The sequence below is a fragment of the Nocardia uniformis NBRC 13702 genome (assembly GCF_001613345.1).
Taxonomy (GTDB): Bacteria; Actinomycetota; Actinomycetes; order Mycobacteriales; family Mycobacteriaceae; genus Nocardia; species Nocardia uniformis.
Genome location: NZ_BDCE01000021.1, coordinates 1 through 55,702 on the forward strand (window position 1 = coordinate 1; position 55,702 = coordinate 55,702).

General features: G+C 67.1%; 61 protein-coding genes and 1 riboswitch (1 of these 62 cut by a window edge). Of the genes, 22 read left to right on the plus strand and 39 right to left on the minus strand.

Annotated features, from left to right (window positions below):
- The 3 genes from NU1_RS06765 to NU1_RS06775 all read left to right on the plus strand — a co-directional run.
- The coding region (locus NU1_RS06765; RefSeq protein WP_169815009.1) for an acyl-ACP desaturase at positions 1-550 on the plus strand (550 nt) is incomplete at its 5' end.
- A gap of 611 nt (positions 551-1,161) precedes the next feature.
- Positions 1,162-1,767, plus strand: coding sequence for a DUF5919 domain-containing protein (locus NU1_RS06770; protein ID WP_157552024.1), 606 nt, complete (start codon positions 1,162-1,164; stop codon positions 1,765-1,767).
- Positions 1,764-2,564 (plus strand): inositol monophosphatase family protein, encoded by an 801-nt coding sequence (locus NU1_RS06775; protein WP_067518482.1) that lies wholly within the window; start codon positions 1,764-1,766, stop codon positions 2,562-2,564. The genes NU1_RS06770 and NU1_RS06775 overlap by 4 nt, the downstream gene beginning before the upstream one ends.
- An 11-nt stretch (positions 2,565-2,575) precedes the next feature.
- Here the strand turns inward: NU1_RS06775 and NU1_RS06780 are convergent, their stop codons facing one another.
- Positions 2,576-3,103: a P-loop nucleotide/nucleoside kinase family protein gene (locus NU1_RS06780; protein ID WP_067518484.1), complete on the minus strand. Its 528-nt coding sequence runs from the start codon at positions 3,101-3,103 to the stop codon at positions 2,576-2,578.
- An 81-nt stretch (positions 3,104-3,184) separates the two neighbouring features.
- Here NU1_RS06780 and NU1_RS06785 point away from each other — a divergent pair, with 81 nt between their 5' ends.
- The 3 genes from NU1_RS06785 (at position 3,185) to NU1_RS06795 (ending at position 5,083) form a co-directional block, all read left to right on the plus strand.
- Positions 3,185-3,688, plus strand: a complete 504-nt coding sequence (locus tag NU1_RS06785) for a phenylacetaldoxime dehydratase family protein (RefSeq protein ID WP_067518487.1) — start codon at positions 3,185-3,187, stop codon at positions 3,686-3,688.
- Positions 3,689-3,861: 173 nt separating this feature from the next.
- On the plus strand, positions 3,862-4,560 hold the full coding sequence (locus NU1_RS06790; protein WP_084521051.1) for an arsenate reductase/protein-tyrosine-phosphatase family protein: 699 nt from the start codon (positions 3,862-3,864) through the stop codon (positions 4,558-4,560).
- 121 nt (positions 4,561-4,681) lie between these two features.
- On the plus strand, positions 4,682-5,083 hold the full coding sequence (locus NU1_RS06795; protein WP_067518489.1) for a hypothetical protein: 402 nt from the start codon (positions 4,682-4,684) through the stop codon (positions 5,081-5,083).
- 92 nt (positions 5,084-5,175) lie between these two features.
- Here the strand turns inward: NU1_RS06795 and NU1_RS06800 are convergent, their stop codons facing one another.
- From NU1_RS06800 to NU1_RS06850, 11 genes are all read right to left on the minus strand, one after another.
- Positions 5,176-6,084 carry an acyl-CoA thioesterase gene (locus NU1_RS06800; protein WP_067518491.1) on the minus strand — a complete coding sequence of 303 codons (909 nt, stop codon included), beginning with the start codon at positions 6,082-6,084 and terminating at the stop codon, positions 5,176-5,178.
- Between the two features lie 2 nt (positions 6,085-6,086).
- The gene (gene pyk / locus NU1_RS06805; RefSeq protein ID WP_084521042.1) at positions 6,087-7,511 is read right to left on the minus strand and encodes a pyruvate kinase; all 1,425 of its coding nucleotides are present in this window, start codon (positions 7,509-7,511) and stop codon (positions 6,087-6,089) included.
- Between the two features lie 121 nt (positions 7,512-7,632).
- Positions 7,633-8,301: an amino acid ABC transporter permease gene (locus NU1_RS43035; RefSeq protein WP_067518493.1), complete on the minus strand. Its 669-nt coding sequence runs from the start codon at positions 8,299-8,301 to the stop codon at positions 7,633-7,635.
- Positions 8,302-8,307: 6 nt separating this feature from the next.
- On the minus strand, positions 8,308-9,063 hold the full coding sequence (locus NU1_RS43040; RefSeq protein WP_067518588.1) for an amino acid ABC transporter substrate-binding protein: 756 nt from the start codon (positions 9,061-9,063) through the stop codon (positions 8,308-8,310).
- 200 nt (positions 9,064-9,263) lie between these two features.
- A complete protein-coding gene (locus NU1_RS43740) occupies positions 9,264-9,755 on the minus strand; it encodes a TM2 domain-containing protein (protein WP_067518495.1) in 492 nt (163 codons plus the stop codon).
- Between the two features lie 26 nt (positions 9,756-9,781).
- Positions 9,782-10,951, minus strand: coding sequence for a prolipoprotein diacylglyceryl transferase (gene lgt / locus NU1_RS06825; protein WP_245719976.1), 1,170 nt, complete (start codon positions 10,949-10,951; stop codon positions 9,782-9,784).
- 553 nt (positions 10,952-11,504) lie between these two features.
- On the minus strand, positions 11,505-12,305 hold the full coding sequence (gene trpA, locus NU1_RS06830; protein ID WP_067518497.1) for a tryptophan synthase subunit alpha: 801 nt from the start codon (positions 12,303-12,305) through the stop codon (positions 11,505-11,507).
- On the minus strand, positions 12,302-13,567 hold the full coding sequence (gene trpB, locus NU1_RS06835) for a tryptophan synthase subunit beta (protein ID WP_067518499.1): 1,266 nt from the start codon (positions 13,565-13,567) through the stop codon (positions 12,302-12,304). The genes trpA and trpB overlap by 4 nt, the downstream gene beginning before the upstream one ends.
- 8 nt (positions 13,568-13,575) lie before the next feature.
- Complete coding sequence (trpC, locus tag NU1_RS06840) at positions 13,576-14,394, minus strand: indole-3-glycerol phosphate synthase TrpC (RefSeq protein ID WP_067518502.1); 819 nt, start codon at positions 14,392-14,394, stop codon at positions 13,576-13,578.
- A 149-nt stretch (positions 14,395-14,543) separates the two neighbouring features.
- Positions 14,544-15,401, minus strand: coding sequence for a TIGR02234 family membrane protein (locus tag NU1_RS06845; protein WP_084521044.1), 858 nt, complete (start codon positions 15,399-15,401; stop codon positions 14,544-14,546).
- Positions 15,398-16,948, minus strand: a complete 1,551-nt coding sequence (locus NU1_RS06850) for an anthranilate synthase component I (RefSeq protein ID WP_067518593.1) — start codon at positions 16,946-16,948, stop codon at positions 15,398-15,400. The genes NU1_RS06845 and NU1_RS06850 overlap by 4 nt, the downstream gene beginning before the upstream one ends.
- 142 nt (positions 16,949-17,090) lie before the next feature.
- Between NU1_RS06850 and NU1_RS06855 the strand changes: the two genes are divergently transcribed.
- Positions 17,091-17,399: a hypothetical protein gene (locus tag NU1_RS06855; protein ID WP_067518504.1), complete on the plus strand. Its 309-nt coding sequence runs from the start codon at positions 17,091-17,093 to the stop codon at positions 17,397-17,399.
- 279 nt (positions 17,400-17,678) lie between these two features.
- Entirely contained in the window at positions 17,679-18,188 is a 510-nt protein-coding gene (locus NU1_RS06860; protein WP_067518505.1) for a peroxiredoxin, read from the plus strand.
- Positions 18,189-18,596: 408 nt separating this feature from the next.
- Here the strand turns inward: NU1_RS06860 and NU1_RS06865 are convergent, their stop codons facing one another.
- Both NU1_RS06865 and NU1_RS06870 read right to left on the minus strand, forming a co-directional pair.
- Positions 18,597-18,824, minus strand: a complete 228-nt coding sequence (locus NU1_RS06865; protein WP_067518507.1) for a hypothetical protein — start codon at positions 18,822-18,824, stop codon at positions 18,597-18,599.
- 14 nt (positions 18,825-18,838) lie between these two features.
- Entirely contained in the window at positions 18,839-19,870 is a 1,032-nt protein-coding gene (locus NU1_RS06870; RefSeq protein ID WP_067518509.1) for an SDR family oxidoreductase, read from the minus strand.
- 87 nt (positions 19,871-19,957) lie between these two features.
- Here NU1_RS06870 and NU1_RS06875 point away from each other — a divergent pair, with 87 nt between their 5' ends.
- The 3 genes from NU1_RS06875 to NU1_RS06885 all read left to right on the plus strand — a co-directional run bounded on the left by NU1_RS06875 (position 19,958) and on the right by NU1_RS06885 (position 22,020).
- Positions 19,958-20,587 carry a TetR/AcrR family transcriptional regulator gene (locus NU1_RS06875; protein WP_067518511.1) on the plus strand — a complete coding sequence of 210 codons (630 nt, stop codon included), beginning with the start codon at positions 19,958-19,960 and terminating at the stop codon, positions 20,585-20,587.
- Positions 20,588-20,747: 160 nt separating this feature from the next.
- The gene (locus NU1_RS06880) at positions 20,748-21,350 is read left to right on the plus strand and encodes a permease (protein ID WP_067518512.1); all 603 of its coding nucleotides are present in this window, start codon (positions 20,748-20,750) and stop codon (positions 21,348-21,350) included.
- 196 nt (positions 21,351-21,546) lie between these two features.
- A complete protein-coding gene (locus NU1_RS06885) occupies positions 21,547-22,020 on the plus strand; it encodes a MarR family winged helix-turn-helix transcriptional regulator (RefSeq protein ID WP_067518595.1) in 474 nt (157 codons plus the stop codon).
- 23 nt (positions 22,021-22,043) lie between these two features.
- Here the strand turns inward: NU1_RS06885 and hisI are convergent, their stop codons facing one another.
- From hisI to hisD, 10 genes are all read right to left on the minus strand, one after another.
- The gene (gene hisI, locus NU1_RS06890) at positions 22,044-22,391 is read right to left on the minus strand and encodes a phosphoribosyl-AMP cyclohydrolase (protein WP_067518514.1); all 348 of its coding nucleotides are present in this window, start codon (positions 22,389-22,391) and stop codon (positions 22,044-22,046) included.
- A gap of 29 nt (positions 22,392-22,420) precedes the next feature.
- Entirely contained in the window at positions 22,421-22,837 is a 417-nt protein-coding gene (locus NU1_RS06895; RefSeq protein ID WP_067518516.1) for a MarR family winged helix-turn-helix transcriptional regulator, read from the minus strand.
- Positions 22,838-22,949: 112 nt separating this feature from the next.
- Complete coding sequence (gene hisF, locus NU1_RS06900; RefSeq protein WP_067518518.1) at positions 22,950-23,723, minus strand: imidazole glycerol phosphate synthase subunit HisF; 774 nt, start codon at positions 23,721-23,723, stop codon at positions 22,950-22,952.
- Positions 23,720-24,538: an inositol monophosphatase family protein gene (locus tag NU1_RS06905; RefSeq protein WP_067518520.1), complete on the minus strand. Its 819-nt coding sequence runs from the start codon at positions 24,536-24,538 to the stop codon at positions 23,720-23,722. Before NU1_RS06905 ends, hisF begins: the two co-directional genes overlap by 4 nt.
- Positions 24,539-24,541: 3 nt before the next feature.
- Entirely contained in the window at positions 24,542-25,273 is a 732-nt protein-coding gene (gene priA, locus NU1_RS06910; protein WP_067518522.1) for a bifunctional 1-(5-phosphoribosyl)-5-((5-phosphoribosylamino)methylideneamino)imidazole-4-carboxamide isomerase/phosphoribosylanthranilate isomerase PriA, read from the minus strand.
- A gap of 109 nt (positions 25,274-25,382) precedes the next feature.
- The gene (locus NU1_RS06915) at positions 25,383-26,123 is read right to left on the minus strand and encodes a YqjF family protein (RefSeq protein ID WP_067518524.1); all 741 of its coding nucleotides are present in this window, start codon (positions 26,121-26,123) and stop codon (positions 25,383-25,385) included.
- A gap of 73 nt (positions 26,124-26,196) precedes the next feature.
- Complete coding sequence (hisH, locus tag NU1_RS06920) at positions 26,197-26,832, minus strand: imidazole glycerol phosphate synthase subunit HisH (RefSeq protein ID WP_067518526.1); 636 nt, start codon at positions 26,830-26,832, stop codon at positions 26,197-26,199.
- The gene (hisB, locus tag NU1_RS06925) at positions 26,829-27,464 is read right to left on the minus strand and encodes an imidazoleglycerol-phosphate dehydratase HisB (RefSeq protein ID WP_067518528.1); all 636 of its coding nucleotides are present in this window, start codon (positions 27,462-27,464) and stop codon (positions 26,829-26,831) included. The genes hisH and hisB overlap by 4 nt, the downstream gene beginning before the upstream one ends.
- Positions 27,461-28,621 carry a histidinol-phosphate transaminase gene (locus NU1_RS06930; protein ID WP_067518530.1) on the minus strand — a complete coding sequence of 387 codons (1,161 nt, stop codon included), beginning with the start codon at positions 28,619-28,621 and terminating at the stop codon, positions 27,461-27,463. Before NU1_RS06930 ends, hisB begins: the two co-directional genes overlap by 4 nt.
- Positions 28,618-29,955, minus strand: a complete 1,338-nt coding sequence (gene hisD, locus NU1_RS06935) for a histidinol dehydrogenase (RefSeq protein ID WP_067518532.1) — start codon at positions 29,953-29,955, stop codon at positions 28,618-28,620. Before hisD ends, NU1_RS06930 begins: the two co-directional genes overlap by 4 nt.
- Positions 29,956-30,134: 179 nt before the next feature.
- Between hisD and NU1_RS44145 the strand changes: the two genes are divergently transcribed.
- Complete coding sequence (locus tag NU1_RS44145) at positions 30,135-30,389, plus strand: FHA domain-containing protein (RefSeq protein ID WP_084521045.1); 255 nt, start codon at positions 30,135-30,137, stop codon at positions 30,387-30,389.
- Positions 30,390-30,557: 168 nt separating this feature from the next.
- Here NU1_RS44145 and NU1_RS06940 read toward each other — a convergent pair whose 3' ends face one another.
- Both NU1_RS06940 and NU1_RS06945 read right to left on the minus strand, forming a co-directional pair.
- Positions 30,558-30,845, minus strand: a complete 288-nt coding sequence (locus tag NU1_RS06940; RefSeq protein ID WP_067518533.1) for a putative quinol monooxygenase — start codon at positions 30,843-30,845, stop codon at positions 30,558-30,560.
- A gap of 44 nt (positions 30,846-30,889) precedes the next feature.
- The gene (locus NU1_RS06945; protein ID WP_212761722.1) at positions 30,890-31,978 is read right to left on the minus strand and encodes an aldo/keto reductase; all 1,089 of its coding nucleotides are present in this window, start codon (positions 31,976-31,978) and stop codon (positions 30,890-30,892) included.
- A 137-nt stretch (positions 31,979-32,115) separates the two neighbouring features.
- Here NU1_RS06945 and NU1_RS06950 point away from each other — a divergent pair, with 137 nt between their 5' ends.
- Positions 32,116-32,970, plus strand: coding sequence for a helix-turn-helix transcriptional regulator (locus NU1_RS06950; protein WP_067518535.1), 855 nt, complete (start codon positions 32,116-32,118; stop codon positions 32,968-32,970).
- 121 nt (positions 32,971-33,091) lie between these two features.
- Here NU1_RS06950 and NU1_RS06955 read toward each other — a convergent pair whose 3' ends face one another.
- From NU1_RS06955 to NU1_RS06970, 4 genes are all read right to left on the minus strand, one after another.
- Positions 33,092-33,700, minus strand: coding sequence for a maleylpyruvate isomerase family mycothiol-dependent enzyme (locus NU1_RS06955; RefSeq protein WP_067518538.1), 609 nt, complete (start codon positions 33,698-33,700; stop codon positions 33,092-33,094).
- 182 nt (positions 33,701-33,882) lie between these two features.
- Positions 33,883-35,454: a serine/threonine-protein kinase gene (locus tag NU1_RS06960; RefSeq protein ID WP_067518540.1), complete on the minus strand. Its 1,572-nt coding sequence runs from the start codon at positions 35,452-35,454 to the stop codon at positions 33,883-33,885.
- Between the two features lie 220 nt (positions 35,455-35,674).
- The gene (locus tag NU1_RS06965; protein WP_067518597.1) at positions 35,675-36,541 is read right to left on the minus strand and encodes an arylamine N-acetyltransferase family protein; all 867 of its coding nucleotides are present in this window, start codon (positions 36,539-36,541) and stop codon (positions 35,675-35,677) included.
- 118 nt (positions 36,542-36,659) lie between these two features.
- The gene (locus NU1_RS06970; protein WP_067518542.1) at positions 36,660-37,592 is read right to left on the minus strand and encodes an NAD-dependent epimerase/dehydratase family protein; all 933 of its coding nucleotides are present in this window, start codon (positions 37,590-37,592) and stop codon (positions 36,660-36,662) included.
- A 304-nt stretch (positions 37,593-37,896) separates the two neighbouring features.
- Here NU1_RS06970 and NU1_RS06975 point away from each other — a divergent pair, with 304 nt between their 5' ends.
- Positions 37,897-39,075: a winged helix DNA-binding domain-containing protein gene (locus NU1_RS06975; protein ID WP_067518599.1), complete on the plus strand. Its 1,179-nt coding sequence runs from the start codon at positions 37,897-37,899 to the stop codon at positions 39,073-39,075.
- 162 nt (positions 39,076-39,237) lie between these two features.
- Complete coding sequence (locus tag NU1_RS06980; RefSeq protein ID WP_067518544.1) at positions 39,238-39,723, plus strand: tellurite resistance TerB family protein; 486 nt, start codon at positions 39,238-39,240, stop codon at positions 39,721-39,723.
- 770 nt (positions 39,724-40,493) lie between these two features.
- Here NU1_RS06980 and nadC read toward each other — a convergent pair.
- From nadC to nadA, 3 genes are all read right to left on the minus strand, one after another.
- Positions 40,494-41,354, minus strand: coding sequence for a carboxylating nicotinate-nucleotide diphosphorylase (nadC, locus tag NU1_RS06985; protein WP_067518546.1), 861 nt, complete (start codon positions 41,352-41,354; stop codon positions 40,494-40,496).
- A gap of 52 nt (positions 41,355-41,406) precedes the next feature.
- Complete coding sequence (locus tag NU1_RS06990) at positions 41,407-43,209, minus strand: L-aspartate oxidase (protein ID WP_084521047.1); 1,803 nt, start codon at positions 43,207-43,209, stop codon at positions 41,407-41,409.
- Positions 43,210-43,487: 278 nt separating this feature from the next.
- The gene (nadA, locus tag NU1_RS07000; RefSeq protein WP_067518549.1) at positions 43,488-44,525 is read right to left on the minus strand and encodes a quinolinate synthase NadA; all 1,038 of its coding nucleotides are present in this window, start codon (positions 44,523-44,525) and stop codon (positions 43,488-43,490) included.
- A 76-nt stretch (positions 44,526-44,601) separates the two neighbouring features.
- Between nadA and NU1_RS07005 the strand changes: the two genes are divergently transcribed.
- Positions 44,602-45,399 carry an NUDIX hydrolase gene (locus tag NU1_RS07005; RefSeq protein ID WP_067518551.1) on the plus strand — a complete coding sequence of 266 codons (798 nt, stop codon included), beginning with the start codon at positions 44,602-44,604 and terminating at the stop codon, positions 45,397-45,399.
- A gap of 264 nt (positions 45,400-45,663) precedes the next feature.
- The gene (locus NU1_RS07010) at positions 45,664-45,870 is read left to right on the plus strand and encodes a DUF5988 family protein (RefSeq protein WP_067518553.1); all 207 of its coding nucleotides are present in this window, start codon (positions 45,664-45,666) and stop codon (positions 45,868-45,870) included.
- A gap of 189 nt (positions 45,871-46,059) precedes the next feature.
- Here NU1_RS07010 and NU1_RS07015 read toward each other — a convergent pair whose 3' ends face one another.
- Positions 46,060-46,251 carry a hypothetical protein gene (locus tag NU1_RS07015; RefSeq protein WP_067518554.1) on the minus strand — a complete coding sequence of 64 codons (192 nt, stop codon included), beginning with the start codon at positions 46,249-46,251 and terminating at the stop codon, positions 46,060-46,062.
- A 189-nt stretch (positions 46,252-46,440) separates the two neighbouring features.
- On the opposite strand from NU1_RS07015, the gene NU1_RS07020 reads away from it, so the two are divergent.
- Positions 46,441-46,791, plus strand: coding sequence for a hypothetical protein (locus NU1_RS07020; RefSeq protein ID WP_067518556.1), 351 nt, complete (start codon positions 46,441-46,443; stop codon positions 46,789-46,791).
- A gap of 85 nt (positions 46,792-46,876) precedes the next feature.
- Here the strand turns inward: NU1_RS07020 and NU1_RS07025 are convergent, their stop codons facing one another.
- From NU1_RS07025 to bioB, 3 genes are all read right to left on the minus strand, one after another.
- Positions 46,877-47,590, minus strand: a complete 714-nt coding sequence (locus tag NU1_RS07025) for a DUF2567 domain-containing protein (RefSeq protein WP_067518558.1) — start codon at positions 47,588-47,590, stop codon at positions 46,877-46,879.
- Positions 47,590-47,844, minus strand: a complete 255-nt coding sequence (gene bsaP / locus NU1_RS07030; RefSeq protein WP_067518601.1) for a biotin synthase auxiliary protein BsaP — start codon at positions 47,842-47,844, stop codon at positions 47,590-47,592. The genes NU1_RS07025 and bsaP overlap by 1 nt, the downstream gene beginning before the upstream one ends.
- Before the next feature lie 68 nt (positions 47,845-47,912).
- Positions 47,913-48,926: a biotin synthase BioB gene (gene bioB / locus NU1_RS07035; RefSeq protein ID WP_067518563.1), complete on the minus strand. Its 1,014-nt coding sequence runs from the start codon at positions 48,924-48,926 to the stop codon at positions 47,913-47,915.
- Between the two features lie 106 nt (positions 48,927-49,032).
- Here bioB and NU1_RS07040 point away from each other — a divergent pair, with 106 nt between their 5' ends.
- The 4 genes from NU1_RS07040 (at position 49,033) to NU1_RS07055 (ending at position 53,487) form a co-directional block, all read left to right on the plus strand.
- Positions 49,033-49,617, plus strand: a complete 585-nt coding sequence (locus tag NU1_RS07040) for a TetR/AcrR family transcriptional regulator C-terminal domain-containing protein (protein WP_067518565.1) — start codon at positions 49,033-49,035, stop codon at positions 49,615-49,617.
- A gap of 737 nt (positions 49,618-50,354) precedes the next feature.
- Positions 50,355-50,489: riboswitch (cobalamin riboswitch) on the plus strand.
- 33 nt (positions 50,490-50,522) lie between these two features.
- Complete coding sequence (locus NU1_RS07045) at positions 50,523-51,554, plus strand: FecCD family ABC transporter permease (RefSeq protein WP_067518567.1); 1,032 nt, start codon at positions 50,523-50,525, stop codon at positions 51,552-51,554.
- Complete coding sequence (locus tag NU1_RS07050; protein ID WP_067518568.1) at positions 51,551-52,378, plus strand: ABC transporter ATP-binding protein; 828 nt, start codon at positions 51,551-51,553, stop codon at positions 52,376-52,378. Before NU1_RS07045 ends, NU1_RS07050 begins: the two co-directional genes overlap by 4 nt.
- Before the next feature lie 83 nt (positions 52,379-52,461).
- Positions 52,462-53,487 (plus strand): ABC transporter substrate-binding protein, encoded by a 1,026-nt coding sequence (locus NU1_RS07055; RefSeq protein WP_067518603.1) that lies wholly within the window; start codon positions 52,462-52,464, stop codon positions 53,485-53,487.
- 58 nt (positions 53,488-53,545) lie between these two features.
- Here NU1_RS07055 and NU1_RS07060 read toward each other — a convergent pair whose 3' ends face one another.
- Both NU1_RS07060 and bioD read right to left on the minus strand, forming a co-directional pair.
- Positions 53,546-54,682 (minus strand): lipase family alpha/beta hydrolase, encoded by a 1,137-nt coding sequence (locus NU1_RS07060; RefSeq protein WP_067518569.1) that lies wholly within the window; start codon positions 54,680-54,682, stop codon positions 53,546-53,548.
- 701 nt (positions 54,683-55,383) lie between these two features.
- On the minus strand, positions 55,384-55,702 hold the 3' portion of the coding sequence (gene bioD / locus NU1_RS07065; RefSeq protein ID WP_067518571.1) for a dethiobiotin synthase. The gene runs 365 nt beyond the window's last position; 319 of the gene's 684 nt are visible here — the last part of the coding sequence; its start codon lies off the right edge, out of view; it ends in the stop codon at positions 55,384-55,386.

Genomic DNA, 55,702 nt, shown 5'->3' on the forward strand with positions numbered 1-55,702 from the left:
AGCCGATCTCGACCCAGGCCAGCTCTCCGACGCGGGGTTCCTGCACGGCATCGCCTACGTCACCTTCCAAGAGCTCGCCACCCGCCTCAGCCACCGCAACACCGGCAAGGTCTGCCACGACCCGATCGCCGAAACCATGCTCCAGCGCATCGCCACCGACGAGAACCTCCACATGATCTTCTACCGCAACATCTGCGCCGCCGCCCTGGACGTAGCCCCCGACCAGACCCTCCGAGCGATCACCACTACCCTGATGAACTTCCAGATGCCCGGCGCTGGCACCCCAAACTTCCTCCGCCATGGCGCCCTGATGGCCAAGAACGGCATCTACGACATGCGCCAACACCTGGAAGACGTAATGAAGCCCATCCTGCGCACCTGGAAGATCTTCGAACGCACCGACTTCACGGCCGAGGGCGAGCAGACCCGGGAAGAACTCGGTGCGTTCCTGACGAAGTACGAACAGGACACGATCAAATTCGAGGAGCGGCGTGACCGCCTAGCCGCCCGCGAGGTCGCCAGACGCGGACCATCAACACTGCTGAGCTAAATTCGAGGCGTCGCCAACAACCCGACCGATCCCGGAATATGCGGACGTTTCGAGATTCGTACGCAGTCCAGCCGAGCGCCCGCTTCACCTCAGAGAAGTTCGCTCGGCGGGGATGGGATTCGGCTCCTCGGATTCGAACGGGAACATGGTGCCACTCAGGTACTCGGTCGCTGTCTGTTTTCGCGGACATGGCGGCTCACACGGTGCATGGATCTTGAGAACGCCCTCGGCACGCTTGCGATCGAGAGGATAGATAGATCCCCTCTCGCAGTCATCGTGAACCCAGGTACTACCGGCTTCCGGCGACATGATTTGTCCCTTTCGTAGCTCTGTCGGTTCGAATTGATAGAGGAACAAACAGATTCGCTTACGAGCGCGGGACGCCATCACCTCCCCGCAGGACTTCACCGGACGTCCAGAGACATCTAAACTCGTCCCTAGGTGCCCTTCTCGGGAGGCAGTGCAATATGGCGAATGAACGACTTCGAAGCGCACTGCTGCACAACGGGCTCACGCCACAGTCGGTGGCCACCGCACTCGGAGTCGACGCCAAGACCGTCGAACGGTGGATCACCAAGGAGCGGGTCCCGTATCCGAAACACCGCTACGCCTTGGCAGCGCTGCTGCACAAGTCGCAGGATCATCTCTGGCCGGACGTAGCGCCTCGCCGGCAGTTCGCCGATGTGGAAGCGGTGTTTCCTACGCGCGCCGAGTTCATCCAGGCCATGCCGCCTCGGGAACTCTTCCGAGGCGCTGCCACCATCGACATGGTCGGGTTGTCGTTGAACCTGCTCTGTCAGCAGTATTCGGACAGCGACATATTGAAATCGGTCGCATCCGGCACCACGCTGCGATGCCTTTTCCTGGACCCCGCCGGCAAACACATCCTCGATCGCGAGCAGGAGGAGAGCCACGATCCCGGCGTTCTGAGCAACTTGACCGGCATCAACATCGGTTCACTCGCGCGGGTGCGGAACAAGATTCCCGCTCACAGCACCGGCTCCATAGCGATCCGAACCTACGATGAGCCGCTCAGGTTCAATATCACAGTCGTCGACAGGAAAACCTGCGTCATCCAGCCGTACTTGCCCAGCGCGAGAGGCGTCGAATCTCCGACATTCGTCGCCCGCCGCAACGATCAGCCGGGTCTCTTCGATACGTTCTCTCAGGTCTTCGAGTCCATGTGGGCGACTGGAAAGGAGGTTGTCGCGCAATGACCGCCGATGGGACCGCGCTGCTCGATATCGCTCGGCAAGCCATTGCTATTGGCGGCGACCTCCTGAAGAACACACGACCGGGTCAGGTCGAGCGAAAGGGGGATCGAGACTTCGTCACAGATCTCGACCTCCGGATCCAGGACGAGATTCGCCGCTATCTGGCGGACGCCGCGCCGGAGATCGAGTTTCTGAGCGAAGAAGTCAACGGTCCACAGCCTGATCCTGAGACGGCCGACGCAATGTGGGTACTCGACCCCATCGACGGCACCTCGAACTTCATTCACGGGATACCACTTTCGGCCGTTTCGCTCGCGCTCGTGCAAGGTGGCGCAGCTACGGTCGGGGTGATCCTCGCGCCGTTCCTCGGGCTGGAGTACTTCGCCATCGCCGGGCGTGGCGCGTACTCGAATGGCCACCGGATGGCCGCCAGCCAATCGGAAACACTGGAGAAATCCATTGTCTCTCTGGGTGATTACGCCGTCGGTGCCAACGCCGACCGCAAGAACCAACGCCGCGTCGCGCTGACAACAGCTCTCGCCTCGTCCGTCGAACGGGTTCGTATGTTCGGTTCGGCCGCCCTGGACCTCGTGTGGGTCGCCGAGGGCAGAACCGACGCGTGCGTCATCCTGGCCAACAAGCCCTGGGACACCGCGGCGGGAGTGCTGATCGCACGCGAAAGCGGTGCGCGGGTCACCGATTCCGCAGGAAACTCCCATTCTTTCGCCTCGGCTGACACTGTCGCCGCAGCGCCATCCATCGCAGACGAGCTACTCACGCTCATCGACGACATCGGCTGACAGCCCACGCCTCACCTGAGCGCGGTGGCGCTGGCGATTCGATCGGCGAGATCGGTGCAATCGATCGGTCGTGTCGTATCGACGATTACAGTGGGAGTGAGTCCGAGGGGCGCGGCCTGTTCGGCCCATACTCTCCAGTCTGCAACGAGGTGGTGCTGGTCTTGGAAGAGCGGGGCGCGGCGCCTGGCCCTGTAGCGGGCTTTTGCTACTTCTGGTGGGACGTCGCACCAGATCTCGACGGCACGGTCGGGTTGAATCTGCTTGATTCCGGCCTCGGCGAAATGTAGGTCGCGGGGTTTGAACCACCACGAGTCGATGACGACGGGCAGGGGTGTCGCTCGAGCCAGCGCCCAGATCGCCTCCATCGCGACCGCCCCGAGATCGGGGATGGTTTCGGCATTGTCGAGGCAGCTCGCCAGGGCTTCCTTGAAGATGTCCTTGGACAGGAACTGGGCACCCAGCGTGTCCGCCAGTGCTCGACCCAGGGTCGACTTGCCGGAGGCGGGCAGTCCGTTGATCAGCACCAGGAGTTTGTCCACCGGGTCATCCTGGCAGCGGTGAACCAGAGCGTGGGCTGGCTCGTATAACCCGCACAGAGAACTCATCACGGAGGTCGACGCGTGCGTGTGAACCGACAGACTGCGGATCTGTCCGGGTATCCGGATTTGGTGGTGATCTACCTCGGGATGCGGGTGCGGAAACCGCGCGGGGTGTTGCGGCTGTTGGGGGTGGGGCCGAAGCTTTACAGTTCGCATCGGGATCGGCCCGATGGGCTGTTGTCGCATGAGGACATTGTGTGGTCGCTGTTTCCGCCGCACTGGGGGGCTCGGCAGTATTGGCGGGATTTGGAGAGCCTCGAGAAGTGGACGCGGTCGGATCCGCATCGGCAGTGGTGGCAGGGGTTCCTCAAGGACTCCGGGGGGACGGGGTTCTGGCATGAGGCGTATTTCGCTCGGGGTGGGTTCGATTCGGTGTACGACGATATGAGTCCGGCTACGGGGCTGGCCCGGTTCGCGCCCACGGTGACCGCGCGGGGGCGGATGTTCTCGACCCGGGGGCGGGTGCGCGGTGCCGAACCCACGGTGGCGCCGGTGGTCGACGAGGAGACCTACTACCGGAGCTGACGCTGCCGCACCCGGGTCGCCGACCGCGCACACCGGGCTCCGGCCCGAAATCGGTGCGGTGCGCGAACATCGGGCAACAGACACGGGTCATGCGGATGAACATCCTGGTCAAAGGGTGTGATTCGGTCACGGATGCATATCGGGCGGGGCCGGCGCGGCCTACCCTTCGCACCATGCACGTCCTGTACGTCTGCTCCGGAAATGTGTGTCGGTCCGTCATCGCCGAGCGACTCACCCTGGCCATTGCCGCCGAACACTCACTACCGGATCTCACCGCGGAGAGCGCGGGAGTGCGGGCGCTGGTCGGGTTTCCCGTCGCACCGCTCGCCGCCCAGGCCATCGAGGGACTCGGCGCGGAAGCGGGCGAGTTCAAGGCCCGCAGGCTGAAACCGGAGATGGTGCGCCACGCCGACCTCATCCTCACCATGACCGAGCAGATTCGGGAAAAAGTGCGCGAGATCGAACCCTCCGCCGCGGCACACACTTTCACCCTCCTCGAAGCGCACCGGATCGCGAGGGTCAGTGGGGCGCGCACCGTCGCCGGCCTGAATCAGGCCCGGCACGATCTGGCACTGGTCGGGCGGGAGAATATCTCCGATCCGGTCGGACTGTCCGCACAGGCCTATTGCGAAGTCGGCGACCGGATTGCCGAGGCCCTGATACCGCTCCTGCTGGCCCTGCACGCGCATCAGCATCCGCAGGCCACCATCCACCCTCGAAACGCCGCCGATGACGCCGGTGGATCCCGACCGACCCTGCTGGTCCTGCCGGGCGGGCGCGACGCCGAACCCGCCGAAACCCCTACACAGCCCGACAAACCGGAGAAGCCAGGTGCGGATTCCGGCCAGCGGGTTGCGTTGTCGGGTCGCTAGGGCGCAAACTCACAATCGAATACCGCGTGTCAATGGACCTGTCTGCCGTAAACGTCCGGTAAGGCACTAGACTCCGGCGGGTACTTCACCGTGTTAGACACTCCGAACAGGACTGAACGACATGCCGAAACGCATTTCGGATGTTTCGCTCCATGTTTACGTGACACCGCAGACGCTCGACCGTGTGGTGGGCATCGTCTGCCGGGTGGTGGACGAACATGTGGCCGATCGCGATCTGTTCGCCTGGCGGTTCACGCTACCGGTGGAGGGTGATGACCCCACCCACACGGTGCTCGAAACCCAGTGGCGGCTGGACCATCCCGATATAGAGCCGGAGAATCGGCGCACCTACGAGATCGCGCTCAGCCTGGTAGGCGATTCGCGGTTGCTGACCAAGGCGGCGATCGATCGCCTGGAGCAGCGACTGGTGCTGAACCTGTCGGCCGACCAGCCCTTCCCCTACGTGATCCGCGCCCTCCAGCGCGAGGACTTCGATCTCGAAGAGAACCGCGAACGCATCTGACGGGTGCGCACTCCCGCCGAGCCCTGGCCGCGCCGATGCGACAGGGCCCCGGCGCGATCGCCGAGGCCCTGTCGTTCGTATCGAATGCGTGACTACCGCTTCGGAAAGTGGCGGATCACGCCTTCCTGCACCGTCGTCGCGAGCAATTCTCCACCGCGCGAGTAGAAGGTCCCGCGCGCCAAACCGCGGGATCCAGCGGCGACCGGGGACTCGGTCGCGTACAGCGCCCACTCGTCGAAGCGGAACGGCCGGTGGAACCAGATCGAATGGTTCACCGTCGCCGCGATGATCCGATCCAGCCCCCACGACAGCCCGTGCGTGGTGATGATCGAATCCAAAACCGTGGTGTCGGACGAATAGGCCAGCGCCGCAACGTGAATCATCGGATCGTCGGGCAGCGTGCCATCGGTGCGCATCCATACCCGATTGTGGTTGAGCTTCTCCCCCGTGCCCTTGAGAATCCAGGCGGGGTCGTTGGTGTAGCGCATATCGATGGGATGCGGTGCGTTGACGAACATTTCGAGACGGTCCTCGAGACCGGCGAAGGATTCCTCGACGCGCGGCAGGTCGTCCGGGTCCGGTACCTCCGGCTGCGCCGTGGCATGTTCGAGGCCCTTGCCCCAGTCCTGGAACGCGGCCAGCATGACGAACAGTTCCTGATCGTCCTGGTACGCCGTCACCGTGCGATTGGCGAAGGCCCGTCCGTCGCGATGGCGGTCCACCCGATATTCGATCGGCTTCTTCGGATCACCACCGCGCACGAAGTGCGCGTTGACGCAATGCACCGGGCGGCCCGGACCGACAGTGCGGCCCGCGGCGATAATCGCCTGCGAGACCAACTGCCCACCGAAGGTGCGACTCCACACCTTCTCCGGGTGCTGGCCGATGAAGAGATCCGGACCGGCTTCCTCCAGGTCCAGTAGCTCCAACAGCACCTGCAGGTCGGCCGCGCGCGATAACGCGCCCGGCTCTTCTACCGCCTCGCCCAGCGATGCGCTCATCCTCAGTGGTCCTCCTCGCCGATCCGGTGTACGTGCACCATATTGGTCGAGCCCACAGTTCCCGGCGGCGACCCGGCCACGATGACCACGAGATCGCCCTTCTGGTATCGGCCGATGGACAGCAGCGCGTTATCGACCTGAATGATCATCTCATCGGTATCGGCGACGCGCGGAACGATGAAAGTCTCGGTGCCCCAGGTCAATGCGAGCTGGCTGCGGATCTCCGGCTGCGGCGTGAACGCCAGCAGCGGCAGCGGGGTGTGCAGGCGGGCGAGGCGGCGCACCGTATCGCCGGACTGCGTAAACGCCACGAGGGCCTTGGCATTGAGTCGCTCGCCGATATCGCGGGCGGCGTAGGAGATGACACCGCGCTTGGTGCGGGGCACGTGGGTCAGTGGCGGCACCCGAGTGGAGGTCTCGCCCTCGACGGCGTGCACGATGCGGGCCATGGTGCGCACGGCCTCGATCGGGTAGTCGCCGACGGAGGTCTCACCCGACAGCATGACCGCGTCCGCGCCGTCGAGCACCGCATTGGCGACATCGGAGGCCTCGGCGCGGGTGGGCCGGGAGTTGGTGATCATCGACTCCAGCATCTGGGTCGCCACGATCACCGGCTTGGCGTTCTCGCGCGCCATCTGAATGGCCCGCTTCTGCACCAGCGGCACCTGCTCGAGGGGCAGCTCCACACCGAGGTCACCGCGCGCCACCATGATGGCGTCGAAGGCCAGCACAATGGCCTCCAGATTATCGATGGCCTCCGGCTTTTCGAGCTTGCCGATAATCGGCACCCGCCGGCCGACCCGGTCCATGATGTCGTGCACCAGCTCGACATCCGCCGGCGATCGCACGAACGACAGCGCGATGAAATCGACGCCGAGCTGCAGAGCGAATTCGAGGTCCTCGATGTCCTTCTCGGACAGTGCCGGCACGGAGACATCCATACCGGGCAGCGAGACGCCCTTGTTATTGGAAATGGGGCCGCCCTCGGTCACCCGGCAAACCACGTCATTGCCTTCGACGTGGTCCACGGTGAGACCGATCTTGCCGTCATCGACCAGCAGGCGGTCGCCGGCCTTGGCGTCCTGCGCGAGCTCCCGGTAGGTGGTGGAGACGCGGTCATGGGTACCGACAATGTCATCGACGGTGATGCGGACGATCTCGCCGGTGGCCCAGAACGTCTTACCATCGCCCTCGAAACGACCGAGACGAATCTTCGGTCCCTGCAAATCGGCGAGAATACCTACCGCGCGGCCGAGATCATCGCTGGCCTGACGCACCTTCTTGTAGTTTTCGGCGTGATCGGAATGTTCGCCGTGGCTGAAGTTCAGCCGGGCCACATCCATGCCGCTCTCGACGAGTTCACGAATTTTTTCCTCGGACGACACCGCAGGTCCGAGCGTGCACACAATCTTCGTCCGTCGCATCACAACGTCAACCCTAGTCCTGCCAAATGGGTCCTGCTCACCGGGCACACCGCAACAGTGCGGGGCGGATCGGTGAACGCCGAGGGTGCGGTATTCGGTACTTGGAGGAACGCCCAGCTACCGGTCAGCGCGCGACATGACGTGCTAGACGAGTCTCCAGCCGGGTCTGCCCGAAACCGAGGATCAGACAGATGATCCAGTAGTAGATCGCGGCGACGCCGTAGAGGGCGAAGAAGTCGAAAGTGGGGGCCGCGGCCAATTGCGCGGTGCGCAATAGCTCGGTCACCAGAATGGTCGACGCGAGCGAGGTGTCCTTCACCAACGAGATGAGCGTGTTGGACAGCGACGGCACCGCGATCCGCGCGGCCTGCGGCAGAATAATCAGCCGCAGCACCTGCGCGTAGCTCATACCGACCGCGTACGAGGCCTCCCACTGCCCGTGCGCCACCGACATGATCGCCCCGCGGATCACCTCCGCCGCGTAGCCGCCCACATTCAGGCTGAAGGCGATGACCGCCGCCGGGAACGGGTCGATCACCACGCCGAATTGCGGCAGCGCGTAGAACACGATGAACAGCTGCACCAGCAGTGGTGTCCCGCGAATAATCGAAATGTAGAACCTGGCCGCCGCGGACAGCGGCCAGATCGACGACATTCGAGCCAGCGCCACGAACAGGGCGATAACCAGCCCGATCGCGAAGCTGACAGCGGTCAGCGGCAGCGTCATCTCGACCGTCGCCTCCAGCATGGGCCAGAGGTTGTGCCGGATGAGTTCCCAGGTAGCGGAATCCATCCGGGATTACTGGGAGACGTCTACGCCGAAGTACTTCTCGGAGATCTTGGCCAGGGTGCCGTCGGCGCGCAACTCCTCCAGGGCCTTGTTCACCTGATCGACGAGCTCCTGGGAATCCTTGCGGGCGGCGAAGACCTGATTGCTGGTCTCACCGGTCTTGCCGGTGATCTTCACGTCGGTCGCACCGTGCTGCTTGGTGTACTCGGCGACGGCCAGGCTGTCATTGACGGTGGCGTCCACGCGGCCGTTCTTGAGCAGCTGGATGGCCTGCACGAAGCCCTCCACGCCCTCGACCCGGCAACCCGCCTCGGTGGCGACCTTGGACCAGTTGCTGGTGGTCGACTGTGCGCAGACCTTGCCATCGAGGTTGGCGAGCGAGGTGATACCGGTGTTGTCGGCGCGGCTGACGATTACACCCTCGGAGACGGTGTACGGCTCCGACAGCGAATACTTCTCGGCGCGTTCAGGACTCGCGGTCACCTGGTTGGCGACAAGATCGAAGCGCTTGGATTCCAGACCCGCGAAGATGGCGTCCCACGGGGTCTGCACGAATTCCACCGTGCGCCCCATCTTGTCGGCGACCGCCGTGATGACCTCCACGTCGTAGCCGGTGAGACGACCGTCCTGCTGATAACTGAACGGCGAATAGGTGCCCTCGGTGCCGACCTTCAGGACATTCGGGTCATCGCCGCTGCCGCAGGCGGTGAGCCCCGCGGTGGCGGCGGCAATGGCGAGCACGGCGGCGAACAGCTTACGACGCACGGTGTACCTCTCCTCGAGCGCGGACTGGCCACGCGACAAACAACCGACACAGAGTACGCCGGAACCGGACCGAACGGGACGTCAACCATCGCGATGCGCGCAAACCTCGCGCGAATATCTCCGTGATGATAAAGCGGCGGGCACCATCGTGTTCGATGGTGCCCGCCGAAATTCTCACGTGTCCCGCAACGGGTGCGGTATCACTCGCGCAGGGGCCGGCCGTACAGGTCCGGCACCTTGCCCATCAGGATGAGGATGCCGTCGATCAGACCCCAGATGGGTCCGGCGATACCGCAGGTGACCACGGTGACCACGATCTGCCAGATGGCGATCTGGTTGTAGCCCAGGTAGAACCGGCCGACGCCGAAGCCACCGACGAAGATCTGCAGCAGACCGGCCACGAGCTTCTGCTTGTCCGAGAACGGCGCACCGTAGATATCGCGGCCGTACGGTGCTTCCGGATCCACGCCCGGGGCGAACGGGCCGGGGTAGCCGCCGGGCTGGCCGTAGGCGGGGGGCTGACCGTACTGCGGCTGGGCGAACTGCGGCTGGCCGTAGGGCTGCTGCTGTTGCGCGTACGGATCGGACGGCTGCGCGTACGGATCGGCCCCCTTGCCGAGATTCGGCCCGGTGCCCGGCGCGCCGTATTGCGGCCCGCTGGGTCCGGGCTGCTGCTGATAGGGGTCGGTCACGGATTCCTCCTCATTCGAGCACGGTCTCAGGACTTATTCTCGTCCGTACCGGTGGTTTTCGTCTCGGCGGACCCTTCGGACCCCTCGGACGACGTATCGGACGCGGTCGGCTCGGTACCGGATGCCGACCCGCTGGCTGCTGAGGAGTTATCGTCGGCCGTCTCGGATTCGTTGACAGCGGAGGCTGATTCGGTGGTGTCCGTGCCGGTCTCGGCGGTCTCGGCGGCATCGACGGCCACGGTGGCTCCAGCAGCCGACGCCGCGCCGTAGGCCCGCAGCTTCGACAGCTCCCACGGCCACGGCCGACTCAGCCCCGCCTGCAACTGTTCCGCCGTCTCGCGCCCCTTGGTCGCGAAGACGAAATACGCGACGGCACCGAGGAAGACGATGGCGGAGGTGAAGGAGTTGATGCGGATACCCGCGAGATGGGTGGCCTCGTCATCGCGCAACAGCTCGACCCAGAACCGGCCGAAGCAGTAGATGGCGACATACAGCGAGAACAGGCGACCGTGTCCGATACGGAATTTCTTGTCCAGGTACAGCAGTGCGGCCACGCCGAGCACGTTCCACACCAGCTCGTAGAGGAAGGTGGGCTGTACGACCTTCTCCACCACGCCGGTGGAGACGCCGTTCATCATGTCGAGCTGGCCGTTGTCGTCGAAGCGCAGGTAGATCTCCAGCCCCCACGGCACATCGGTTTCGCGGCCGTAGAGCTCCTGGTTGAAGTAGTTGCCGAGCCGACCGATCGCCTGGGCGAGCAGAATTCCCGGCGCGATCGCGTCACCGAAGGCGGGCAAGGGAATTCGGTAGATCCGGCAGCCGATCCACGCGCCGACACCGCCGAGCAGTACCGCACCCCAGATACCGAGGCCGCCCTGCCAGATCTTGAAGGCGTCCAGCGGGTGGCCGCCCTCGCCGAAGTACTTCTGGTAGTCGGTGGCCACGTGATAGAGCCGCCCGCCGATGAGCCCGAAGGGCACCGCGAACATGGCCACGTCGAGGACCATCCCGGCCTGCCCCCCACGCTCCTGCCACCGCTTCTCGCCCCACCAGATGGCGACGACGATGCCGATGATGATGCACAACGCGTACGCGCGCAGCGGGAACGGGCCGATCTCCCAGACCCCGCGCGGCGGGGAGGGGAGGTAGGCCAGGAGGTTCGCGCCGGTGCTGTCAGCCAGGGCTCGATAGGTCACGGCCCCACCGTAGCGGAATCGGGTCCAGCCGCACGGAGGCCGGTCGGCGACACGACATTCACCGCGCCGCAGGAAACCATCCGTACGGGTAACCGACACCGACCCGTCATTCCGGCGTGCCGGACATCGCCCCAGCCCATTCCGGCATGCCAGACAACGCCCCGGCCATTCCGGCATGCCAGACAACGCCCCGGCCATTCCGACATGCCAGACAACACCCAGCCCATTCCGACATGCCAGACAACGCCCCGGCCATTCGGGCGGGCCAGACGTCGCCCCGTCATTCCGGCGTGCTTGTGGCCGGAATCCACCGAACTAGGTTGTGGCACTCACGGTTTGTGCATCCCGGCCAAAGCACGCCGGGATGACGAGCGGCCAGCACACAAGACCAACGAGCACAGCGCACGGGATTCGAGCACACGGGCGACGAGCTCAGTGAGGGAATTCGATCAGCACGTCGGCGGCGACCGAGCCGCACCGGTAGCCGAACAGGCCGGTGCACACCGCCGCGGTACCGGGCTGTCCTCTACTGCGCTATCGCCCTGCGACGTCCTTAAGGGGCGACGGTCGCCGATCGCACGCCCTGCGCCAATTCCGCCGTCAGCGTCCGCACCGCGTCCAGGCCCTCGGCCGCCGCGCTCACCAGTGCCGAGCCGACAATGACACCGTCTGCGTAGGAGGCGATTTCGGCGGCCTGCGCACCGCTGCGCACCCCCAGGCCGACGCCGATCGGAATATCGGAGTGGGCGCGAATGCGGGCACACAGTGCCGGAGCCATCGACGACACCGCGTCACGCGCACCGGTGACACCCATGGTCGACGCCGCGTACACGAACCCCCGCGAGGCTTCGAGGGTTTTGACCAGTCGCTCCTCGGTGGAGGACGGCGCGACCAGGAAGATGCGATCCAGATTGTGGGTCGACGACGCGATGAACCAGTCGTCGGCCTCCTCCGGAATCAGGTTCGGGGTGATCAGCCCGAGGCCGCCGGCCGCCGAGAGATCGCGGGAGAAGGCGTCGACGCCGTACTTGAGCACCGGATTCCAGTAGGCCATGACGACGGCCTTGCCACCGGCCTTGCTGATCGCCTCGACAACCTTGAAGACATCGCGCACCCGCACCCCGCCGCGCAGCGCCTGCTCGGCGGCGACCTGAATGGTGGGTCCGTCCATGACCGGGTCGGAGTAGGCGACGCCGACTTCGATAATGTCGCAACCGGATTCGACCATGGCCGTGCACACATCGATCGAGCCCTGCAGATCGGGGTATCCGGCGGGCAGGTAGCCGATCAGTGCGGCGCGGTTCTCCTCGCGGCAGGCCGCGAAGGTATTGGCGAGATTGGACTGCTGGCTCACTGCCCGTCCTCCGGCTTGTCGAGCAGCCCGAACCAGCGGGCGGCGGTATCCATATCCTTATCGCCGCGACCGGACAGGTTCACGAGAATGACCGCGCCCTCGCCCATTTCCTTACCGAGCTCGAGCGCACCGGCGACCGCGTGCGCGGATTCGATGGCCGGGATGATGCCCTCGGCCCGCGAGAGCAGCAGCAGCGCGTCCATCGCCTCGGTATCGGTGACGGGCCGGTACTCGGCGCGGCCGATGTCCTTGAGGTAGGCATGCTCCGGACCGACGCCCGGGTAGTCCAAACCCGCGGAGATGGAATGGGATTCGATGGTCTGCCCATCCTCGTCCTGCAGCAGGTACGAGTACGCGCCCTGGAACGCCCCGGGGGTGCCGCCGGTGAAAGTCGCTGCGTGACGACCGGTTTCGACACCATCACCCGCGGCCTCGAAGCCGACGAGCCGAACGCCCGCGTCGTCGATGAAGGAGTGGAAGATGCCGATCGCATTGGAACCGCCACCGACACAGGCGGTCACGGCGTCCGGGAGCCGACCGGTGAGGGTCCGCACCTGCTCGCGCGCCTCCATACCGATAATGCGCTGGAAATCGCGCACCATCATCGGGAAGGGATGCGGTCCGGCGGCGGTGCCGAAGCAGTAGTAGGTCTCGTCGGCATTGGTGACCCAGTCGCGCAGCGCCTCGTTGATGGCGTCCTTGAGCGTCTGCGAACCGGTGGTCACGCTGACCACCTCGGCGCCGAGCAGCCGCATCCGGGCCACATTCAGCGCCTGGCGGGCGGTATCGACCGCGCCCATGTAGACGATGCACTCGAGGCCGAGCAGGGCGCACGCGGTGGCGGTGGCGACGCCGTGCTGGCCCGCTCCGGTCTCCGCGATAATGCGCGACTTGCCCATGCGCTTGGCGAGCAGCGCCTGCCCCAGCACATTGTTGATTTTGTGAGATCCGGTGTGGTTCAGGTCTTCCCGCTTCAGCAGGATGCGCGCGCCACCGGCGTGCTGCGCCAGCTTGGTGGCTTCGAAGACCGGCGACGGGCGGCCGGTGTAGTCGCGCTGCAGCCGGTCCAGCTCGCCCAGGAAGTTCGGATCGACCCGCACCTTCTCGTATTCGGCGGTGACCTCTTCGATGACGGCCATCAGTGCCTCGGGCACATGGCGTCCGCCGTAGACGCCGAAGTGGCCGCCCAGATCGGGTTCATGCGCGCTCTTGTGCGCGACACCCTCGCTGGCCTGCGGAAAAGTCTTCTCAGTCGGTGTCATCTGTCCACTCACCGGCCCCGGCGTACCGGCTTCGGGCAGGACGGATGGGTTCCGGCGGTCACCAGCTCGGCCACCGCGGCACGCGGGTCACCGCTGGTCACCAGGCCTTCACCGACGAGCACCGCGTCGGCGCCCGCACCGGCGTAGGCCAGCAGGTCGGCGGTGCCGCGAATACCGGATTCGGCCACCCGGATCACTTCACTGGGCAGGCCAGGAGCGATACGTGCGAATACGTCCCGATCCACCTCGAGGGTTTTGAGGTTGCGGGCGTTCACACCGATCACGGTGGCACCGGCCAGGAGGGCGCGATCGGCCTCCTCCTCGGTGTGCACCTCGACGAGGGCGGTCATACCGAGCGATTCGGTGCGGTCGATGAGCGAGGACAGCACATCCTGCTCGAGCGCCGCCACGATCAGCAGAATGACATCCGCGCCATGGGCACGGGCCTCGTGGATCTGGTACGGGCCGACAATGAAGTCCTTGCGGAGCACCGGGATGTCCACGGCCGCGCGCACGGCGTCGAGATCGGCGAGGGAGCCGTTGAAGCGGCGCTGCTCGGTCAGCACGCTGATAATGCGCGCGCCGCCGTCCTCGTAGGCACGGGCCAGCACAGCCGGGTCCGGAATGGTCGCGAGATTGCCCTTGGAGGGGCTGGCGCGCTTGACCTCGGCGATAACGCCGATACCGTCTTCGTGCAGCGCGGCCTTGGCGTCACGCGGGGAAACGGCGGCCGCGGCGGCTTTCTTGATGGCCTGGAAGTCCAGGAGGGCTTCCCGTGCGGCCACATCCGCGCGGACCCCGTCGAGAATCGAGTCGAGTACCGTCATCTGGCTCGAATCCTTTCTGGGGAGACGGACTTGCTGCCTGAGAATCCCCCCAGGCGCTGTCTCACCGATGCTGATAAAGAGTAAATGGCTATCTCCGCGTCCTTGACAGCGGGGGCGGAACCGGGACCGGGTACGGTCCGCTCCGCTGTTCACCGGGCCTCGTCGCCCGCATTTCTGATTTCTGGATCATTGTGTGCGGCAGGAATATTGGTCTCGTCCACGGTGGGGTCGTCACCCGCGTCGAGCGCGTCCCACAACACCCGCCCCGAAAGCTGTTCGCCAGTGGCGGGTTGTGACCCGGATTCCGTGGCACGCTGCTGCGCTACCTCCGCGGTGGCGGCGGCACGACGGACGGCCGGATTGTCGTACTTTCCCGACATTCGAGCGGAGCCCTGCGGCATCCGGACCAGCAGCAGACCCGCGACGAATGCGGCAACCGCGCCGACCAGAGCCACCACCGCGGGCAGCGTCGCGGTCTGCGCGCTCACTACATGTTCCCAGTCCCGCAATTCGGCCAGGCGCCCGGCCCGCTCCGCGGTATTGCCCTGCCCTCTGAGCAGGGCATATTCCGGTACCGCCGCGACGGCGGCGAGCACCGCCACCACCACGCCGACCACGCGCCGCGGCCAGCCGTGGGTGGCGAATACGGCCGCGATGGTGGCCACGAGCGCCAGCGCGAGGGGGGTCAGGGCCCCGAACCAGGTGCCGCCGTTGAGGTCCAGACCACGGGGGGCGCCGAGTTCACTGCTGACCTCGATGGTCACCCAGGTCATTCGCGAGGCCACCCAGAGCAAACCGGCGGAGACAGCCAACAGCAACACCGCCGCAAACGGCTTCGGCCGCTTCGGCACCGTATCGGCTTGGGCCGCTTGCGCATCGGCAGCGGCCGCGGCCTCGATCTCGGCGCGGATCGCGGGATCCACCGAACCCGAGGGGGTTTCGTCGACACCGCTCGAATCAGGCTGGGACGCGCCGGGATCCGGCGTGGACGCACCGGTGCGGCTCATTGCGTGCCACCATTTCCGTCCGGACGGAAGGCGCGCACGGTTTGCGCCGCCGCCACGGCCTTGAGCACCGCCATGGCCTTGTTGCGGGATTCGAGGTCCTCGTAGTCCGGTTCGGAATCGGCAACCACGCCCGCACCCGCCTGGACGTAGGCGGTGCCGTTCTTGAGCAGGGCCGTGCGGATACAGATGGCGGTATCGGCGTCACCGGCGAAGTCGAGGTAGCCGACTACGCCACCGTAGATACCGCGGCGGGTGGTCTCGAGTTCCTCGATGAGTTCCATGGCGCGCACCTTGGGCGCTCCGGAGAGGGTGCCCGCCGGGAAGCACGCCTGCACGGCATCGAGGGCGATCTTGCCGGGAGCCAGCCGACCGGAGACCGTGGAGACCAGGTGCATGACGTGGCTGTAGCGCTCGATATGGCGGTATTCGGTGACGCGCACGGTGCCGGGTTGACAGACCCGGCCGATATCGTTGCGGCCGAGATCCACCAGCATGAGGTGTTCGGCGTTCTCCTTCTCGTCTGCGAGGAGATCCTTTTCGAGCAGCAGGTCGTCCTCCTCGGTGGCCCCGCGCCAGCGGGTACCCGCGATCGGATGCGTGGTGGCCACGCCCTCCTTCACGGTGACCAGGGATTCCGGGCTGGAGCCGACAATCGAGAACGCGGTGCCGCCGGAGCCGTCCGGAATGTGCATGAGGTACATGTACGGGCTCGGGTTGGAGGCGCGCAGCATGCGGTAGACGTCGAGGGCATTGCCGCCGTACTCCATTTCGAAGCGCTGCGACAGCACCACCTGGAAGGCCTCGCCCGCCTCGATCTCCTTGATCAGGCGGCGCACGCCCGCACCGAATTCCGCGGAGGTGCGCTGGCGGCGGAATTCCGGTTCGGGGCGATCGAAGACCGAGACGGTGGAGTCGGCGGGCGCGGCCAGGGCGAGGGTCATGCGGTCCAGGCGGGCCACGGCGTCGTCGTATGCCTCGTCGACCCGGTCATCGGTGCCGTTCCAGTTGACGGCATTGGCGATGAGCGTGATCGCACCCTCGTGGTGGTCGAAGGCGGCGAGGTCGGTGGCGAGCAGCAGCACCATTTCCGGCAATTCGAGGTCGTCGGCGGCGAGTACCGGCAGCCGCTCCATCCGCCGCACCGCGTCATAGCCGAGGTAGCCGACGAGGCCGCCGGTGAGCGGGGGCAGACCGGGCAGTCGCTCGGTCTGCAACAGCTGCAGGGTTTCGCGCAGCGCGGCGAGGGGTTCACCACCGGCCGGGGCGTCGGCCGGAACCTGCCCGAGCCAGGTCGCCTGACCGTTGTCGACGGTGAGCGCGGTGGGACTGCCCGCGCCGATAAATGACCAGCGCGACCACGAACGCCCGTTCTCGGCCGACTCCAGCAGGAAGGTACCCGCCCGGTCAGCGGCCAGTTTTCGGTAGGCCGAGAGCGGAGTTTCCGAGTCCGCCAACACCTTTCGGATCACCGGGACGACCCGATGGTCGGCCGCGAGCAAGCGGAACTGTTCGCGGGAGGTGGTGGTGGAATTCGAGGTGCCTGGCATGGGCCCATCATTCCAGGCCGGTCGATCGGCATCGAATCCCGCTCCCAGACCAGCCGGAGCCATACCAGCTGCGAATAACAGTGGCGGTGATCACTACACTCGCCGCACGCGGTTAATCCTTATCGAGAGGAGTTCAACAAAGATGTACCCCTCGCCACCGATAGCTCCGGAGGGTCCCCGGCACGCCAGCCCGCAGGTCGCCCCGGGATCACACCCCGGCCAGCCGCCGCGGATGATGATGAATCTCAACCAGTCCGGCAAGGCCAGCGCCATCGCCTCCTTCGTCACATATGTGAAGGCGCTCGAGGCATTGGATCCCCGTCATTTCCCGGACGAATACGCCGAGCACACGGACCGCATTCGCGAGCTCAAGCCCTTCCTGCGGGCGCACGGCATCCTCGATGTCATGGATATCAAGAACCCGGACGTCGCCGCGCTCATCGGCGTCTGACTGCTCACGCTTCCCGGCCCGCGCACGACCCACCGTGCGTGGGCCGTGCTGTGTGCGCACCCGCGGCGAGCCGCTCAGCGATATCGGTCGACCGGACATCCGCCGCCCGGCGGCCTTCGTCATTCCGGCGTGCTTGTAGCCGGAATCCACTGCCGCAGCAGTGCACCCCGTCCGCAAGTATGCCGGGAGCCGGATCGGCATCATCCCTTCGACCTCGGTCATGGTGGTCGAAAGCAATGGCGGTCGAACCGGGAGCCCGGTTCCCGTAGGGTGCCCTTCATGAAGCCAGGCCAGCTCGCCCCCAGTTTCGAGCTTCCCGATCAGTCCGGTACCCCGTGCTCCCTCGACGATCTGCTCGCCAAGGGTCCGGTGGTGCTGTTCTTCTACCCCGCCGCCAATACCCCCGTGTGCACCGCCGAGGCCTGCCACTTCCGGGATCTGGCAAGCGAATTCGAGGCCCTGGGCGCCTCCCCCGTCGGCATCAGCACCGATTCGGTCGACACCCAGTCCGGATTCGCGGGCAAACAGGGCCTCGGCTACCCCCTGCTCTCCGATAAGGACGGCTCGGTGGCCGCCCAGTTCGGTGTAAAGCGCGGCCTCCTCGGCAAACTCGCACCCGTCAAGCGCACCACCTTCGTCATCGACCCCGACCGCACCATCGCCACGGTCATCTCGAGCGAACTGCGCGCCAATGTGCACGCCGACGACGCCCTGGAATTCCTCCGCGACCGCGCGAAGCAGGCGGATACACCCGGACGGGGCGGAGCAGCACCCGAACCGGGACACTGAACTCGAGCTGGCGACGTCGCCTCGCCCACTTCGCCTCGCCGACCTAGTCATTCCCGACCTAGTCATTCCGGCGTGACCGACCTCGTCGTTCCGGCGTGTTTTTGGCTGGAATCCACGCACCCACAGCAGTGGATCCCGGCCAAAAGCATGCCGGGATGACCGTTGCGGCACACCTGCAGGACTGTCGCGGCACACCTGCAGGACAGTTCCGGCACACCCGCAGGACAGTTCCGGCATACCCGGATGACTGTCCCGGCATTGTCGGGATGACTGATCAGGCCATGCGCATTCGCCCTCGGCAGCGAGGCAGGCAAGCGGTTCCCTCAGGCAGAGAAGCGGTTTCGGTATGCCCAGCAAAGGGGCACACCACACGCAGGCCGGTGTCCGCCCGGCATGGCGCCGGTGATTTCAGCACGCGATCACGGTGGCGCCGACTACCGCCGCCATGAGCAGCGAGACGGCCGCGAGCGCCGGTTGGAGCTCTCGACGGTGGAATCCGTTGCGGGCGTGGGCTATTCGGTGTGCGATCGCCGACGTGCGGCGACTGCGCTGACGGTCCGGCGCAATCGCGTTCCTGGACTTCCGACGACGTCGGATCAGGCCGATGGTGGTGATTATCGCGGTGAGGATCAGCATGGGGTGCCGACCTTTCAGCTGGTCGAGGCCGATCGGCGATCGGCGGTGGCGCCGTTCGATGCCCGTCGGGACGGGCCCGGGTCTGCCACGACGCCCAGGCGGATAAGGCTTTCCGCGGTGTCGACGAGCGTGTCCGCGACCGGGCGCATGGTCCAGCCGAGTTCCCGGACGGCTTTCTCGGAACTCACCGCCTCGCGCCTGCCCAGGTAGCGGGCGGCGGTGGCGGCGTCGGGATTGAATCGGGCCACTATGCGCACCAACCAGTTCGGCAGCACCCGGGTAGGGATGCGGTAGCGGGCGGCGAGGATCTCGGCCATCTCCGGGAGCGAAACCTGGTCTCCCGCACAGATGTAGCGATTGCCCGCGGCCCGGGGTGATTCCATGGCGAGGCGGTGGGCGATGGCGAGGTCGCGGACGTCCACGGTCGCGAAGCCGATATTCGGGACGCCGGGCATTTCCCTGGCGAGCAGGATTCGGATGCCGTCGACGGAGGTGCGCGCCTCCGGTCGCTGGACCGGCCCCAGAATCATGCCCGGATTGACGACCGTGAATTCGAATCCCGGTCGCTCCTCGGCGAATTCCCAGGCCGCGCGTTCGGCGAGGGTCTTGCTCTTCTCATAGGCATTGCAGGCCGCCGGGTCGGACCAGTCGTCCTCGGTGCACCGGACGGAATGCCCGACGCGGACCGCGGCGACCGACGAGGTGAGCACCACCCGTTCGACACCCGCCGCCTCCGCCGCGCGCAGCAGGCGCAGGGTGCCGTCGACGGCCGGGCGCACCAGGTCGTCCTCGTGGTCAGGTTCGCTGCCCGGGAACGGCGAGGCGGCGTGGACGACGTACCGGCAGCCCGCCACGGCTTCCGCCCAGCCATCGTCGGCGGTCAGGTCGGCCGCCACCAGCTCGATGCCGGGCAGGTGAGCGGTGGTTTCCGGATGGCCGAGCGAGCGAACGGTGCCGCGCACCGCATAACCCCGATCGAGAAGTTCGGTGACGATGTGCCCGGCGAGATATCCCGAAACCCCGGTTACGAGAACACGATCCGACATTGGCCAGCTCCGATCTAAGCAGTGTTTAGAATCTAATCAATGTATAGATTGGTGAGACCGGACCTGTCAACCCCTTACGCTCATCGCATGGCGTCGACCAAACCCCGCTACCACCACGGTGACCTCCGCGAGGAACTGCTGCGCGCGTCGCTGCAGCTGATCGAGACCGAGGGCCTGGCCGCGGTGAGCCTGCGCCGAGTCGCGCGCGAGGCGGGCGTGAGCCCGGGCGCGCCGTACCACCACTTCACCGACCGTGCCGCCCTGCTCGCGGCGCTGTCCACCCGCGGCTTCGAACTGCTGCGCGAGGAACTCATCGCCGCCCGCGACCGCGCGACCACACCCCTGGACGGCCTCGCCACCCTCGCCGACGCGTACGCCCGATTCGCCCGCGAGCAGCCCTCCTACTTCCGGCTCATGTTCCGTCCCGAGCTCTCCCAGCCCGAGAAACATCCCGATACCACCGCGGCGGGCGAGGCCACCTTCGCCGTTCTGTCCGAGGCCGTCGCCGCGGCCGTCGAATCCGGGGACCTACGAGCCGCCGATGCGCAACTCCTCGCCATGACGTGGTGGAGCCTGGCCCACGGCCTGGCCTCGCTCAGCGTCGATGGCAAGCTCCCCGAGCGCGCGAAAATGCTCGGCACCACGGTCCCCGAACTCACCGATCGCATTACCCGACTGTTCGCCGAACTGGTCGATTCCACACGCTCGCGCGACTGAATCGAGCGAACTCGACCGGATCGTGCGGCCGAGACGACGGAATCGACGGGCTAACCCACCGCCAACCTACGGGCGATACTCGAGCAAACCCGCTGATTCGGCCCGTCACAGCGGAGTGGCGCTTCCCGGCAGACGCCCATTCCGGGCATACGCTATCGCCATGACGACGCCCAGCGAGTACCCGACGGACGACAAGGGATCCTTCGTCAAATGGCGCAATCGGATCATCGGGGGGTTGATCCTCGCCGCGGTGCTGTGGCTGACATACGTCATTTTGGCGGCATTCATTCCGCGGTGGTGGGCACAGCGCATCGCGGAAATGGTGGGCGGCGGTTTCGGTAAGGGAATCTGGTACGGGCTCATCCTCGGCATCGTATGTACGGCTGTACCACTGCTCCTTTTGTTGTCCTCGGTAATGATTTGGAAGAAACGGGCCGGGCGGTTTATCGCGGGCGCCATGGCCATCCTGGCGATTGTGACGGCCGTACCAAATCTCATGACTCTGACCATCGTGCTCGGTAACAGCAATGCCGCCCACGCGGGAGAGCGAATTCTCGATGTGGACGCTCCCGGCTTCCGCGGCGCCTGTCTCGCGGGTGCGATCATCGCCGCGGCGCTATTCGCGCTTGTGGCATTTCTAGTGGTGCGCAGGGGATTACGGCGGCACCGTGCCATCAAAGAGCGGTCGGCACCGGAAAAACAGAGCGCCCCAGCACAAAAGTCCGCCGAGCCCGCGACAGCGCCGGACCCGGGCGGCCTCTGACTCGTCATCGCAGCTGGCGACACGTGACTGATGTCACGTCATTCACCAAGGCCCGTGACTGCTGAGCGAAATCGTGGCAAACTTTGTTTCGCGGGTGACTGTTGGTTGAACTCCGCTAGCCGCGGAACAGAGATCAACGAACGAAGGTCACTTGGCTGCTACGAGAGGGCGCACGGTGACCACCTGGTTGAATCCGATGGAACAGCGAGCTTGGCGTACTGTCATCGCGCTGACCACCCGACTGCCCGCCGCTCTGGATACCCAGCTGCAACGTGAATCCGGAATTACCCATTTCGAGTTCTTCGTGATGACGCTGCTGTCCGAAGAACCGGGGCACCGGCTGCAACTGAACGAGCTGGCCAAGAAAGCAAATGCATCGCTATCACGGCTGTCACATGTGGTGTCGAAACTCGAAAGACTCGGCTGGGCACAGCGCGCCACCATTGCGGGTCGGCGCGGTGCGCAGGCGGTCCTGACCGACGCCGGGTTCGACAAGGTCACCGAGGCCGCACCGGGTTATCTGGAAACGGTGCGCGGCTTGGTATTCGACGGTTTGGATACCGAACAGACCAAGCAGCTCCTGGAAGTCGGTGAGGCCATTGTGGCGCAGATGGAACGCGGCATCACGCGCGGTATCGGACGCGCCGGTCGCGGTTCCGACACTCCCTGACCGACCCGGAAAAGTTCTCCGGCTCAGGCCGATTCGGGCAGCAGCACATCCCCGTCCCAGCAGGTGTGGGTGCCGGTGTGGCAGGCCGCGCCCGCTTGGTCGACGATGAGCAGAATGGCGTCACCGTCGCAGTCGAGGCGGACCTCGTGTACGTACTGGGTGTGGCCGGAGGTCTCGCCCTTCACCCAGTACTGCTGCCGCGAGCGCGAATAGTAGGTCGCCTTACGGGTTTCCAGCGTACGGGCCAGTGCTTCGTCATCCATCCACGCCATCATGAGCACATCGCCGGTGCTTTTCTCCTGCGCGATGGCGGCGACCAGCCCCGCCTCATTGCGCTTGAGGCGGGTGGCGATGGCGGGGTCGAGGCTCATTCCTTCATTACAGCAGTCAGCGCGCGCGGTCATGACAGCGCGGTCCGCAGGGCGGCGGCGGCACCGTCGGGGGCCTCGTCGAGGGCGGCGGTGAGGGTGGCGCGGTAGGTGTCGCGGGCAGCGAGGTAGCGCTCGCGGCCCGTGTCGGTGATTACCGTGTACACGCCGCGCCGATCATCCGGGCACAGGTCGCGGTGCGCGAACCCGGCGGTGTCGAGACGTCCCACCAGGCGGGTCACCGAACTCTGGTTGAGGCCGAGGCGATTGGCGAGGTCCTGCATGCGCAGCTCCCCCGCCGACGATTCGGCGATGAAACCGAGCGCACGGTACTCGGACAGCCCCAGCCCGTGCGTGCGCTGCAATGTGGTGGCGAGGCGCTGTTCGACCTGGGCGTGCAGGGCGATGACCCGGTTCCACATCTGCTCGTCGCGCTGGGCGTTCGACATAACTTATTTGTACATGCATACTTCTGGCCGCGCAAGGTAATTGCGTATACATACAGCGGACGGCAACCGCCCCAACCGAGCGTTTGGCAGGGCGGTTTCGGATATTCGGCGTTCAGCGGACGGTAATGCCCTCGGAGCGCATGGCGTCCTTCACCTGTCCAATGGTGAGATCGCCGAAGTGGAAGACGCTGGCCGCGAGTACCGCATCCGCGCCGGCCTCGACGGCGGGGGCGAAATCGCCGACCGTGCCCGCACCACCGCTGGCGATGACCGGGACCGAGACGGCGGCGCGCACCGCGCGAATCATGGTCAGGTCGAAACCGGCCTTGGTGCCGTCGGCGTCCATGGAGTTGAGCAGGACCTCGCCGACGCCGAGTTCCGCACCTCGAATGGCCCATTCGATCGCGTCGATGCCGGTGCCGCGCTTACCGCCGTGGGTGGTGACCTCCCAGCCGGACGGGGTGGGTTCCCCGCCCGCGGGTACGGTGCGGGCGTCGACCGAGAGCACAATGCACTGCGAGCCGAAGCGCTCCGACATCTCGCGCAGCACTTCGGGTCTGGCGATGGCGGCGGTATTCACCGACACCTTGTCCGCGCCCGCGCGCAGCAGCCGATCCACATCGGCCACGGTGCGCACCCCGCCGCCGACGGTGAGCGGAATGAAGATCTGCTCGGCGGTGCGGGTGACCACATCGATCATGGTGCCGCGGTCGCCGGTGGAGGCGGTGACATCGAGGAAGGTGAGTTCGTCCGCGCCCTGGGCGTCGTAGGCGGCGGCCAGTTCGACCGGATCGCCCGCGTCACGCAGGTTTTCGAAGTTGACACCCTTGACGACGCGACCGGCGTCGACATCCAGGCAGGGAATCACGCGTACTGCCAACGTCATTGGTTCGCCTCTCCTCGGACCTGATCGACACACACGCTGATCATGTCCAGTAGTTCTTCGTGCACTCCGGGCGCGGCCGCCAGCACCGACCCGGATTCGATGGTCCAGGCCTCACCCAGCAGGTCGGTGACGACACCGCCCGCGGCGCGCACCAGCGCGACTCCGGCGGCGTTGTCCCACGGGTGGTGGCCGAAGATCACGGCACCGCCCAGCACACCGGATGCGGTGTACGCCAAGTCGATTCCGGTGGAGCCGTGCATGCGCATGCGACCGGACAGGCGGCTGAGCGCCCCCAGCAGATTGAAACGGAAGCGGCCGGGGATGCGGCCCTCACCGTCGAGGTTGAAGGTACCGAAGCCGATCATGGAGTCCGACAGTTTGCCCCGTTCCAGCTGGGGCAGCGGGACGCCGTTGAGCAGAACCGGGCCGCCGACCGCAGCGGCGTAGCGCTGGCCGAGTACCGGCAGCCAGGTCAGGCCCAGTACCGGTACGCCGTCCTCGACCAGGGCCAGCAGCATGCCCGAAAGGGGATGTCCGGCCGAGTAATTGAAGGTGCCGTCGATGGGGTCGAGTACCCACGCAGTACCCGAGGTCAGCTGGGGGCCACCGAATTCCTCACCGTGCACCGGGATTCCGGTGCGGTCGCTCAACTGCTCCGAGATCTTGCGCTCGATCTCGAGATCGAGTGCGGTCGCGAAATCGTTGCGGCCCTTCTGAACCGCGCTGGGGGCTCCGAGCCCCTCCACGAAACGCGGTGCGGCAGCGTCGAGTACCTGGCTCGCGGTGGCGAGCAGTGCGGCGAGGTCGGCGGCCATCCGCTAGCGGACCGCTTCGAGCGCTTCGGGCAGGGTGAAACGGCCCGCGTACAGGGCCTTTCCAATAATCGCGCCCTCCACGCCCTCCTCGACCAGGGTCGCGATGGCGCGTAGGTCGTCGAGAGTGGAAACGCCTCCGGAGGCGATGACCGGCGCGTCGGTGGCATTGGCGACGTGGCTCAGCAGTTCCAGATTGGGGCCGGTGAGGGTGCCGTCCTTGCCGACATCGGTGACCACGTAGCGGGAGCAGCCGTCGCGCTCGAGCCGCTCGAGCACCTCCCACAGATCGCCGCCGTCGGTCACCCAGCCGCGCCCGCGCAGCCGCCATTCGCCGTCGATGAGCTTCACATCCAGGCCGACGGCAATGCGGTCGCCGTATTCGCCGATGGCCCGGGCACACCACTGCGGGTTCTCGATGGCGGCGGTGCCGAGGTTGACGCGCGCGCAGCCGGTAGCCAGGGCCATTTTCAACGATTCGTCATCGCGAATACCGCCGGACAGCTCCACCTTCACATCGAGCTCGCCGACCACCTGAGCCAGCAGTTCCCGATTCGAGCCCTTGCCGAACGCGGCATCCAAATCGACCAGATGCACCCACTCGGCGCCATCGTTCTGCCAGGCGAGGGCGGCATCGCGCGGGGAACCGTAGCTGGTTTCACTACCGGCCTCCCCCTGCACGAGGCGGACGGCCTCACCATTGGCGACATCGACGGCGGGTAGCAGCACAAGACTCACGTAGGCAGCTTAATGGTTGCTGGTCGGTGCCCCCGCGTCGGCCTGGGGTGATGCGGGCGCGATCACCCGATCGTGGCATGGGCCACCTCCGGCAGCGGAACGAGGCGGCCTAGCGGTGCCCGATGCCGTTGAGCCGCACGGGGGTCGGCGATCCGAAGCGGGCAGTCACGGCCGCCGCGTACAGCACGCTGTGCGGTGGGCCGGTCGGTGTGGGTACGCCACAGGCCGCGAACAGGCCTTCGTCGTGCCAGTCGAGGAGTTCAGCGCGGCGCAACGGCCATATTTCGTGCGCGACCGGGATCTGTAGCGTGCGGCCGTACCAACCCTGGTGCAGCGACCAGCGGGCGGTGAGCGCGGATTCCAGCTCGGTCGGCTCAATCGCTTCCCCAACGGCGACTCGACACCGCACACCCGCTCCCTCCGGAGGCGGGTAGCGGCGTGCGGTGCGGTAGGCGATCTCGGTGCCGACACGGTCACACGAAATATCCGCCCAGGTGTAAGGCAGCGCCAAACTCGCCCGCGACAGCGCCGCGAAGGTCGGATCCGTCGCCTCCATGGTGCGAAAAACCACGCCCCGCCGACCACTTGCATCCACGCTGTAGAGCCGCACATTGAGCTCGCGAAAGCTGGGATACGGAATACCACCGAACCGCAGCCCCGCCATCCGCAGCCCGATCACCCCGACCCAGCAGGTTCCGTCGACCACATCCGGCTCGGTATTCGGCGGCAGCAGTGGGCGGACCGTCTCCGGGGCGATCGGCCAGTGCAGGAACACCACATCACGCCAGGTCTGCCGCACCGGCGAGACCGGAATGTCGTGGTCGGCGGTCACGGGTGGCTGCATTGCCATGGACCCATTCTCCGCCGAACGAGGACCGAGCCGTCGTCACAGTGGTGACGGACCGGTTACTCGGCGGGCCGGCCTACAGCGATCGCACCCAATTGCGCAGCAGGTGGGCCCCCGCGTCGCCGGACTTCTCCGGGTGGAACTGGGTGGCCGACAGTGGGCCGTTCTCGACGGCGGCGAGGAAGCGGACGCCGTGTTCGGACCAGGTGAGTTTGGCGGGGTCGAGGCTGCCGTCGTCGTTCCATTCCCATTTCTGGGCGGCGTAGGAGTGGACGAAGTAGAAGCGGGTGTCGGGGTCCATGCCCGCGAACAGGACGCTGTCCGCCGGGGCCGCGACCGTGTTCCAGCCCATGTGTGGGAGGACGGGGGCTTGCAGCCGCTCCACGGTGCCGGGCCATTCGCCGCAGCCTTCGGTCTCCACGCCGAATTCGACGCCGCGCTCGAAGAGGATCTGCATACCCACGCAGATGCCGAGAACGGGGCGGCCCCCGGCGAGACGTTTGCCGATAATGCGTTCGCCGCGTACCTCTTTGAGACCCGCCATGCACGCGGCGTACGCGCCGACGCCGGGGACGACGAGACCGTCCGCGTTCAAGGCGATTTCGGGATCGGCGGTGACGGTGACCTCGGCGCCGGCGCGCACCAGGGCGCGTTCGGCGGAGTGCAGATTGCCGGAGCCGTAGTCGAGCAGGGCCAGCTTCTTGGGGCTCACAGCGTTCCCTTCGTGGAGGGGACGCCGCTCACGCGCGGGTCGTATTCGACGGCGGCCCGCAGCGCCCGTGCGACGGCCTTGAATTCGGCCTCGGTGATGTGGTGCTGGTCGCGGCCGTAGAGCACGCGGACGTGCAGGGCGATGCGCGCGTTCGAGGCAATGGATTCGAAGACGTGGCGGTTGATCACCGTCGAATACGACGCTCCCGCACCGACACTGGGAATAATGGCGTGCAGCATGTGTTCCGGTTCGCCGGTGTGCACGCAGTAGGGGCGGCCGGAGACATCCACGATCGCCTGGGCGAGGGTTTCGTCCATGGGGATGTAGGAGTCACCGAAGCGGCGGATGCCCTTCTTGTCACCGAGCGCCTGGGCGAGGGCCTGGCCGATGACAATGGCGGTGTCCTCGACCGTATGGTGGGCCTCGATCTCGATATCGCCCTTGGCCTGCACGGTCAGGTCGAAGCTGCCGTGCTGACCGAATGCGGTGAGCATGTGGTCGAAGAACGGCACCCCGGTGGAGATGTCGGTCTTACCGCTGCCGTCGAGATTGAGTTCGACGACAATGCTGGATTCCCGGGTGGTGCGTTCCACCCGCGCGATTCGGTCCATTCTCGCTTCCGTACTACTCATCGGGAGATCAGCTCCTCGGACACCAATTTCGCGCTGGCGCGCAGGAACTCGTCGTTCTCGGCGGCCAGGCCGATGGTGGCGCGCAGATAGCCGGGGATACCGACGTCGCGAATCAGCACGCCCTCGTCGAGGTAGCGCTGCCAGGCTCGCGGGGCATCGGCGAAGTAGCCGAACAGGATGAAGTTGGCGTCGGAGGGAATCACGTCGAAGCCCAAGCCGGTCAACGCTTCCGCCACCCGATCCCGCTGTGCGGCGAGTTCGGCGACGCTGCCCAGGGTTTCGTCGGCATGCCGCAGCGCCGCGCGCGCGGCCGCCTGAGTCACCACGGACAGGTGGTAGGGCAGGCGCACCAGCAGCATGGCGTCGATAACGGCGGGCGCGGCGGCCAGGTACCCCAGGCGTCCGCCCGCGAAGGCGAACGCCTTCGACATGGTGCGGCTGACAACGAGTTTCGCCGGGTACCGGTCGATGAGCGAAATGGCCGACGGTGCGGAGGAGAACTCACCGTACGCCTCGTCCACCACCACGATGCCGGGGGCGGCATCGAGGATCCGCTCCAGGTCGCCGAGCGGAATGCTGTGCCCGGTCGGGTTATTGGGGCTGGTCACGAACACCACATCGGGACGGCGTTCACCGATCACGGTGACGGCGTAGTCGATATCGAGGGCGAAGTCGCCACCACGCTTGGCTTCCACCCACTCGGTATCGATGCCCTCGGAGATGATCGGGTGCATCGAATAGGACGGCACGAAACCCATCGCACTGCGTCCGGGCCCGCCGAAGGCCTGCAGCAACTGCTGCAGGATCTCATTGGAACCGTTGGCCGCCCACACATTCGAGACATCCACCGGGACGCCGGTCTGCCGGGTCAGGTAGGCGGCGAGATCGGCACGCAGCGCGACGGCGTCGCGGTCGGGGTATCGGTGCAGGTCGACCGCTGCCGCGCGAATGGATTCGGCGACATCGTCGACGAGGGCCTTACTCGGCGGGTGCGGGTTCTCATTGGTATTGAGCTGTACCGGCACGGTGAGTTGCGGTGCGCCGTACGGCTTCTTACCGCGCAGGTTGTCCCGCAGCGGCAGTTCGTCGAGGCTGATCCCCGCACCGGGCACGGTCACCGAGGCCGTGACGATTGTTCCCTCGCCGCGCTCGCTCATGACAGCGCCCCGAACCGCACCTGCACGGCCTGACCGTGTGCGGGCAGATCCTCGGCATTGGCGAGCGCCACCACGTGTCCGGCGACATCCTTCAGCGCGGCCTCGGAGTAGTCGACGACGTGAATGCCGCGCAGGAAGGTCTGCACGCTCAAACCCGAGGAGTGCCGGGCACATCCGGCGGTGGGCAGTACGTGGTTGGAGCCCGCGCAGTAGTCACCGAGGCTGACCGGCGACCAGGCACCGACGAAAACCGCTCCGGCACTGCGCACCCGGGCGGCGACGGCGGGCGCGTCGACGGTCTGGATCTCGAGGTGTTCGGCGGCGTAGGCATTGACGACGCGCAGACCCTGCGCGATGTCGTCGACGAGTACGGTGCCGGACTGCTTGCCGGACAACGCTTCCGCGACCCGGTCGTGGTGTTTGACCACGGCCGTCTGCGCGGTCAGCGCGGCGTCGACCGCATCGGCCAATGCCACGCTGTCGGTCACCAGCACGCTGGCGGCGAGGACATCGTGTTCGGCCTGTGAGATGAGGTCGGCGGCCACATGTGCGGGGTCGGCGGTGCCGTCGGCCAGAATCGCGATCTCGGTGGGGCCGGCCTCGGCGTCGATGCCGACCAGTCCACGGCACAGCCGTTTGGCGGCGGTCACATAGATATTGCCCGGGCCGGTGATCATGTCGACCGGTTCCAGCCGCGCGCCATCGGTATCGATACCGCCGTAGGACAGCAGCGCCACGGCCTGCGCACCGCCGACCGCCCACACCTCGTCGACGCCGAGCAGTTCGGCGGCGGCCAGAATGGTCGGGTGCGGCAGTCCACCGAACCGGGCCTGCGGCGGCGAGGCCACCACCAGGGATTCGACCCCGGCGGCCTGTGCCGGGACCACATTCATAATGACGCTGGACGGGTAGACGGCATTGCCGCCCGGCACATACAGGCCGACCCGTTCGACGGGCACCCAGCGCTCGGTGACGGTGCCGCCGGGCACCACCTGGGTGGTCTTATCGGTGCGGCGCTGATCGTCGTGCACCTTGCGGGTGCGTTCGATGGCGACCTCGAGCGCGGCCCGCACCGACGGGTCCAGCTCGGCGAGGGCCCGACCGAGCTCGGCGGCCGGAACCCGCACGGCGGCGGGACGCACACCGTCGAACTTCTCGCTGTAGTCCAGCGCCGCCGCGACGCCCCGATCGCGAATATCCTCCACGACCGGCCGCACATGATGCAGCACCGAGTCCACGTCCACTCCCCCGCGCGGCAGTGCCGCGCGCAGTTCGGCGGTGGTGGGAGTACGTCCGCGCAGATCCACGCGGGCGAGCTCGATGCGGCTTGTCATAGCGCTGTGCAGTCCTTGTCTGTGCTGATCATCAAGGGGTCGGGTACCCGGCCGGAACCGGCCACGACCAGCTACCAGACTATCGGGTCGATGCCAGCGCATACGTGCCGCACCGCGCTCGGGTCGCGCGGTGCACGATCGCTGCGACGCAGGTCACATCGGCAGGGTGTGACGGCGGGATGCCACCAGCCCTCGACCCTGGGGCCCACGCCCAGCAACCGACGGTGGTCACCGCTTCGTCGCTCCTACGTATTCGCCCCGGATCGGGCGTGCGCATCGGCCGCAGCAACGACAATGATCTGACACCCGATGATGCCCGGGTGAGCCGATCTCACGCCCGCCTGGTGGTGCGCGCCGCCGGGGTGGTGGCGCACCATCTCGGCTCGGTGAGCGGGGGCCTACCAGTAGGGGCTCGAACACCAAGCCCCCGTTGATCGACGGTGCCGTCGTCGCGGCGGCCAGCGCCGCACAGATGGCGACTCCTCTGGACGCTGTCATTCCTCGCTCGCTATATCGCCATGTCCGAATTCCCATGGCATCTCTCCTGTTCCGGGAGGCGGAACCCGAGGAGCTCTCGCACAAACCTCGAGGCGGAGCCAGGGTTACTCGGCGACGAGTCGGCGGATAGTGAGCGGTTCGGCCAGGATGCGGTCCAGTACGCCTTTGACGTGCTCGAAGTGGGGGGTCGCGAAGTGGACGTCGATGGCGTCCGGGCCCGTCCACTCCTCCAGCAGCACCATGTGCGCCCGATCATTGGGGTCGGCGAAGGGCCGGTAGGCCAGGCAACCGGGTTCGGCGAGCGAGGGTTCGATCATGGCTTCCAGGGCAGTGCGGAGACGGTCCTCCTGGCCTTGGCGGGCGCGGAATTCGGCGATGAGGTGCACGGTCATGGGAGGCTCCTTCGGGTTCGGTTGCCGGGCGGGGATCGACGTGGTCAGGGGTGAGCTGGGCCGGTACCCGCGCCGGTGGCGGTGATCGCGGCGGCGATCTCGTTCAGATCCGTCGGGGTCAGGGTGAAGGTCCGGGCTCCGACCCAGCCGTCGATCTGGGCGGGATTGCGGGCGCCGACAATGGCTCCGGTGACACCGGGCCAGGAGATGGCCCAGACCAGGGCGACTTCGGCGACGGCCATGCCGTACCGGGCGGCGATGGGGCGCAGCGCGTCGACCAGGGCCAGGTTGGCGGGCAGGTCGGTGGTGAAATCGGCGCTGCCGGAACGCCAGTCGTCGGTCGACAGCACGCGGTCGGCGGTGAACGCACCGGTGAGCAGGCCCGATTGCAGCGGGGAGTAGGCGATGACGCCGGTGTTGTGCGCACGCGCCCAGGCGATTTCGGGGGCGGCGGTGCGGTTGATGGCGGAGAACGGTGGCTGGATGGCATCCACGTGGGCGATGTCTTCGGCTATATCGAGTTGCGCCGCATCGTGATTGGACAGGCCGATGGCGCGGACCTTGCCTTCCTTCTTCAGATCGGCCATTACCTGCCAGTACTCCTGCAGCGGGGTGGCGTCGGCCGAGATCTCGCCCTCTTCCCGGTAGACGAATACATCGCCGGTATCGGGCCAGTGCACCTGGTAGAGGTCGATGTGGTCGACCCGCAGGCGGCGCAGAGACGCCTCCAATTCCGCGCGAACGACATCGGGTCGCATAATGCGGCGCGGCGGGCCGGAGCGGTCGTCACCGTCCGACCAGACCAGTCCGGTCTTGGTGAAGATGTAGGGGCGGTCGGCCGCTGGGATATCGGCCAGCGCCCGGCCGATGAGTTCCTCCGAATGGCCGAGGCCGTAGGCGGGGGCGGTGTCGATCCAGTTGATGCCGCTGTCCGCCGCGTGCCGGATGGCGGCGATGGAGTCGGCGTCATCGGTCGCACCCCACGAGTACTCCCAGCCGGGACCCGAGATGACCCAGGTGCCGAAGCCGAGCGGGGTGATCTCCATGCCGGTGTCGCCGAGCGGGCGGGTGCCGTGCTCACCCGTCGCCTGACCGTCGCCCCTCACCGAGGCCGCGCGTGACGCTGTGCTCATCGAAATCTCCTCCGGTACCGGATCCGTTCCGGCTGTGAGCACTACTTTCGCCGGTCGCGGGCGAGGTAAACAGTGCCGCGCGAGCCTGGGCACGCGATGACCAGGATGCCCATTCCGCCGCCTTGGATACTGGTCCCATGACCTTGGACCGACGCGCCGAACTCGGCGAATTCCTGCGCTCGCGCCGCGCGCGGCTGCGGCCGGAGGAGGTGGGCCTGATCGATCATGGCGCTCGCCGCCGCGTGCCGGGCCTGCGCCGCGAGGAATTGGCCATGGTGGCCGGGGTCAGCGTGGACCACTATGTGCGGCTCGAACAGGGCCGCACCCTGCACTTTTCGGAATCAGTACTGGATGCGGTGGCGCGGGCGCTGCGATTGAATCCGGTGGAGCGCGATCATCTGTACCGGCTGGCCCGGCCGTGGTCCGGGGAAGAGTCACCCGGCGAACAGCAGGTGCGGCCGGGGCTGCGGCGGCTACTGGAAGCGGCCGATGTTCCCTCCTACATCGTCGGCCGCGGTACCGATGTGCTGGCCTGGAACCGCTCGGCCGCCGCCCTCATCACCGATTTCGGCGCTCTCCCACCGTGTGAGCGCAATCTCGCCCGGATGGTCTTCCTCGATGAGGGCATGCGCGAGCTCTACGAGGACTGGCAGGGCAAGGCCGCCGATGTGGTGGCCTATCTGCGCCTCGATGCCGCGCGTAATCCGAATGACGCGGGCATTGCCGCTCTAATCGACGAATTGTGCCGGAGTAGTGCGGATTTCCGCGACCTGTGGGAACGCCACGAACTCAGGGACAAGACCCACGGCCGCTATGTCTACCTGCATCCCGTGGTGGGCCGTCTCGACCTCGGCTATGAAACTCTGCGTCTGCCCGACGATCCGGATCAGGCGCTCGTCGCCCATACGGTGGAACCGGACTCCCCCAGCGCGGCGGCATTGAGCCTGTTGACGACCTGGGCAGCCGATGCGCCATCCGATGTGGGTCGCTGACAGCGTTCCACCGAAACTCGTTGGCGCATCGAAGGTGTGGATCCCGACCAAGCACACGCCGGATGACGGGGCAGAGCACTCCGAATAAAGGACGCTGTCGCCGGTGAGCGGCGCGGCACGTTCAGGGGGTGCAGCGCTCCCGCAGCGTCGGGACGCCGTCGCCCTCCAGGTCCGCGAGCGCGACGGTGCGGCCGACCATTGCCAGGGCGAGAGCTTCACCAGGCCCCCGCACCAGCGGACCGGAGCCCTTGGTCCAGTCCACATCGGTTGCTTCCCAGCGCAATCCGCGCAGATAGCGCTTGGGCTTGGCGAACGGGTCCGGGTAGTTCAACACAGCCAGCAGCCGCCCGGCCGGAATCTCCGTGCGGGGTCGGCCGAGCGGGCGGCGAATATCCTGCTGGTGAACGAACATGTCGGACAGGGCAAGTCCGGGCGAGAAGCGCGTGAACCAGCCGTTCGACCCGGCCAGCCGATCCACCAGTTCCTGCGGCGGCAGCGCGGCGAACCTGTCCACCAGGGCCTGATTGACGCGATCGACGGCGAATCCGGCACGCACGGTCATCAACAGATAGTTCGGCAATGACACGGTGTCGGTCTGCAAGTGCCCCACCAGATCCCGCACCCGCCACCCCGCACACAGCGTGGGCGTCTCCCATTCCTCGTTGGTCAGCGAGCGCAGCAGTTCCACCAGCTCCGCACGCTCCTCATGGAGCATCCCCCGCACGTTCATACCGAAAGACTAACCAGCGCAATGCTTCCGCGATAGAGCGTTTGACACTGTTGCCCCAGCAGCGTGACCGCACGGCGCCGCGCACCAACCAGTTGCGAGATCGTCTGACAGACAGTGCCGCGAAACATTCAGGCAGATTGCCAACTCGGAGAATCTCCCGCCCTCGCGGGCGGGAGAGGACATCACTGGGTATCGCTGTCGATCTGCAGGTTGCCGTTACCGGTGTCGATGACCCGCAGATCCACCGATTTACTGCTACCGCCGTAGGTGATCGAGGCCAGCACCATATCCACCGAACCGTCGGCGTTCTGGCTATTGCCGCCACGCGCGCCGCTGATGTTCTGGTAGCCCTGGATCTGGTTTTCCGACCAGTACTGCTGGAAGGCGTTCTGGCTGCCGTAGACCTGCTGCGCGGCGGGTGTCAGCAGATTCCACGCCGACCCGTACTGACCGTCGAGAATGTAGGAGTAGAACTGGTTGATCACCGTTCCGGCAGCGCCGACCTGCACGCTACCGACGCTCTCGGCCTGGCCCAGCGCGGAGCCCCTGGTGGTGGTCGTGGGAGGTCCGGTCACATTCGAGGTGGAGGGTCCGCCCGCGGTGCCGTCCGAATCTCCGCCGCCGGCATTCACCGCGATGAAGACACCGGCGACCACCGCCAAAACCGCGGCAAGGGCGATCCAGATGAATTTCCGGTTCGGTCCGTCGGTATGCGGTTCCAGTCCGCTGTGCGTGGTCGGCCCGGATGAGGCCGGGGGCCGCGGCGGCGGGGTGGTCTCCAATAGCGCGGCGGCACTGACCGCACCGGTGGGGATATCGGCATTGGCGGCCGGTCGGCGGTCCAGCGGCCGGGTGGGCGGTCGCGGTGGCGCGGGGCGACGCTGCGGTTCGGCCTGACGGTCGTGTTGCGGACGGCGCGACGCCATGACGCGGGTGGCCTCGGCATCGGGTCCGATCTCGGCGAAATCGGCCATCCGGTCGCGCACCTCGTGCATGCTCGGCCGGTCCTCCGGCTCGAAGCTGAGCAGTCGGCGCAGCAGATCTTCGAGCGGGCCCGCATTGCGCGGTTCGCTGAGCTGCCCGTTGGCCGCCGCGTACAGCAGTGCGAGCGGATTCGGATTGGTGCCGTACGGCGGTTCACCCTCGAGCGCGTGGAAGAGCGTGGCGCCCAGCGCGAAAACGTCGGCGGCGGGCGTCGGTTCCGCACCGCGCGCCACCTCCGGCGCGAGATAGGCGGCGGTGCCCGAGATCAAGCCCGTCGCGGTGAGGGTCACATCGCCCTTGGCCTTGGAGATACCGAAATCGGTGATCTTCACGGCCCCGTTGTCGCCGAGCAGGATATTGCCGGGTTTGACGTCGCGGTGCACGATGCTCACCCGATGCGCGGCAATGAGTGCCGACGCCACCTGCTCGCCGATGCGCGCCACCTGTGGCAGCGGCAGCGTGCCCTGCGAGGACAGCACCACCGCCAGGCTCTGCGACGGTAGATATTCCATCACGAGGCACGGGTCGCCCTCGTGCTCGGTGATGTCGAATACCACGATGGCGTTGGGATGTTGGAAGCGGGCGGCATTGCGGGCCTCACGGGCCGCGCGCTGCTTCACGATGTCCTTGTCCGACTGCGACAGGCTCGGTTGGGTGAGGATCTGCTTGACCGCCACCGACCGTTCCAGTCGCTCGTCGATGGCGCGCCAGACGACACCTGTGCCGCCGCTACCAATCCGTTCGACCAGGCGGTAATGCCCTGCGATCACTTGGCCGGTTTCGATGGCACTACTCCGAAGTTCTCCGCGCGAATGAATGAATGAGTCGACGCGGTTGCCCGCGTGTTTCCCCGGATGAGTGTAGCGGGCTCTGGCCATCGCGCCGACGTCAGCGCGAGATATGACTGAGATCTCGCTGAGATCCTCCTCGCAATCAGGTGATCGCGGCGTTACCAGCTGGGAAAACGTCGATGACAGTGTGCGGTGAGAATCACCCTTCGGGACGCACGGACCAGCCGCCGCGCGCCAGTTCGGCCGCATCGGCGGCGTCGAGTTCGATATCGAAGACCTCGGCGAGCAGCTTCGGCAGGTCGGTGTGGGCCAGTTCGCGGGTCTCGCCGGTGCCGTCGGGGTATTCGGTGGTCCAGGTGGTGCCGTCGAGGACGTGGTGGACCTCGGGCAGGAAGCGCTGCACGAAGGGCCGGGTGACGAACGGGGAACGCGGCCAGGTGGACACGTAGTGGTTCCCGACCTCGTAGTCGACGCGGTAGCTCGGGGTCACCGATGCGGTGTGCCGGTCGATCCAGCCGTCGCGGCCGAAGTGGTGCAGGGTCCACTCTTCGACGCCGAGCGCGTTCTCGGCGCGTTCCAGCCGGTAACGCCAGGCGCCGAGGGTGAATTCGCCGCGGTCCGCGATCAGCTCGATCGGTTCGAGTGGACCGGCACCGAAGCCGACATCGCAGAGCCAGGCTCGACCGTCGATGAGGACGCGCAGAATGGCGTGGGTGGCGGGCCGCAATCCGGGTGCGCCCATGGTGACGCGGGCGGAGAGGCCGTTGAATTCGAACCCGAGGCGTTCCAGGGCGGCGGCGAAGAGGGCGACGTTCTCGTAGCAGTAGCCGCCGCGACGACGGCGGATCATCTTGTCCTGGAGGGTTTTCAAGTCAAGGGGTATTGCGCGGCCGAGAATGGCTTCCAGGTTCTCGAACGGGATGCTGGTGGTGTGCGCGTAGGTGAGGGCGCGCAGAGTTGCCGAGGTGGGGGCGCGGTCGCCGGTGTAGCCGATGCGCGCGAGGTAGGCGTCCAGGTCCAATTCCGCGCCGCACCATTGGTAGGACGGGTCGACCGGGGTGCTCATCATCGCCTCCAACTGCTCGGGTTCGTTTCGATCAACACCGTTCGGGGCAAAACTGTTCCGAGCCAGCATGCCAGAAGCAAACTGGTCGGTCCCGCCAAATGTGACCGCCGCACCAGGATCAGCTGATCAAAGTCCGGACGCCCTCGCGATAGGTGGGTATTGCCGGTTTCCAACCCAGTTCGGATGTGGCCTTGGCATTGGATACCCGGATCGACAGATCCAGCATCTGAGCGGTGACCAGTGGGGTGGTCAGGCGCAGCAGGCGAGGCGGAACGCGCAGTGGACGGCGGACGCCGATAGCGGCGGCCATGGCGTCCAGCATGGCGTCCCAGGTGACGGGTTCCTCGTCGACAATGTTGTACGCCTGGCCCGCACGGCCGTTGTCGAGTGCGGCGACGGTGGCGGCCGCGGCGTCGTCGATATGGATGAATCCCATACTTCCGGTACCGCTCGATGGCAGTGGCAGCATGCGCAGTCTCAAGGCCCGTGTGAAAGTGGCGGATGCGCCGGGGCCGTAGAACAGACCGTAGCGCAGCGCAATTCCCTCGATTCCCGACTGCCAGGCCTGGTCCTCGGCCGCGTGCAGGGCGGCGAGGAAGGGGTCGTTCGCATCACCTTGGGGGCGGCCGAAGGAAGCGAGTTCGGTGACGGGTTCGGGTCCGTGATCGCGCAGGCCGTAACCGAGGATCAGCGATTGCGTCAGATACCGGCTCGCGCCGACAGCTTTCGCGAATTCGACGAGATGGCGGCTGCCGATATCGCGCAGGGTATTGGTGCGTCGCAGGCCGGGACTGCGGTAATGCGTTGGCGGGGAATGCTTATAAGCGGTGAGCTCGTGGATGACGGCGTCGGCCGCGAGCCCGTCGGCGGCGCGAAGCAGTGCCTCGCGATCGAGCACGTTCGCGACGACGGGTGTCGCGCCCAGCGCTCGTACCAGTTCGGTGCCGCGACCACCGCGGGTGAGGGCGTAGACGAGATGCCCGGATCGGCGCAGTGCGGCGACGAGTGGGCGTCCGATGGCACCGGTCGCGCCTGCCACCACGACTTTCATGGCGCACCTCCCCGTTTCGGTTCGATATCGAGCCTAGCGATCGGGGTGGGCACCGCCCATGGCCGTTCGCGCCATCATGGATACCACTGTTCGGGACCATAGCCTCGGACCTCGAGCAGGCCAGGCTTTCGGCCGATATCCACCACTGCGGGCTGTGGATTCCGACCGAGAACGCACCGGAGTGACGAAGGTGTCCAGCGCGAATGGCGAGGGCGACCGTGCGGCATGGCGACCTCACGTCCAGCACGGAACGACACGAACAGTTCGATCGTCCGATGTCGTAGCGTACGGTTACGATTCGCGCATGCGTTCGATAGATGTCGCGCAGCGGCGCGCGCGCTTGGCCGTTCGGCACCTACTCGCGCCCGAGACGCGGGTGGACGATGTCGAGGAGATCGTGCGCGCCATGGTGGTGTTGCATGCCACCGATCCGGCGACGGTATTCCTCTCGGTGGCGGCGCGCAGTCGCGAGGTCGAGCCCGGGCATGTGGAGAAGGCGCTCTACGAGGATCGGACGCTCCTGCGCATGTTGGCCATGCGGCGGACCATGTTCGTCGCGCCGCTCGAGCTGGTGCCGGTATTGCAGGCGTCGTGTGCGGACGCGTTGGCGGATAAGCAGCGTCGGACCTACGGGCGGTATATCGAGCAGGCCGGGGTCGTCGACGGCGATATCGCGACGTGGCTGGCCGAGGTCGAGGCGGAGACACATGCGGCGCTGCTCGCGCGGGGCAGCGCGACCGGGGCGCAGTTGAGTAAGGAGGTGCCGCGCTTGCGGACGCAGGTGGATGCCGCGCCCGGCAAGTCGTATTCGAAGCCATCGAATATCACCACGTGGGTGCTGGTGGCATTGGGTGCGGAGGGACGCATTGTGCGGGGGCGGCCCAATGGGAGTTGGTCGAGCAGCCAGTACACCTGGGCGCCGATCGAATCCTGGCTGCCCGCTGGGGTGCCGAAGCTGTCGGCCGAGGACGCGCGGGCGGAGTTGGTGCGCCGGTGGCTGTTCGCCTTCGGACCCGCGCCGGTGAGCGATATCAAGTGGTGGACCGGGTGGACCACCGGGGAGGTGCGAAAAGCCCTGCGGCACTTGGATACCGTCGAAGTCGACCTGGACGGCGTGACCGGTCTGGTGCTGGCCGACGATGTGGATCCGGTGCCCACCCCCGAACCGTGGGCCGCGCTGCTTCCCGCCCTCGACCCCACCCCCATGGGTTGGCAGTCCCGCGACTGGTACCTCGGCCCGCACGCCCCGGCGCTGTTCGACCGCAATGGCAATATCGGCCCCTCCGTATGGTGGGACGGCCGCATTGTCGGCGGTTGGGCGCAGCGCTCCGACGGTGAAATCGCTTGGCGGCTATTGGAAGACGTGGGCACCGACGCCCACCGACTGATCGAGGCCGAGGTCACCCGTCGCACCAACTGGTACGGCGACGTCCGCCCGATCCCCCGCTTCCGCACACCGTTGGAACGCGAACTCACCGCGTAACCACCGGGCCGTCCCCGTCGGATCGCGCCCGCCGGAGCCGTTGTACCCCGCGGGAATTCGCCGGGGTGTCGCCCGCTCCGACGCCTGTTAGGGTCGGCTGGTACATCTGCATGGTCCGGGCACGGGGGTGTGCTGGTCCGGACTTCTATCTCGGAGTGTGTCATGGCCTTCCTCAACCGTTTCCTCTACAACGCCGGCACGATCAGCAAATTGATCGAGACCGCACCGAAGTGGCGGGAGCAGTTACTGGCCAAGCGCAATGATCTGCGCGGCGGCACCTTCCGCGACTCCACCATGGGCATCTGCGCACTGGTCGCCGCCGCGGACGGCAGTATCGATCCGGCCGAACGCACCCGCATAGCCCAACTCATCGGCGCGGACCCGATCCTGCGGCAATTCCCCATCGATGAACTGCGCATCCTCTTCGAGGACAACTGCAACCGCATCGCCATGGACCCCGCCTTCGGCCGCGCCTACGTCATGCAGCAAATCGCCAAGGCCACCGGCAAACCCACCGAAGCCCGCGCGGTGATCCAAATCGGCATCATGATCGGCAACGCCGACGGCAACTTCGACCAACACGAGGTATCCGCAGTCCGCGAAGCCTGCCAGGCCCTCCACCTCGACCCCGAAGAATTCGGCATCTAGCCGACACTTCGGCCGAAGGGGAACTGCTGGCGGCACCCTGCGAGTAGCCGCCTCCAGTTCCCTGCCGCAGCTGCATCCCGTGCACGCGCACAGGGGTTAGGTGTCAGATCCGGCCGGGCCCCGAAGGTTGGAACCTCCCCACCACTCTCGATCGCGGCTGGAACCTGCACACGCGCACATGGGTCAGCATGCAAAGACTCAGAGAGCCCCCGCAAGCTGGGCTTCCACCGACCGCAAGCCGCGGACGGAACCTCCACTCACGGTTGGGGGTCGAGAGCGAAGCCGCTGAGCGCCCCGAAAGTCGGGACCCTCCACCACACGACTGGAACCCGCACCCACCGTTCGTGGTTCGGAGGCGAAGCCCCTGACCACCGCGAGTCGGGAGACCCTCCGCCAATCCCGAGGGCACACTGGGACCCGCACCCGCCGTTGGGGGCCGGCCCGTGGCGAATCCGGCCGCGCCGGACGCCGCTGGTAGTCCGGCTCGGCGATCCGAAACCGCGCACACAGCAGGGGAGTCGCCCAGCACTCCAGGACAGGCTCCTACGGAAGGGACGCCCGCCCAGCCGCACCACCCGGTGCGTCAACCGAACAGCGGCCGTTGTGGCGGCGGCGGGCCGGGCGGGAGTAGTCGGGTCGATGGTGTCGGCGACGAGCCCGTGAGAGCTCTGCGATCGGGATCTCCACCGGTCCCAGGGCATGACTGGAACCCGCGCCCACAGTTGGGGTTCGGGGGCGAAGCCCCTGAGAGTCCCGAGAGTTGGGCTTACTCACATGTCGAGGCCGAGGTCCAGGACTCGGACGGAGTGGGTGAGGGCTCCTACGGCCAGGTAGTCGACGCCGGTGCGGGCGTAGTCGGTGGCGGCGTCGAGGGTCAGGCCGCCGGAGGATTCGAGTGTGGTTCGGGGGGAGCGGGTGTTGCGGCGTTGGACGGCGGCCTGGGTGGCCCAGAGGGGGAAGTTGTCGAGGAGGACCAGTTCCACGTCTTCGGCCAGGACGGCGTCGAGTTGGTCGAGGCTGTCGACCTCGACTTCGCATTCGATCGTGGGGGCGAGGGCGCGGACGGCGTGTAGGGCGGCTACCACCGATCCGGCGGCGACCACGTGGTTGTCCTTGATGAGTGCGGCGTCGCCGAGCCCCATGCGGTGGTTGACGCCGCCGCCGACGCGGACCGCGTACTTCTGTAGGGCCCGCAGGCCGGGAAGTGTCTTGCGGCTGTCGCGGATTCGGCAGTCGGTGCCCGCCACCGCGTCCACCCACTCGGCGGTGGCGGTGGCGATGCCGGAGAGGTGGCAGACCAGATTCAGCAGGGTGCGTTCGGCGGTGAGCAGCGCGCGGGTCGGTGCGACCACGCGCAGCACCGCATCCCCGGGCGCGACCCGGGTGCCGTCCGCGACCCGCTCGCTGACCTCGTAATGTCCGGCCCCGATCACCTCATCGAGAACCAGCAGCCCGACATCGAGCCCGGCCACCGTTCCATGCTGCCGCGAAACCATCGCCGCCTTCGCGACGGCCTCGGCGGGAACCGTTGCGACCGTGGTGATATCGGGCCCGTATCGCAGATCCTCATCGAGAGCGGTCCGAATGAGCGCGAGCACCTCGTCGCGATCGAGTCCGGGATCGAGAGCCATTACTGCACTCCTAGCTGTGTTGAACGGGAATTACGCTGCCGCGGCGCTGTTCTCACAGGACGCTCGGCACCACTTCGCGGGTCCACGCCGGTGTCACCTCCCAGCCCTCGGTGACCAACTGCGGGCGACCGTCGTCGCCCAGGCGGATGGCCATGCTGCGGCGCGATTCCTCGCGGGGCTCGGGATAGTCCGAACGGGTATGGCAGCCGCGGCTTTCGGTACGTGCCGCCGCCGCGACGAGCATGGCGCGAGCGGTCAGGGTCAGCGCGGCGTCCTCGACATCGGAAACCGTCGGGGTCGCAGCGGAATCCGTCAGCGCCCCGGCCAGCGTTCCCGGCACCGAGGCCGCGGGCTGGAGCCTTCCGTCGGCGCGCGAGTCCTGCTGCGCTCCGGAGGTATTCGGCTGTCCATTCCACGGTGCCGCGATATCGTCGGTCCCACGTCCGCGGTCGGCGGATCGACGGGCGTCGGTCTGCTCGATCGCGGTGCGCGATGACGCGGCGGTTCCGCTCTCCGATAGCAGTCGCAGTAGCCGCAGCACACCCGCGCGCAGGCCGTCGCCATCGCGGACAACGGATGCGTGCTCGGTCATCAACTGCTGCAGGGGGGTTCGGGGCACACGGGGCAGTGTCAACGGCCCGGTATCGGTAATGCGCGCGGATTCGCCGAGGCGTTCGGTCGCCGCCGCGCCCACGCGCTCACCGACCACCAGTCCCTCGAGCAGGCTGTTGGAGGCGAGCCGATTGGCACCGTGCAGACCGGTGCGGGCGACCTCCCCCGCCGCGTAGAGCCCGGGAACGGTGGTGCGGCCGTGGGTATCGGTGACCACCCCGCCGCACTGGTAGTGCGCGGCGGGGGCGACCGGGATCAGGCCGGTACGCGGGTCGATCGCGGCGGCCAGGCAGGACGCCGTGATAGTCGGAAAGCGTTGCGAGAAACCGTCGATGGCACGCGCGTCGAGGTAGACATGATCGGTGCCGAGCTGCTGCATCCGGGCGGCGATGGCACGCGACACCACATCGCGGGGAGCGAGATCACCGCGCGGGTGCACCCCGGCGGTCACCGAATTGCCCTGGGTATCAACCAGCGCCGCACCTTCACCGCGCACCGCCTCGCTAATGAGCGGTCGCCGCCCGAGCCCGCCGCGCGCGAACAGTACGGTGGGGTGGAACTGCACGAACTCCAGATCGGCCACCGTCGCCCCCGCCCGCAGCGCCAGGGCGATACCGTCGGCGGTCGCACCGGCGGGGTTGGTACTGCACGCGTACAGCTGCCCGAGCCCACCGGTCGCCAGGAGTACGGCGGGTGCGTGCACCAGGCCGAAGCCCTGGTCCGACAGCGCGACAACACCCTGCACACCATTCGCGCCGGTAATGACCTCCACCACGGCCGCACCGAAGATCACCGGCAGCCCGGCCGCGTTGAGCGCCCGCTGCACCTCGGCCCCGGTGGCATCCCCACCGGCATGGATAATCCGCCGCGTACTGTGCCCACCCTCGCGAGTCCGCGACACCTCGCCATCGCGAGCGAGGTCGAATACCGCACCGAGATCGGTCAGCGCCGCGACGGCATCGCGTCCACCTTCGACAATGGACCGCACCGCCTCGTCATCACAGAGCCCGGCCCCGGCGACCACGGTGTCGTGCACATGGGACTGCACCGAATCCTCGTGCGGGGCAACAACAGCGATTCCACCCTGCGCATACTGCGTGGAGGTATCGGTGGGCCCACCCTTACTCAGGGTCAGTACCCGCAGCCCGCGCAGCGACGCGGTCCGAGCCGCGGTCAGCCCCGCGACCCCGCCGCCGACCACTACGAGATCGGCCTCGGCTTCCCAATTGATCGTGATACTCACCGGATATCTCCCTTCCCGGTGGAAAGACGCACGCCGCCTGCCATTTCGGTGCGGTCGCGCGCGAGGTCAGCGGCGACGCGGAGGGCGTACCGCCCCGGCAACGACTCCGCTGGTCGGGTCGACGCGGCGGTCACGCCCCGCCCCGATCCAGGTGAGCTCGGATCGCGGTCGGTGTCGGCCGGCACCACACCGCGTGGCGGGTCGCCGCTGGATCGGTTCGAGGGCCCGCCGCGCCCGTGCCTCGACGGCCGAAGGTGCCGCCGAGTACGGGACCGACCTCACTCGCCGCCGCCGGGGTTGCCGATCTCGATCATGCGCTGCACCGAACCGCGGGCCAGCGCCGCGGTTTCGAGGTCGACGTGCACCTCGTCGCGGTTCTCCAGCAGGCAGCGCAGCAGCGCGGCGGGGGTGATCATCTTCATGTACTGGCAGGACGCACGGTCATTGACGGCCTGGAAGTCGATGCCGGGGGCGGCTTTTCGCAGCTGGTGCAGCATGCCGACCTCGGTGGCGACCAGGACCTGTTTCGATTTAGCGGCCTTGGCGGCGTCGATCATGCCGCCGGTGGACAGGATGTGCACCCGGTCGGACGGGAATTCGCCCGCGCCCGCGAGGTACAGCGCCGAAGTGGCGCAACCGCATTCGGGGTGCACGAACAGTTCGGCGTCGGGGTGGGTGCGGGCCTGCTCATTGAGTTCATCGCCGTTGATGCCGGCGTGCACGTGGCATTCGCCCATCCAGATGTGCATATTCTCGCGACCGGTAATGCGCTTGACGTGCGCACCGAGGAACTGGTCCGGCAGGAACAGCACGTCGCGGTCGGGATCGATGGAGGCGACCACATCGACGGCATTGGAGGATGTGCAGCAGATATCGGTGAGCGCCTTCACCGCGGCGGTGGTGTTCACGTACGACACCACCAGCGCGTCCGGGTACTCGGCCTTCCAGGCCCGCAGATCCGCGGCGGTGATCGAGTCCGCCAGCGAGCAGCCCGCGCGCTGATCCGGAATGAGTACCGTCTTCTCGGGGCTGAGGATCTTGGCGGTCTCGGCCATGAAGTGGACGCCACAGAAGATGATGGTGTCCTCGGGCGCCTCGGCGGCGATTCGGGACAGCGCCAGCGAATCACCGACGTGGTCGGCGACATCCTGGATCTCGGGCAGCTGGTAGTTGTGCGCCAGGATGGTGGCATTGCGTTCGCGCGCCAGCCGCTTGATCTCCTGGGCCCATTCCGGCGTGGGTTCGACTCCCCCGAAGCCCGACGGACCATCCGAGATGCGCTCGGCGAGCGTCATCGTCGCACCTTGTGCAGCCATGGCTGGCTCCTTCTCTCATGCGACCGGCAACCTCGCCGATTCGCATATAACCGGTTTTCGACTTACAATCGAAAACGTGGCCCATAGTAGCACCATCCACGAAACGCTCACCGCGGTGTTCCAGGTTCGACGGTTCCCCAGCGCTATTACCGCAGGTAGCGGCGATTCGGAGAGTACGGATCCGGTGAAACGGGCCGAGAAGGGCCGTTCACAACGCCCCGCTATCGCCCACCGCTGCTTACCCGGCCAACACACCGAATTGGCGGTGCTGCTGTGGGAGCGGGCCCTGGATCCAGCCAAGGGCACCTGGTCGCTGCCCGGCGGCCGACTGCGCGACGACGAGGACCTGGACGCCTCGGCCGCGCGGCAGTTGGCCGAGAAGGTGGATGTGCGCGAACTGACCCATCTGGAACAGCTCTCGGTCTTCAGCGATCCGCAGCGTGTACCCGGACCGCGCCGTATCGCCTCGGCCTACCTGGGATTGGTGCCACTGACCGCCGACCCGCGATTACCACCGGACACCCGCTGGCATCCGGTCTCGGCCTTGCCGGATATGTCGTTCGACCACGGTGTCGTCGTCGAACACGCCCGCACCCGCCTGGCCGCGAAGCTGTCCTACACGAATATCGCGTTCGCCCTCGCTCCGGAACGCTTCACCATGTCCACGCTCCGGGAAATCTACTGCGCCGCACTCGGATACGACGTGGACACCACCAACCTCCAGCGCGTCCTGACCCGCCGCAAAGTCATCACCCCCACCGGGGCGACCGCCTCCCCCGGCCGTACGGGCGGCCGCCCGGCCGCCGTCTACCGGTTCACCGATACCGAAATCCGCGTCACCGACGAATTCGCCGCGCTGCGCCCACCGAGCTGACCTCGCCGGTCAACGAGGACGGGCTTCCACGGGGTTCGACCGACAGCCACCCCGCCCCGGCAGGAACCACCCCGACAGCCACCCGACACAGGAACCTCCCTGTCATTCCGGCGGGTAACGGGGGTAACCGGGGGGTGACGAGGGGGCGGCGACACTCCAGGTGGCGCATCAGGTCCGACCGCGCGGTATGCCATAACCGTGGGATCGCAATTCCGCCAGGCTGATTCGACCCCGCCGCACGGATCTGGTGGCGATACTCGAAGTATGGCAATCGCACCCAAGGCATTACTGGTGGGCGGTCCCCGCGATCTGCCCGACCGCATTGTTCCCATCATGCCGTCCGGTCTGGAGATCAAGATCTCGCACCGTGGCGGCTACGAGCATTTCAGACCCACCCCGCGCACCGAGGAAACGCCGGAAGGCGCACTGCCGGTGTACGAGTGGGTCGACCGGACCAAAGTCGCCGAATAGCGCCGACGCGGCGGTCCGCCGATACTCCGTGCCACACCGACCGCGGTGGCGCGCTGGTGCTCCGCGCCACACCGAAGGCGACGGTGCGCAGCTAGTCCGCGTTCAGCGACAGGAAGGTGCCGCCCGAACTCCGCGACTCAGCGAAGGCGAGCTCTGTCACCTGATCGCCGTGTCACGATCGGCCGATCATCAATCCCGTTCGCGCTTGCGATGCTTGCCGGTGCGGCGGTATCGCCGTGCGCTCGGAATCGGTTGCGCCGCATTGGATCGGCGTAGTTCGTGACGCTGCCGCCACGCCGCGAGGTCGGGGCGCTCGTCGGGCGCGGCCGAAGACTCCGGCGCGGCCACGGAGCGGTCCCGTGCTGCGGTTTTCACTGCCATCCCCCTGGGGTGTATCGAGTCGACGCGCCACCATATGCGGGTCGGCGGGTTCGGCACCAGCGATTTTCGGGCCGCGTCCACGCACCGGCGCGAATCGCGGCCCACCGCCCGATTTCCCAACGCCGGACCGGCGATCTCGATCCCGGTCCGGCTCGGTCGGCCACGTCAGGCGCTGGATACACTGGCGCGGTGCCGCTTATCGAGGTGACCTACGCCCCCACCATCCCCGAATCAGTCCTGCGAGAACTGGCCGACCATTTGCCGCACGCGGTCTCGGTGGCCGTGGAGTGTCCCGAGGAGCCCTATGACGGCGATCTGCAACCGGGCGATATCGAGATTCGATTCCGGGCGCGCGAACCCTTCGATCGCGGCGGGCTGGATCTCGTGATCGAGGTGCGGTCCAAGTTCTTTCCCAGCCGCGCGGACAATCGGCAGGAACGGGTCGACCGCCTGCACGCCGATATCGAAGAGGCCGTCGGGCTGGAGGATTTCGGGGTGTACCTATCGCTGCCGGTGGCAGCCTGGGCGCAGAGCGAGTAGCGGGTACGGACACTTCGGCCGCCGTCGACGCGATGCATGACTCGCCAGCGTTGTCGTCGTCCGAAATTTCAGTGTCGTACGGAATTCAGCGCGGAGGGCCGATCGGGCCCGCGCCCTCGTAGGGGCCGGGACCGAACGCCTGCGCCGTGCCGCTGTTCGCGCCGGGTCCGCCGTAGGGGCCGTAGCTGATGGCGGAACCGTAGGGTCCGGGGGCGAGCATGCTGCGGCGGGGCTTACCGCCGCCGAAGGGGCGGTATTGGCCGCTGCCCAGGTCATCGGCCACGCTCAGGGCGATCAGCACCACCATCACCACGGCCGCCGTGAGCGGCTGTGCGATGAACGCGGGCCACGCACGCATGGTCGGGGCCAATTCGACAATCGAATCCACCGGCGGTTGATGGGGCCGCGGGTACAGCAATTCGGCGGCGGCCTCGCCGACCAAACTCATCGTGAACGCGCCGACCAGGGAGCCGAGTAGCAACCCGGCCAGGAGGATCGGTCCACGCACGCGCCGCCACCGCCAGGCGGCGGCCGCGGTGAGCAGCCCGGTGACAATGCCGATGAGTACGAAGACAGCCACCGCGTCGAACTGGTGCGCGCTCTCGCCCGAGAGCACCGCCCCGCGGTCCGGTTCCACCACGAGCAGCCGTTCGGTAGGCGCGAGGTAGGCCCACACCACGCCCGCGACGGCACTCACCACGACAACGGCGGCCAGTACCACCGCGGCCGCCCGGATTTCGCGCCGCACCACGTCGGTATGCGGTCCCGACGGTTCGGCAGCGGTGAATACCGTTGCCACTAGCGGTGTTCCAGACTGGTCGAATCCAGGACCCCGTGCCGGGAGCATTTCGCCCACCAGCCGTCGGGACTGACCTGGACGACCATCCGACGGCCGCACTGTTCGCAGAATCGCGGCGGTTCCAGGCCCAGTGCGGCGGCCGCCGGAACGGGATTGTCCACGCCCGTCTCGATCAGTTTGCCGGTGAACGGGTTGTACAGCGCCACCGCGGCGGTGTCGCCCCCCGCGAACCCACCGACCTCGTCCGTGTCCATGTCCACGACATTACCCATGCTCGCGCCCACTTCTCGGTATGCGATTGCCCAATCGATATGCGATGTCACTACAGGGTGTCGTTGAGCGCCTTGATCGGCATCTTCAGCTCGCCGAGCAGGTCGATATCGGCCTCGGCGGGGCGGCCCAGGGTGGTGAGGTAGTTGCCGACGATGACGGCATTGATACCGCCGAGAATGCCCTGCTTGGCACCGAGATCGCCGAGGGTGATCTCGCGACCGCCCGCGAAGCGCAGGATGGTGCGCGGCAGGGCGAGGCGGAAGGCGGCGACGGCGCGCAGCGCGTCGGCCGCGGGCAGCACCTCGAGGTCACCGAAGGGGGTGCCCGGGCGCGGGTTGAGGAAGTTCAACGGCACCTCGTCGGGCTCCAATTCGGCCAGCTGCGCGGCGAATTCGGCGCGCTGTTCCAGGGATTCGCCCATACCGAGGATGCCGCCGGAGCACACCTCCATACCGGCCTCGCGCACCATACGCAGGGTGTCCCAGCGCTCCTCGTAGCTGTGCGTGGTGACCACCTTCGGGAAGTGCGATTTGGCGGTTTCGAGATTGTGGTTGTAGCGGTGCACGCCCATGGCGGCCAGTTGATCGACCTGCTCCTGGTTGAGCATGCCCAGCGAGCAGGCGACCTGGATATCGACCTCGTTGCGAATGGCCTCGACGCCCGCGGCGACCTGCGCCATGAGGCGTGCGTCCGGTCCGCGCACGGCGGCCACGATGCAGAATTCGGTGGCACCGGATTTGGCGGTCTGCTTGGCGGCCTCGACCAGGCTCGGAATATCGAGCCAGGCGGCGCGCACCGGGGACTGGAAAAGGCCGGACTGCGAACAGAAGTGGCAGTCCTCCGGGCAGCCGCCGGTCTTGAGCGAGATGATGCCCTCGACCTCGACCTCGGGTCCGCACCATTTCATGCGCACATCGTGGGCGAGTGCGAGGAGTTCCTCGAGTCGATCGTCGCCGAGGCGCAGGGCCTCGAGGGTCTGCTCCTGGGTCAGACCGACGCCCCGCCCGAGCACCTGCTCACGGGCGATCGCCAGAATATCGGTGCTGACGGCTACCTGGGTCACTGCGCGAATCCCTTCGTCCGGCCGACGTGGCCGAGCAACTTGAACGGTGTTCAGGCTAGGCTAGCAGCAGGAAAAGTGAGCCGGAACACGAAGGGTCGGGTTTTCAGTGCAACTTCACCGCACCGATGTGGTCGATGGGGCCATTGCCATTCTGGACCAGTACGGTCTCGCGGATCTGACCATGAGGCGGCTCGCCGGGTCGCTGAATGTGCAACCCGGAGCGCTGTACTGGCACTTCCCCAATAAGCAGGCGCTGCTCGGCGCCGTCGCCGACCGCGTCCTCGAGCCCATGGACAATCCGGTCGACACAGGCGAATGGTCCGGTCAGATCAGCGAATTGGCGCACCGCCTGCGCTCCTGCCTGCTCGCCTACCGCGATGGGGCCGAATTGGTCTCGGCCACCTACGCTTCCCGGCTCACCACCTCCAAGGGGCGTGAACGCATGGCCAGCGCCGCCATCCGCGCCGGAATGACCAGGGAGGAAGCCGATCTCGCGGCCTTCACCCTGCTGTACTACGTACTGGGGCAGACGGTGGACGAACAGGCCCGCATGCAAATGGATTCGGCGGGTGCACTCGAAGAACAGAACTCCCCGCTCTACGACACCACCGATGCCACCGCACGATTCGACTTCGGCCTGCAGCTGTTCATCAGCGGGGTGCGGCACCTGCTGGGAACCCGCGTCCGCTGAGATATCCGCTCTACGCGGTCACCCCTCGCGCCGAGGCCACCGGATTCGCCGTCTCGCGTCGACGTGTGAGCGCTCCGGCCAGGACGCCGCTCGCCCCCGGCGAGCAGCCCCGCCTCACCGCATAGCCCGGCCGCGATGGCGAGTAACGAACCACCGAGCCACCGAGCCGACAGCGCGACCGTGACGCCGATCAGTGGTGGATCCCGACCAAATGCACGCCCGGATGACGGAGCGGCAGGCGCCGTTGACCGGCCGACCGTGACACCGAGGTATCCGTCTGCGCGGTCACCCATCGGAGCCGAGGCGACAAGATTCGCGGTCTCCCATCGATGTGCCTGCTCGGGCCGGGACGCCTCCCGCCCAGGTGGAGCAGCTCCCTCCTCGGCGCACAGCCGGGCACGATGGCGGATAGCGGGCACCACCGGGCCACCGGGCCACCGAGCCGACAGCGCGGCCCTGACGCCGAGCCGACGGTCGGCCGTGACGCCGAGCCGAGCCCGAGCCTCGATGCCGACGGCATCGTGCACACGATCGGAATCGCCCCGAGCGCCGCTGCCCATGAGATCGAACCCGGCGAAACCGGCCCCGCGCCGAGCGCGACCGAGCCCGAGCCGAGGCACAGTCGAGCGGCCGGACAGTGGCCGCCGCCCGGTCCAGCGAAGAGCCGATATGAGAGCCCAGTCCCGCACCCAGGGGGTTTCGGGGCAACACCCCTGAGCGCTCCCGAGAGTTGGGCAATGCAGACCGGGCGGTAGAGTTCCGCACCGTCACGTTGGTGGGTGTGGGAATCCGGTGAGAATCCGGAACGGTCGCGCCACTGTATTGCCCAGGTTTCCGGGCAGAGTCAGGCCTCCCCCACCACGCAAACTCTCGAGAGGCCGCGATTTGCCCAAGGAGCTCCATCGATGAGCCGTGCCCGGACATCGATCGTCCTGCCCGTACTCGGGCTACTGCTGGTCGGCGCCATGATCGGCGCAACCGGCTTCGGTGCGGAGATCGTGCCGCCCGGTGATGTGCTGGCGGTCTTGCGGCACCGCGTGACCGGACTCGCACCCACCGATCTCGGGCTGGACACCATTGTGTGGCAGCTGCGGGTGCCGCGCACCCTGCTCGCGGCCGTGGTCGGGGCCGGACTGGCGCTGGCGGGGGCGGCCATGCAGACGCTGGTGCGCAATCCGCTCGCCGATCCCTATCTGCTGGGCGTTTCGTCGGGGGCCGGAGTGGGCGCGGCGGCCGTCATCACCTCCGGGTTCTTCGCCGCCGCCGGTTTGTGGGCGCTGTCGGTGGGCGCCCTCGCGGGAGCCCTCGCCGCCGCCGCGGCGGTATTCGTCATCGCGGTCGCCCAGGGCGGATTGACGCCCCTGCGACTGGTATTGACCGGTACCGTGCTCGGCTCCATGTTCGCGGCGCTGAGCAGCTACCTCATCTTCCGCAGCACCGATCCCGCGGCGGCCCAGTCGGTACTGTTCTGGCTGCTGGGCAGTCTCGCCGGAGCGGACTGGACGCGAATCGCCCTACCCGCCACCGTGGTCGGGGCCTGCGCACTCGCCCTGGTGGCGGCGGCGAGCTGGCTCGACGCGCTGAGTATGGGTGCCGATACCGCGTCTTCGCTCGGAGTTCCCGTGCGCGAGTTGCGAATCGCACTATTCATCCTGCTCGCCGTTCTGGTCGGCGTCCTCGTCGCGGTTTCCGGCGGTATCGGGTTCGTCGGCCTGGTGGTCCCGCACGCCGCCCGCCTGCTGGTCGGGCCCCGCCACCGCGCCCTACTGCCCGCCTGCGCCCTCTGCGGCGCGCTCTTCCTGGTACTGGCTGACGCCGCCACCCGAGTACTGGTGCGCCCCACTGAAATCCCGGTCGGTGTGCTCACCGGGCTGATCGGCGCACCGGTCTTCCTGCTACTCATGGGCCGTCGCCGCTACCGATTCGGGGCGGCGTGAACCGGCGCGGGGCGGAGCGACCGACGGGCGAGCCGACGGCCGCCGTGCTGGAGGTACACGGTCTCGCCTGCGCGGCGGGGCGGCGGACGGTGCTGACGAACGCGAGTTTCACGGTGCTGGCCGGTGAGACGGTGGGCATTGTCGGACCCAATGGCAGCGGCAAGACCACGCTATTGCGCACGATTGCCGGGCTGATTCGGCCGGTACACGGCTCGGTGCTGGTGAATGGAGTTGGACTGCATCGGATTTCGGCGCGGCAGCGAGCTCGCACCATCGCGCTGGTGGCGCAGGACGAGCAGCCGTCGGCGGATCTGCTCGCGGGTGAGGTGGTGGCGTTGGGACGGACGCCCTACCTACCGCCGTGGGGTGCGGGTGGGGTCGAGGAGCAGGACGCTGTCGAGGCGGCACTGCGGGCCGTTGACCTCGACGGGTTCGCCGAACGACCGGTGCATCGGCTGTCCGGTGGCGAGCGGCAGCGAGTGTTGTTGGCGCGGGCGCTGGTTCAGGACACGCCGCTGCTGCTGATGGATGAGCCGACCAATCACCTGGACATCACCCATCAGCTGGATTTACTGGCGCTGGCTCGCGAGTTGGGCCGCACCGTGGTGCTGAGCCTGCACGATCTGGCGCTGGCGGATCGGTACTGCGATCGAGTGCTGGTACTGCACCGGGGCCGGGCGCATTCTCTCGAACCACCGGCTGTGGCACTGCGGGCAGAGGTGCTCGACACCGTTTTCGGCGTACACGCCACTCGAATCCCGCACCCGGATACCGGGATTCCGCATCTGCTCATCACCGCGCGACCACAGTCGTCGCGAGCGTGACCGATGGTCCCGCGAAACGACCGCACCGTGCGAACCATGCCGAGCGGATCGCACCCTCGATACTCACAGCGAAAGGCTCACTCGTGAAACACCTTCCCCGACTTCTCGGCGCAACCGCGCTCGCGGTGGCGCTGGCGGCCTGCGGAACGCCGGAGGCGGCCACCGGGAATCTCACCATCGGCAACTGTGGTGAGGACCTGAGGTTCCCATCCCCCGCACAACGCCTATTCGTCAATGACGGCAACCTCATCTCCATGGTGCTGGCGCTGGGCGCACAGGATCAGGTGGCGGCGGTGTCGAGCGTGCAGCGCGACGCCGACACCCTGCGCAGGCATTACGGCGAGGCGGTGGACGGATTGAACTCCGTTGCGCCCGAATATCCCTCCCGGGAGACGGTGCTCGCACAGCGCCCCGATGTCATGGTCGCCGGATGGAACTACGGCTATTCGGAGTCCACCAATCTGACCCCCGATTCCCTGCGCGCCGACGGTATCGCCGCCTACACCCTCACCGAGAGCTGCCGTCAGCGCGATGGCGAGAAGACGCGCGGTGTCACCGACCCGTGGACCGCCCTGAACGCCGATCTCACCAATCTCGGCGCCATTACCGGCCGCGCCGACCGCGCGACCGAACTCACCACCGATATCGACCGCCGCCTCGCGGCCCTGCGCGCCGCGCCGCAACCGGACCGCCGCCCGACGATCTTCCTGTTCGACAGTGCCAGCGACACCATCTACTCCAGCGGCAAATTCGGTGCACCCCAGGCCATTCTGGAATCCGCGGGAGCCCGCAACGCCCTCGAGGATGTGGCCGACACCTGGACCGCCGTCTCCTGGGAGCGGCTGGCCGCCGCCGATCCCGACGCCATTATGTTCGTCGACTACCCGCCGCAGACCTTCCAGCAGAAACTCGATCTGCTGCGCGCCAAACCCGGCATGGACCGTCTCCGCGCGGTTACCGAGGGTCGCTTCCTCAACCTCCCCTACGCGCTCTGGACCAGCGGGCCGCTCAATATCGATGCCGCCGAACAGATCCGCGCCCAACTGGAACGCTGGAATCTGGTCCCGTCCTCCACCGTCCGCCCCACCTCCGACGACACCGTCCGCTGATCCGTGCGGCCGTCCGCCGACCCGAACCGTCCGCCTCCGCCGGAGTGGCGAGCCGGTGTCAGCGGCTGGCGGCCGGACTCGATTCACGCTCGACGAGGCGAATGAAGGGGACCACCTGCTGGGTGATGACCCTGTTGTATTCGACGGGGCGCTGAACGGGGTTGGCGTGACCGGTGGTTCGGGTGGTCACCACCAGCAGGGAGCCATCGACGCCGCCGACGCGGTCGATCAGGGCCTGGTGGCTGTACTCGACGTCGACTACGCCGTCGGCGTAGGGGTTTCGGGGGCGGATGAAGACAATGGCGGGCGGCGGTTTGCCGTCGGCGCTCTGGGCGAGAGCGCGTAGATCGTCGGCCGCGCCGCCCGCGACAATGGCTTTGAATTGGGCCGCGATGAGGCCGGTACTGGCTACGTCGGAGTCGAGTATCTTGTCGCGCAGCACTTCTCGCACGGCGTCGCGCAGATTACCGAGATCCATGTCGTAGCGGCCGGTGACGTACTTGTCGCGCCGGGCATAGGTTTCGGCGACGAACCGCAGCACCCGGCTTTCGCGGGCCCCCGGGAACCAACCCATCCAGCGCATCAACTCTTCGCCTTGGTCGCGGCTTTCCGCGCGCACGGCGTGCAGATCGATGGGGGTGCAATCCAGCAGTACCGCAAGGACTTTCTTGCTGCTGTCGAGATGCAGATGCTTGGCGATCTCCAGTGCGATCACCCCACCCATACTGTGCCCGACCAGCACGACATTCGGGGCTCGCGCGGCATCGGTAACCCTGACTATGAGGTCGGCGATGACCTTGGTGTCGATACCGGTGTTGTCGTATCGCACCGCCCATACCGAGCCGAGCGCGCTCAAGGACGGTAGCGCTCTTGCGGTTTCGGCGGCATCGAGGCCCCCGAGTCCGACCAGGTCGAATACCGCGGTATCCGCGCCCTGTGCGGTCGTCGGCCCAGCGATCGATGAGACGGACGGCACGGTCCGGGCCAGGCGAGCCCGCTCGGGCGCGATGTCATAGGTCCAGTACTGCCCGAAGATCACCAATATGGCCAGGGGGATCAGACTCAGCCGCAGAAGTATCAGCCGCGACTGCCGCCCCCGATGCCAGTTATGCCCGAGTCGTACTTCCCGCAGCCTGGCCTTCCGCCGATCGTCGTCGTAATCGGCGGCTCGAGACGGGCGCGGGTATTCCCACATGCCACTCCACTGTAGGTCTGCCCGCACATCCGTCCAGTTTCCCGGGCGTCTCGGCTGCCGATCCCGAACCGGATACCCATCCCCCATCACCGGCTGTACGGCGGCTGACCACCTAGCTCCGGACGGCGGGGCGGACCAGACGGGCGCGGCCGATCCGACCAGGGCAGACGCTGCACCCGCGTGCATTGTCCGGCGCTGCCACGCCCGGCGGGAGATTGTCGTACATCACCGTCGACGCGGTGGCATCGACTGCCTCCGCCGGGCGTAGGTGATCGTCATCTCACCGTGCACGGCCGGCCGTGCCGCATGTATTCTGACCGATCCGCCTCGTCATCCCGGCGCGCCTTTGGCCGGAATCCACACTGTGCGGTGCCCTTCGGGTGTGGATTCCGGCCAAAAGCATGCCGGAATGACGGGGAGTTTGGCTCAGAACTTCTGATCAGGCGCCTCGTTGTCCGCCGCTGACACGCACGATGCGCGGTCTTGCCAGTGAGTGCGATTCGGAAGATGCCGTCGACGCGGGAATCGACTTCGCGCCCCTTACCTGCCATGCCCCAGCGCGCGACTACCTGCCATGCCCCCGTGCGCGACGGCATCGGGCCAGCAGTGCGTGGTGGACAGCCGTGGCCCCACGGATGTGCCCGGTGAGACGGGCCGAGGCTGCCTCACCGCGATATGACCGTGGTGACCGAGGGGCAGGATCAGCGGAGCGGGTAGTCGGCCGCCCAGGTGGCGTCGAACCAGGTCGGCGCCGCGGCGGCGAAGCGGTCGGCCGACCATGCGCCGACGCCGGACGGGACCATGCCGACCAGATCGACGCCCGTGACAGCGGGCAGGTCGGCGCGATTGCATTCCGAGGCCAGGTCGGGGCGGTCGGGCCAGGAGCCGATGACCAGGCCCGCGCAGCGCACTCCCGCGGCGGCCAGGGTGCGGGTGGTCAGTTCGCTGTGATTGAGGGTGCCCAGGCCCGCGGCGGCGACGACCAGGACGGGGGCGTCGAGTTTCTGTGCCAGGTCCAGG

Bases quoted from the DNA above. Each gene is read 5' to 3' on its own strand.
- NU1_RS06775 (WP_067518482.1), top strand. From the start codon at position 1,764: ATGACCGCCGATGGGACCGCGCTGCTCGATATCGCTCGGCAAGCCATT.
- NU1_RS06790 (WP_084521051.1), top strand. From the start codon at position 3,862: ATGCACGTCCTGTACGTCTGCTCCGGAAATGTGTGTCGGTCCGTCATC.
- NU1_RS06795 (WP_067518489.1), top strand. From the start codon at position 4,682: ATGCCGAAACGCATTTCGGATGTTTCGCTCCATGTTTACGTGACACCG.
- NU1_RS06800 (WP_067518491.1), bottom strand. From the start codon at position 6,084: ATGAGCGCATCGCTGGGCGAGGCGGTAGAAGAGCCGGGCGCGTTATCG.
- NU1_RS43035 (WP_067518493.1), bottom strand. From the start codon at position 8,301: ATGGATTCCGCTACCTGGGAACTCATCCGGCACAACCTCTGGCCCATG.
- trpB (WP_067518499.1), bottom strand. From the start codon at position 13,567: ATGACACCGACTGAGAAGACTTTTCCGCAGGCCAGCGAGGGTGTCGCG.
- trpC (WP_067518502.1), bottom strand. From the start codon at position 14,394: ATGACGGTACTCGACTCGATTCTCGACGGGGTCCGCGCGGATGTGGCC.
- NU1_RS06845 (WP_084521044.1), bottom strand. From the start codon at position 15,401: ATGAGCCGCACCGGTGCGTCCACGCCGGATCCCGGCGCGTCCCAGCCT.
- NU1_RS06850 (WP_067518593.1), bottom strand. From the start codon at position 16,948: ATGCCAGGCACCTCGAATTCCACCACCACCTCCCGCGAACAGTTCCGC.
- NU1_RS06855 (WP_067518504.1), top strand. From the start codon at position 17,091: ATGTACCCCTCGCCACCGATAGCTCCGGAGGGTCCCCGGCACGCCAGC.
- NU1_RS06860 (WP_067518505.1), top strand. From the start codon at position 17,679: ATGAAGCCAGGCCAGCTCGCCCCCAGTTTCGAGCTTCCCGATCAGTCC.
- NU1_RS06865 (WP_067518507.1), bottom strand. From the start codon at position 18,824: ATGCTGATCCTCACCGCGATAATCACCACCATCGGCCTGATCCGACGT.
- NU1_RS06870 (WP_067518509.1), bottom strand. From the start codon at position 19,870: ATGTCGGATCGTGTTCTCGTAACCGGGGTTTCGGGATATCTCGCCGGG.
- NU1_RS06875 (WP_067518511.1), top strand. From the start codon at position 19,958: ATGGCGTCGACCAAACCCCGCTACCACCACGGTGACCTCCGCGAGGAA.
- NU1_RS06880 (WP_067518512.1), top strand. From the start codon at position 20,748: ATGACGACGCCCAGCGAGTACCCGACGGACGACAAGGGATCCTTCGTC.
- NU1_RS06885 (WP_067518595.1), top strand. From the start codon at position 21,547: ATGGAACAGCGAGCTTGGCGTACTGTCATCGCGCTGACCACCCGACTG.
- hisI (WP_067518514.1), bottom strand. From the start codon at position 22,391: ATGAGCCTCGACCCCGCCATCGCCACCCGCCTCAAGCGCAATGAGGCG.
- NU1_RS06895 (WP_067518516.1), bottom strand. From the start codon at position 22,837: ATGTCGAACGCCCAGCGCGACGAGCAGATGTGGAACCGGGTCATCGCC.
- hisF (WP_067518518.1), bottom strand. From the start codon at position 23,723: ATGACGTTGGCAGTACGCGTGATTCCCTGCCTGGATGTCGACGCCGGT.
- NU1_RS06905 (WP_067518520.1), bottom strand. From the start codon at position 24,538: ATGGCCGCCGACCTCGCCGCACTGCTCGCCACCGCGAGCCAGGTACTC.
- NU1_RS06915 (WP_067518524.1), bottom strand. From the start codon at position 26,123: ATGGCAATGCAGCCACCCGTGACCGCCGACCACGACATTCCGGTCTCG.
- hisB (WP_067518528.1), bottom strand. From the start codon at position 27,464: ATGAGTAGTACGGAAGCGAGAATGGACCGAATCGCGCGGGTGGAACGC.
- NU1_RS06930 (WP_067518530.1), bottom strand. From the start codon at position 28,621: ATGAGCGAGCGCGGCGAGGGAACAATCGTCACGGCCTCGGTGACCGTG.
- hisD (WP_067518532.1), bottom strand. From the start codon at position 29,955: ATGACAAGCCGCATCGAGCTCGCCCGCGTGGATCTGCGCGGACGTACT.
- NU1_RS44145 (WP_084521045.1), top strand. From the start codon at position 30,135: ATGCCACCAGCCCTCGACCCTGGGGCCCACGCCCAGCAACCGACGGTG.
- NU1_RS06940 (WP_067518533.1), bottom strand. From the start codon at position 30,845: ATGACCGTGCACCTCATCGCCGAATTCCGCGCCCGCCAAGGCCAGGAG.
- NU1_RS06945 (WP_212761722.1), bottom strand. From the start codon at position 31,978: ATGAGCACAGCGTCACGCGCGGCCTCGGTGAGGGGCGACGGTCAGGCG.
- NU1_RS06950 (WP_067518535.1), top strand. From the start codon at position 32,116: ATGACCTTGGACCGACGCGCCGAACTCGGCGAATTCCTGCGCTCGCGC.
- NU1_RS06955 (WP_067518538.1), bottom strand. From the start codon at position 33,700: ATGAACGTGCGGGGGATGCTCCATGAGGAGCGTGCGGAGCTGGTGGAA.
- NU1_RS06965 (WP_067518597.1), bottom strand. From the start codon at position 36,541: ATGAGCACCCCGGTCGACCCGTCCTACCAATGGTGCGGCGCGGAATTG.
- NU1_RS06970 (WP_067518542.1), bottom strand. From the start codon at position 37,592: ATGAAAGTCGTGGTGGCAGGCGCGACCGGTGCCATCGGACGCCCACTC.
- NU1_RS06975 (WP_067518599.1), top strand. From the start codon at position 37,897: ATGCGTTCGATAGATGTCGCGCAGCGGCGCGCGCGCTTGGCCGTTCGG.
- NU1_RS06980 (WP_067518544.1), top strand. From the start codon at position 39,238: ATGGCCTTCCTCAACCGTTTCCTCTACAACGCCGGCACGATCAGCAAA.
- nadC (WP_067518546.1), bottom strand. From the start codon at position 41,354: ATGGCTCTCGATCCCGGACTCGATCGCGACGAGGTGCTCGCGCTCATT.
- nadA (WP_067518549.1), bottom strand. From the start codon at position 44,525: ATGGCTGCACAAGGTGCGACGATGACGCTCGCCGAGCGCATCTCGGAT.
- NU1_RS07010 (WP_067518553.1), top strand. From the start codon at position 45,664: ATGGCAATCGCACCCAAGGCATTACTGGTGGGCGGTCCCCGCGATCTG.
- NU1_RS07015 (WP_067518554.1), bottom strand. From the start codon at position 46,251: ATGGCAGTGAAAACCGCAGCACGGGACCGCTCCGTGGCCGCGCCGGAG.
- bsaP (WP_067518601.1), bottom strand. From the start codon at position 47,844: ATGGACACGGACGAGGTCGGTGGGTTCGCGGGGGGCGACACCGCCGCG.
- NU1_RS07045 (WP_067518567.1), top strand. From the start codon at position 50,523: ATGAGCCGTGCCCGGACATCGATCGTCCTGCCCGTACTCGGGCTACTG.
- NU1_RS07060 (WP_067518569.1), bottom strand. From the start codon at position 54,682: ATGTGGGAATACCCGCGCCCGTCTCGAGCCGCCGATTACGACGACGAT.